General features: G+C 64.5%; 44 protein-coding genes and 1 pseudogene (1 of these 45 running past the window's edge). 25 read left to right on the top strand and 20 right to left on the bottom strand.

Going from position 1 to position 57671, the window contains the following annotated elements:
* Both C5L14_RS30475 and C5L14_RS25695 read right to left on the bottom strand, forming a co-directional pair.
* Window positions 1-10350 carry the 5' portion of a beta strand repeat-containing protein gene (locus tag C5L14_RS30475; RefSeq protein WP_181161331.1) on the bottom strand. The gene continues 1212 nt to the left of window position 1, outside the view, so 10350 of the gene's 11562 nt are visible here — the first part of the coding sequence; it begins with the start codon at window positions 10348-10350; its stop codon lies beyond the left edge, outside the window.
* 1077 nt (window positions 10351-11427) lie between these two features.
* A complete protein-coding gene (locus C5L14_RS25695; protein WP_181161330.1) occupies window positions 11428-12108 on the bottom strand; it encodes a hypothetical protein in 681 nt (226 codons plus the stop codon).
* A 233-nt stretch (window positions 12109-12341) separates the two neighbouring features.
* Between C5L14_RS25695 and C5L14_RS25690 the strand changes: the two genes are divergently transcribed.
* The 4 genes from C5L14_RS25690 (at window position 12342) to C5L14_RS25675 (ending at window position 16414) form a co-directional block, all read left to right on the top strand.
* Window positions 12342-13121, top strand: coding sequence for a hypothetical protein (locus tag C5L14_RS25690; RefSeq protein WP_105864926.1), 780 nt, complete (start codon window positions 12342-12344; stop codon window positions 13119-13121).
* Window positions 13122-13269: 148 nt separating this feature from the next.
* A complete protein-coding gene (locus C5L14_RS25685; protein ID WP_105864925.1) occupies window positions 13270-14049 on the top strand; it encodes a hypothetical protein in 780 nt (259 codons plus the stop codon).
* A gap of 57 nt (window positions 14050-14106) precedes the next feature.
* Entirely contained in the window at window positions 14107-14994 is an 888-nt protein-coding gene (locus C5L14_RS25680) for an FkbM family methyltransferase (protein WP_105864924.1), read from the top strand.
* A gap of 49 nt (window positions 14995-15043) precedes the next feature.
* On the top strand, window positions 15044-16414 hold the full coding sequence (locus C5L14_RS25675; protein WP_181161329.1) for a glutamine synthetase family protein: 1371 nt from the start codon (window positions 15044-15046) through the stop codon (window positions 16412-16414).
* A gap of 159 nt (window positions 16415-16573) precedes the next feature.
* Here the strand turns inward: C5L14_RS25675 and C5L14_RS25670 are convergent, their stop codons facing one another.
* Complete coding sequence (locus tag C5L14_RS25670; protein ID WP_105865044.1) at window positions 16574-18409, bottom strand: chloride channel protein; 1836 nt, start codon at window positions 18407-18409, stop codon at window positions 16574-16576.
* 120 nt (window positions 18410-18529) lie between these two features.
* Between C5L14_RS25670 and C5L14_RS25665 the strand changes: the two genes are divergently transcribed.
* Window positions 18530-18943, top strand: a complete 414-nt coding sequence (locus C5L14_RS25665; RefSeq protein WP_105864922.1) for a MarR family winged helix-turn-helix transcriptional regulator — start codon at window positions 18530-18532, stop codon at window positions 18941-18943.
* Between the two features lie 110 nt (window positions 18944-19053).
* Window positions 19054-19752, top strand: coding sequence for a peptide-methionine (S)-S-oxide reductase MsrA (msrA, locus tag C5L14_RS25660; RefSeq protein WP_105864921.1), 699 nt, complete (start codon window positions 19054-19056; stop codon window positions 19750-19752).
* A gap of 165 nt (window positions 19753-19917) precedes the next feature.
* On the opposite strand, the gene C5L14_RS25655 is transcribed toward msrA, so the two are convergent.
* Both C5L14_RS25655 and C5L14_RS25650 read right to left on the bottom strand, forming a co-directional pair.
* Window positions 19918-20376, bottom strand: a complete 459-nt coding sequence (locus tag C5L14_RS25655) for a GNAT family N-acetyltransferase (protein WP_105864920.1) — start codon at window positions 20374-20376, stop codon at window positions 19918-19920.
* A gap of 93 nt (window positions 20377-20469) precedes the next feature.
* On the bottom strand, window positions 20470-21108 hold the full coding sequence (locus C5L14_RS25650) for a TetR family transcriptional regulator (RefSeq protein ID WP_105864919.1): 639 nt from the start codon (window positions 21106-21108) through the stop codon (window positions 20470-20472).
* Between the two features lie 91 nt (window positions 21109-21199).
* Between C5L14_RS25650 and C5L14_RS25645 the strand changes: the two genes are divergently transcribed.
* The 3 genes from C5L14_RS25645 to C5L14_RS25635 all read left to right on the top strand — a co-directional run bounded on the left by C5L14_RS25645 (window position 21200) and on the right by C5L14_RS25635 (window position 23948).
* Window positions 21200-21865, top strand: a complete 666-nt coding sequence (locus C5L14_RS25645; RefSeq protein WP_105864918.1) for an O-methyltransferase — start codon at window positions 21200-21202, stop codon at window positions 21863-21865.
* 152 nt (window positions 21866-22017) lie between these two features.
* Window positions 22018-23439, top strand: a complete 1422-nt coding sequence (locus tag C5L14_RS25640; protein WP_105864917.1) for an APC family permease — start codon at window positions 22018-22020, stop codon at window positions 23437-23439.
* Window positions 23440-23525: 86 nt separating this feature from the next.
* The gene (locus C5L14_RS25635; protein ID WP_105864916.1) at window positions 23526-23948 is read left to right on the top strand and encodes a group II truncated hemoglobin; all 423 of its coding nucleotides are present in this window, start codon (window positions 23526-23528) and stop codon (window positions 23946-23948) included.
* A gap of 42 nt (window positions 23949-23990) precedes the next feature.
* Here the strand turns inward: C5L14_RS25635 and C5L14_RS30120 are convergent, their stop codons facing one another.
* From C5L14_RS30120 to C5L14_RS25615, 5 genes are all read right to left on the bottom strand, one after another.
* Window positions 23991-24536, bottom strand: coding sequence for a hypothetical protein (locus C5L14_RS30120; protein ID WP_146127023.1), 546 nt, complete (start codon window positions 24534-24536; stop codon window positions 23991-23993).
* Between the two features lie 297 nt (window positions 24537-24833).
* Entirely contained in the window at window positions 24834-25496 is a 663-nt protein-coding gene (locus C5L14_RS25630) for a GNAT family N-acetyltransferase (RefSeq protein ID WP_105864915.1), read from the bottom strand.
* Between the two features lie 37 nt (window positions 25497-25533).
* Entirely contained in the window at window positions 25534-26229 is a 696-nt protein-coding gene (locus tag C5L14_RS25625; RefSeq protein WP_181161328.1) for a DUF2865 domain-containing protein, read from the bottom strand.
* 222 nt (window positions 26230-26451) lie between these two features.
* The gene (locus C5L14_RS25620) at window positions 26452-28254 is read right to left on the bottom strand and encodes an IlvD/Edd family dehydratase (RefSeq protein ID WP_105864913.1); all 1803 of its coding nucleotides are present in this window, start codon (window positions 28252-28254) and stop codon (window positions 26452-26454) included.
* Between the two features lie 248 nt (window positions 28255-28502).
* Window positions 28503-29603 (bottom strand): acyltransferase family protein, encoded by a 1101-nt coding sequence (locus C5L14_RS25615; RefSeq protein WP_105864912.1) that lies wholly within the window; start codon window positions 29601-29603, stop codon window positions 28503-28505.
* A gap of 384 nt (window positions 29604-29987) precedes the next feature.
* Between C5L14_RS25615 and C5L14_RS25610 the strand changes: the two genes are divergently transcribed.
* The 9 genes from C5L14_RS25610 (at window position 29988) to C5L14_RS25570 (ending at window position 41644) form a co-directional block, all read left to right on the top strand.
* On the top strand, window positions 29988-31190 hold the full coding sequence (locus C5L14_RS25610; protein ID WP_105864911.1) for a pyridoxal phosphate-dependent aminotransferase: 1203 nt from the start codon (window positions 29988-29990) through the stop codon (window positions 31188-31190).
* 271 nt (window positions 31191-31461) lie between these two features.
* Window positions 31462-32373 (top strand): sugar kinase, encoded by a 912-nt coding sequence (locus tag C5L14_RS25605; RefSeq protein WP_105864910.1) that lies wholly within the window; start codon window positions 31462-31464, stop codon window positions 32371-32373.
* Between the two features lie 199 nt (window positions 32374-32572).
* On the top strand, window positions 32573-35242 hold the full coding sequence (gene mprF, locus C5L14_RS25600; protein ID WP_105864909.1) for a bifunctional lysylphosphatidylglycerol flippase/synthetase MprF: 2670 nt from the start codon (window positions 32573-32575) through the stop codon (window positions 35240-35242).
* Window positions 35242-36591, top strand: a complete 1350-nt coding sequence (locus C5L14_RS25595; protein WP_105864908.1) for a virulence factor family protein — start codon at window positions 35242-35244, stop codon at window positions 36589-36591. The genes mprF and C5L14_RS25595 overlap by 1 nt, the downstream gene beginning before the upstream one ends.
* Window positions 36592-36744: 153 nt before the next feature.
* A complete protein-coding gene (locus tag C5L14_RS25590) occupies window positions 36745-37881 on the top strand; it encodes a DUF262 domain-containing protein (protein ID WP_245443591.1) in 1137 nt (378 codons plus the stop codon).
* The gene (locus tag C5L14_RS25585; RefSeq protein ID WP_105864906.1) at window positions 37878-38525 is read left to right on the top strand and encodes an MAE_28990/MAE_18760 family HEPN-like nuclease; all 648 of its coding nucleotides are present in this window, start codon (window positions 37878-37880) and stop codon (window positions 38523-38525) included. Before C5L14_RS25590 ends, C5L14_RS25585 begins: the two co-directional genes overlap by 4 nt.
* A gap of 214 nt (window positions 38526-38739) precedes the next feature.
* Complete coding sequence (locus tag C5L14_RS25580) at window positions 38740-39024, top strand: hypothetical protein (RefSeq protein ID WP_105864905.1); 285 nt, start codon at window positions 38740-38742, stop codon at window positions 39022-39024.
* Window positions 39021-39929, top strand: a complete 909-nt coding sequence (locus tag C5L14_RS25575) for a TIR domain-containing protein (protein WP_105864904.1) — start codon at window positions 39021-39023, stop codon at window positions 39927-39929. Before C5L14_RS25580 ends, C5L14_RS25575 begins: the two co-directional genes overlap by 4 nt.
* A 179-nt stretch (window positions 39930-40108) precedes the next feature.
* Window positions 40109-41644: a bifunctional metallophosphatase/5'-nucleotidase gene (locus C5L14_RS25570; RefSeq protein WP_105865043.1), complete on the top strand. Its 1536-nt coding sequence runs from the start codon at window positions 40109-40111 to the stop codon at window positions 41642-41644.
* Between the two features lie 225 nt (window positions 41645-41869).
* Here C5L14_RS25570 and C5L14_RS25565 read toward each other — a convergent pair whose 3' ends face one another.
* The 3 genes from C5L14_RS25565 to C5L14_RS25555 all read right to left on the bottom strand — a co-directional run bounded on the left by C5L14_RS25565 (window position 41870) and on the right by C5L14_RS25555 (window position 45336).
* Window positions 41870-42832, bottom strand: a complete 963-nt coding sequence (locus C5L14_RS25565; RefSeq protein WP_105864903.1) for a DMP19 family protein — start codon at window positions 42830-42832, stop codon at window positions 41870-41872.
* A gap of 62 nt (window positions 42833-42894) precedes the next feature.
* Window positions 42895-44262, bottom strand: coding sequence for an AcvB/VirJ family lysyl-phosphatidylglycerol hydrolase (locus C5L14_RS25560; protein WP_105864902.1), 1368 nt, complete (start codon window positions 44260-44262; stop codon window positions 42895-42897).
* A 156-nt stretch (window positions 44263-44418) separates the two neighbouring features.
* Window positions 44419-45336 carry a DMT family transporter gene (locus tag C5L14_RS25555; protein ID WP_105864901.1) on the bottom strand — a complete coding sequence of 306 codons (918 nt, stop codon included), beginning with the start codon at window positions 45334-45336 and terminating at the stop codon, window positions 44419-44421.
* Between the two features lie 391 nt (window positions 45337-45727).
* Here C5L14_RS25555 and C5L14_RS25550 point away from each other — a divergent pair, with 391 nt between their 5' ends.
* Window positions 45728-46594, top strand: coding sequence for a LysR substrate-binding domain-containing protein (locus tag C5L14_RS25550; protein ID WP_105864900.1), 867 nt, complete (start codon window positions 45728-45730; stop codon window positions 46592-46594).
* 86 nt (window positions 46595-46680) lie between these two features.
* Here the strand turns inward: C5L14_RS25550 and C5L14_RS25545 are convergent, their stop codons facing one another.
* Both C5L14_RS25545 and C5L14_RS25540 read right to left on the bottom strand, forming a co-directional pair.
* Complete coding sequence (locus C5L14_RS25545; RefSeq protein WP_105864899.1) at window positions 46681-47283, bottom strand: SDR family NAD(P)-dependent oxidoreductase; 603 nt, start codon at window positions 47281-47283, stop codon at window positions 46681-46683.
* Between the two features lie 163 nt (window positions 47284-47446).
* Window positions 47447-48661, bottom strand: a complete 1215-nt coding sequence (locus tag C5L14_RS25540) for a ubiquinone biosynthesis hydroxylase (protein ID WP_105864898.1) — start codon at window positions 48659-48661, stop codon at window positions 47447-47449.
* 67 nt (window positions 48662-48728) lie between these two features.
* On the opposite strand from C5L14_RS25540, the gene tesB reads away from it, so the two are divergent.
* A complete protein-coding gene (gene tesB, locus C5L14_RS25535; protein ID WP_105864897.1) occupies window positions 48729-49601 on the top strand; it encodes an acyl-CoA thioesterase II in 873 nt (290 codons plus the stop codon).
* A 34-nt stretch (window positions 49602-49635) separates the two neighbouring features.
* On the opposite strand, the gene C5L14_RS25530 is transcribed toward tesB, so the two are convergent.
* The 3 genes from C5L14_RS25530 to C5L14_RS25520 form a co-directional block, all read right to left on the bottom strand.
* Window positions 49636-49968: a hypothetical protein gene (locus tag C5L14_RS25530; protein ID WP_348536080.1), complete on the bottom strand. Its 333-nt coding sequence runs from the start codon at window positions 49966-49968 to the stop codon at window positions 49636-49638.
* A gap of 71 nt (window positions 49969-50039) precedes the next feature.
* Window positions 50040-50309: a DUF167 family protein gene (locus C5L14_RS25525; RefSeq protein WP_105864896.1), complete on the bottom strand. Its 270-nt coding sequence runs from the start codon at window positions 50307-50309 to the stop codon at window positions 50040-50042.
* 56 nt (window positions 50310-50365) lie between these two features.
* Window positions 50366-50656, bottom strand: a complete 291-nt coding sequence (locus C5L14_RS25520) for a YggT family protein (protein ID WP_068293246.1) — start codon at window positions 50654-50656, stop codon at window positions 50366-50368.
* A 137-nt stretch (window positions 50657-50793) separates the two neighbouring features.
* Here C5L14_RS25520 and nthA point away from each other — a divergent pair, with 137 nt between their 5' ends.
* On the top strand, window positions 50794-51432 hold the full coding sequence (nthA, locus tag C5L14_RS25515) for a nitrile hydratase subunit alpha (RefSeq protein ID WP_105864895.1): 639 nt from the start codon (window positions 50794-50796) through the stop codon (window positions 51430-51432).
* A gap of 148 nt (window positions 51433-51580) precedes the next feature.
* Window positions 51581-52396 carry a phosphate/phosphite/phosphonate ABC transporter substrate-binding protein gene (locus C5L14_RS25510; RefSeq protein WP_105864894.1) on the top strand — a complete coding sequence of 272 codons (816 nt, stop codon included), beginning with the start codon at window positions 51581-51583 and terminating at the stop codon, window positions 52394-52396.
* A 110-nt stretch (window positions 52397-52506) separates the two neighbouring features.
* Here the strand turns inward: C5L14_RS25510 and C5L14_RS25505 are convergent, their stop codons facing one another.
* Together C5L14_RS25505 and C5L14_RS25500 are read right to left on the bottom strand one after the other, a co-directional pair.
* A complete protein-coding gene (locus C5L14_RS25505) occupies window positions 52507-53598 on the bottom strand; it encodes a cell wall hydrolase (RefSeq protein ID WP_105864893.1) in 1092 nt (363 codons plus the stop codon).
* 179 nt (window positions 53599-53777) lie between these two features.
* Entirely contained in the window at window positions 53778-54761 is a 984-nt protein-coding gene (locus C5L14_RS25500; protein ID WP_181161327.1) for a LysR substrate-binding domain-containing protein, read from the bottom strand.
* 353 nt (window positions 54762-55114) lie between these two features.
* Here C5L14_RS25500 and gabT point away from each other — a divergent pair, with 353 nt between their 5' ends.
* The 3 genes and pseudogenes from gabT to C5L14_RS25485 form a co-directional block, all read left to right on the top strand.
* Complete coding sequence (gene gabT, locus C5L14_RS25495; RefSeq protein ID WP_105864891.1) at window positions 55115-56434, top strand: 4-aminobutyrate--2-oxoglutarate transaminase; 1320 nt, start codon at window positions 55115-55117, stop codon at window positions 56432-56434.
* Between the two features lie 5 nt (window positions 56435-56439).
* A complete protein-coding gene (locus C5L14_RS25490) occupies window positions 56440-56727 on the top strand; it encodes a hypothetical protein (RefSeq protein WP_105865041.1) in 288 nt (95 codons plus the stop codon).
* Between the two features lie 312 nt (window positions 56728-57039).
* A pseudogene (locus C5L14_RS25485) lies at window positions 57040-57671 on the top strand (IS630 family transposase); the annotation flags it as partial.

Raw genomic sequence — 57671 nt, 5'->3', positions numbered from 1 at the left:
GCCGGTGGCAATCGATGCCTCGCCGCTAGCCTTGGCCTGCGTTCCCGTTGCAATCGAGTCGTTGCCACCCGCGTCGGCACCATTGCCAGTTGCGACGGAGGAAGTTCCGGTCGCCTGGGCATCGTTGCCCGCGGCAAGAGATTTGGCACCGCTCGCTACGGAACTGGGGCCGATAGCCACGGCGCCATCACCGCTGGCGACTGAATCGGGATCGGTCGAATTGGCGTGGAAATATTTGATGCCGCCGCCATTGATCGAGCCGCCGATCTTATCGAGCACGCTCTGCACGGAAGTGAAGGTGCTGCCGCCATAGTTCAGGCTGGTGATTACCATGCCGCTGCTGGGATCGAAGCTCGAGCCGCCCCCGAGGCCGCTCGCCACCGAATTGCCCAGGCTGAACAGCTGCGAGCCGGTGACGGTGTCTGTCGAGGTCGACGACACGTCGCCATTGGCGACATTGGTGATCTTCTTGCCGCCGGCGTCGATGCCATTGGTCGTCACGCTCGGCCCGCCGGTGATGGCGAGGCCGGTGGTGTCGATCTTGGCGGCCCCGATCGTCAGGCTGCTGACGATGGTGACATCATTGGCAAGGTTGAAGGTGACGGCGTTGCCCGATTTGGCGATGGCGATATTGCCGTCGGTGTTGTTGAGGTCAACCGTATCGCCCGGGGCCACGTTGGACGAATTGGCGCCATTGGCGCTGAGGTTCCAGCCCTTGTTCGCCGTTTGCTGCACGTCATAGAGCTGCTGGCCCGTGATCGCATCGGTCGAGGTGGCCGACACGTCGCCATTGGCGACGTTGGTGATCTTCTGCGGCGAACCGCTGCCATGGCTGGCGTCATAAGCGCCGAGCGTCGAATTCCATTGCAGCGCGTCTGTCTGCAGCGCCGTCACCGAGGTATTCACCGCGTTGAAGGCATTGCCGACATCGTTGTAGGCGGTGCCGCCGATCAGGTAGCTCGGCGCGCTCACCGTGCCGGTGGTCGGATCATAGCTCGAACCGCCACCGAGACTGCTGGCAACCGAGTTGCCGAGATTGTTGGCGGAGTTGCCGACAGCCTGCAGCTGGCCGACATTCACCGCATCGGTGGCATTGGTGCCGGCCGCGACATTGGTGATCGCCTTGCCGCCGGCATCGATGCCAGCCGTGGTCACGCTCGGCCCGCCCGCGATGACGAGGCCATTCGTCGTCACCGTGGTGCCGCCCACCGTCAGGCCGGTGGCATCGAGTGTATTCCCGCCTGCCGTGACGCTGTCCAGCGTGATGCTCTTGGCGAGGTCGAAGGTGGCGTTCGTACCGTTATGGGCGATGACGATATTGCCGTCGGTGTTGCTCAGATCCACCGTGCCGCCGGGACCGACATTGCTCTTGTTCGCCGTATCGCCGCCGGTCGAGAGGTTCCAGCCGGCATTGGCATTGGCCCCCACTGCCTGCAGCTGGCTGACATTGACCGCATCGGTGGCGGCGACGCCGTTCGCGACATTGCCGATGGTCACCGGCGTCCCGGCATTGCCGAGGGTGATCCTGTCCTTCACCGCCGGGTCGTCATACTTCACAGTGGCATTGGCGAGGTTGGTGGTGTTGGTGTCGAGCTGCGTCAACGCCCCAGCTACGGTGGTGTAGCCCGTGGTCGTTCCGACATTGCCCTTTGTATCGATCGCCGTGACGTTCTGGCTGAAGCCCGAGAGCGTACCGGCATTGGGGTCATAGGTCGCGCCGCCGCCAAGAGTGGAGGCCGTGGTGTTACCCAAATTGTTGACGTTGTTGCCGAGCGCTGTCACCGACGTCGACACGGTGTTGAGCTGACTGAGATTGACCGCATCGGTGGCGTTGGTGCCGGCCGCGACATTGGTGATCGCCTTGCCGCCGGCATCGATGCCGGCCGTGGTCACGCTCGGCCCGCCCGTGATGGTCAAACCGGTGGCGTCGAGCTTGGAGGCGCCCACCACCACGCTGGAAGTATCGATCGTCACGGTGCCGACGGACAGGCTGTTGGCGATCTTCACGTTCGAGGCGAGGTCGAAGGTGGCGTTCGTACCGTTATGGGCGATGACGATATTGCCGTCGGTGTTGCTCAGATCCACCGTGCCGCCGGGACCGACATTGCTCTTGTTCGCCGTATCGCCGCCGGTCGAGAGGTTCCAGCCGGCATTGGCATTGGCGCCGACCGCCTGCAGCTGGCTGACATTGACCGCGTCGGTGGCCGCCACGCCGTTCGCGACATTGCCGATGGTGACAGGCGTGCCGGCATTGCCGAGCGTGATCCTATCCTTCACCGCCGGGTCGTCATATTTCACCGCGGCATTGGCGAGGTTGGTGGTGTTGGTGTCGAGCTGCGTCAGCGCCCCGGCCACAGTGGTGAAATTGGTGGCGGAAGCAGCCGCGTTGCCCTTGCCGTCGATCGCCGTGACGTTCTGGCTGAAGCCCGAGAGCGTACCGGTCGCCGGGTCATAGCTTGTACCACCCCCTAACGTCGAGGCGGTCGAGTTGCCGAGATTGTTGGCGGAGTTGCCGACAGCCTGCAGCTGGCCGACATTCACCGCATCGGTGGCATTGGTGCCGGCGGCGACATTGGTGATCGCCTTGCCGCCGGCATCGATACCCGCCGTCGTCACGCTCGGCCCGCCCGCGATGACGAGGCCATTCGTCGTCACCGTGGTGCCGCCCACCGTCAGGCCGGTGGCGTCGAGCGTATTCCCGCTTGCCGTCACGCTGTCCAGCGTAATGCTCTTGGCGAGGTCGAAGGTGGCGTTCGCACCGTTATGGGCGATGACGATATTGCCGTCGGTGTTGCTCAGATCCACCGTGCCGCCGGGGCCGACATTGCTCTTGTTCGCCGTGTCGCCGCCGGTCGAGAGATTCCAGCCGGCATTGGCATTGTTGCCGACCGCCTGCAGCTGGCTGACATTGACCGCGTCATTGGCGGCAACGCCGTTGGCGACATTCGAGATCTTCTGCGGCGAGCCGCTGCCATGGCTGGCATCATAGGCGCCCAGCGTGCTGTTCCACTGCAGGGCGTCTGTCTGCAACGCCGTCACGCTGGTATCCACGGCACCGAGCGCATTGCCGACATTGTTGTAGGTGTTGCCGCCAATCACATAGCTGGGGGCGCTCACCGTGCCATCCGGATTGACGGTCGAGCCACCGCCGAGATTGTCGGCGACCGAATTCGACACCGCGTAGAGCTGCGAGCCATTGACCGCATCGGTCGACGCCGCGGCGATATTGCCCTTGGCGAGGTTGGTGATCAGGGTGAGGTCGCTCGCCCCGATGCCGCCCAGCGTGATCTTGTCCTTCACCGCCGGGTCGTCATATTTCACCGCGGCATTGGCAAGGTTGGTGGTGTTGGTGTCGAGCTGCGTCAGCGCACCGCCAACGGTGGTGTAGGTGGTCGGCGCGCCGGCGGCATTGCCCTTGGCGTCGATCGCCGTGACAGCCTGGTTGAAGCCGGACAGCGTGCCGGTATTCGGATCGTAGGTCGAGCCGCCGCCGATCGTCGACGCCGTCGAATTGCCGAGATTGTTGACGTTATTGCCGATCGTCGTGACCGAGGTCGAGACGGTGTTCAACTGGCTCAGATTGACCGCATCGGTTGCCTTGGTGCCGGTGGCGACATTGGTGATCGCCTTGCCGCCGGCATCGATACCGGCTGTCGTTACGCTCGGCCCGCCCGCGATGGTGAGGCCGGTGGTGTCGAGCGTGGAATTGCCGGTCGTGACGCTGTCTACGGCGATGTCCTTGGACAGGTTGAAGGTGACGGCGTTGCCGGTCTTGGTGATGGCGAGGTTTCCGTCGGTATTGTTGAGGTCAACCGTGTCGCCCGGCGCGACATTGGAAGAATCGGCGCCGTTGGCGGTCAGGTTCCAGCCCTTATTGGCCGTCTGCTGCACGTCATAGAGCTGCGAGCCGTTCACCGCGTCGGTCGAACCGGCCGCTACCGCGCCATTGGCGAGATTGGTGATCTGGGTCGGTTGCGTCGCACCGGCGCCGCCGAGGGTGATCTTGGTCCTGGTGGCGTCGTCATACTGCACCGCATTGGCCGTGGCATTGCCGACCACGGCGAAGAGCTGCGAGCCATTGATCGCATCGGTCGAGGTCGCCGTGACGTCTCCATTGGCGACGTTGGTGATCTTCTTGCCACCGCCATCGACCCCGGCCGTGGTAACGCTCGGGCCGCCATTGATGACGAGACCCGTGGCGTCGAGCTTGGAAGCGCCCACCACCACGCTGGTTGTGTCGATCGTTACCGCGCCGACGGACAGGCTGTTGGCGATCTTCACATTGGAGGCGAGATCGAAGGTCGCGTTCGTACCGGATTGGCCGATCACGACATTGCCGTCGGTGTTGCTGAGATCGACCGTATCGCCCGGCGCCACCTTGCTGGTGGTCGCACCCTTGTTGGTGGAAAGGGTCCAGCCCTTGCTCGCGGTCTGGCTGACCGCATCGAGCTGGCTGACATTGACCGCGTCATTGGCCGCCACGCCATTGGCGACATTGCCGATGGTGACAGGCGTCCCGGCATTGCCGAGGGTGATCCTGTCCTTCACCGCCGGATCGTCATACTTCACCGCGACATTGGCGAGGTTGGTGGTGTTGGTGTCGAGCTGCGTCAACGCACCCGCCACCGTGGTGAAGTTCGTGGCGGAAGCCGCCGCATTGCCCTTGGTATCGATCGCCGTGACGTTCTGGCTGAAGCCCGACAGCGTACCCGTTCCGGTATCGAACGTCGTGCCGCCGCCGATGGTGGAGGCGGTCGAATTGCCGAGATTGTTGACGTTGTTGCCGATCGTCGTGACCGACGTCGAGACGGTGTTCAACTGGCTCAGATTGACCGCATCGGTGGCATTGGTGCCGGCGGCGACATTGGTGATCGCCTTGCCGCCGGCATCGATGCCCGCCGTGGTCACGCTCGGCCCGCCCGTGATGGTCAGGCCATTCGTCGTCACCGTGGTGCCGCCCACCGTCAGGCCGGTGGCGTCGAGCGTGTTGCCGCCTGCCGTGACGCTGTCCAGCGTGATGCTCTTGGCGAGGTCGAAGGTGGCGTTCGTACCGTTATGGGCGATGACGATATTGCCATCGGTGTTGCTCAGATCCACCGTGCCGCCGGGGCCGACATTGCTCTTGTTCGCCGTATCGCCGCCGGTCGAGAGGTTCCAGCCGGCATTGGCATTGTTGCCGACCGCCTGCAGCTGGCTGACATTGACCGCATCGGTGGCGGCGACGCCGTTCGCGACATTGCCGATGGTCACCGGCGTCCCGGCATTGCCGAGGGTGATCCTGTCCTTCACCGCCGGGTCGTCATACTTCACCGTGGCATTGGCGAGGTTGGTGGTGTTGGTGTCGAGCTGCGTCAGCGCACCCGCCACAGTGGTGAAATTGGTGGCCGACGCCGCCGCGTTGCCCTTGCCGTCGATCGCCGTGACGTTCTGGCTGAAGCCCGACAGCGTACCCGTTCCGGTGTTGAACGTCGTGCCACCGCCGATGGTGGAAGCGGTCGAATTACCCAAATTGTTGACGTTGTTGCCGAGCGCCGTCACCGAGGTGGAGACGGTGTTGAGCTGGCTCAGATTCACCGCATCGGTGGCGGCGACACCATTGGCCACATTGGTGATCGACTTGCCGGCCGCGTTGATGCCGGCCGTCGTCACGCTCGGGCCGCCCGTGATGGTCAGGCCCGTGGTGTCGAGCTTGGAATTGCCGGCCGTGACGCTGGTGAAGGTCGGCGTCATCGACGTGGCGATGGCGATGGTGTTGCCGGTCTGCGTGATCGCGATGTTGTTGCCGGCCTGGTAGGTCACGGTGCCGCCGGGCGCGATATTGGTCAGCGCGCTGCCCGATGCCGTGCCCGTGCTGCCGGCAACCGTGCCCGTATTGGCGTTCCAGCCCTTGCTGGCGGTCTGCTGCACGTCGTAGAGCTGCTGGCCGTTGACGGCATCGGTGGAGGTCGAAGTCACCGCGCCATTGGCGACGTTGGTGATCTTCTGCGGCGAACCGCTGCCATGGCTGGCATCGTAGGCGCCGAGCGTCTTGTTCCACTGCAGCGCATCGGTCTGCAGCGCCGTCACGCTGGTGTTCACCGCGTTGAAGGCGTTGCCGACATTGTTGTAGGTGGCGCCGCCGATCGTGTAGCTCGGCGCACTCACCGTGCCCGTCGCGGGATTGTAGGTCGAGCCGCCGCCGAGATTGCTGGCGGTCGAATTGCCGAGATTGTTGACGTTGTTGCCGATCGTGGTCACCGACGTTGAGACGGTGTTCAACTGGCTCAGATTGACCGCATCGGTGGCGTCGGTGCCGGCCGCGACATTGGTGATCGACTTGGTCGCGGCGTTGATGCCCGCCGTCGTCACGCTCGGCCCGCCCGTGATGGTGAGCCCGGTGGTGTCGAGCTTGGAATTGCCGACCGTGATGCTGTTGGCAATATTGAGATTGCTCGCAAGGTTGAAGGTGGCATTCGGACCGGTATGAGCGATGACGATATTGCCGTCGGTGTTGCTCAGATCCACCGTGCCGCCGGGGCCGATATTGCTCTTGCCTGCCGTGTTCCCGCCGGTCGAGAGGTTCCAGCCGGCATTGGCATTGGCGCCCACCGCCTGCAGCTGGCTGACATTGACCGCGTCGTTGGCGGCCACGCCATTGGCGACATTGCCGATGGTCACCGGCGTCCCGGCATTGCCGAGGGTGATCCTGTCCTTCACCGCCGGGTCGTCATACTTCACCGCGGCATTGGCGAGGTTGGTGGTGTTGGTGTCGAGCTGCGTCAGCGCACCCGCCACTGTGGTGAAGGTGCTGGAGGTGCCAGCCACATTGCCCTTGGTATCGACTGCCTTGACGCCTTGGCTGAAGCCCGACAGCGTACCGGTCGTGGTGTTGAAGGTCGTTCCGCCGCCAAGAGTGGAGGCCGTGGTGTTGCCCAGATTGTTGAGGTTGTTCCCAACCGTCGTCACCGACGTCGAGACAGTGTTGAGCTGACTGAGATTGACGGCGTCGGTGGCGGCGACACCATTGGCCACATTGGTGATCGACTTGCTCGCCGCATTGATGCCGGCCGTCGTCACGCTTGGCCCGCCCGTGATGGTCAGGCCCGTGGTGTCGAGCTTGGAATTGCCGACCGTGATGCTGCTGGCAATGGCGAGATTGCTCGCCAGGTTGAAGGTGGCGTTCGGACCGGCCTGCGTGATCACCACATTGCCGTCGGAATTGTTGAGATCCACCGTGCCGCCCGGCGCGATATTGCTCGTCGTCGCGCCCTTGTTGGTGGAGAGATTCCAGCCCTTGTTGGCTGTCTGCTGTACGGCGAGGAGCTGCGAGCCATTGACGGCATCGGTCGAAGACGCCGTCACCGCGCCATTGGCCAGGTTGGTGATCGTCACGCCACCGGCCGGCGCTCCCGCACCGCCCGTGGCGCCCAGCGTGATCTTGTTGCCGCCGGGAGCATCGTATTTGACCGCGATGTTGGCCAGATTGGAGGTATTGGTGTTCAACTGGGTCAGCGCACCGGCGATGGTCGTCTGCGTGGCAGCCGCGCCGACCGCACCGGTGTTGCTGATCGGATTGATGTTCTGGCTGAAGCCCGAGAGTGTACCCGTTCCGGTGTTGAACGTCGTGCCGCCGCCGATGGTGGAAGCGGTCGAATTACCCAAATTGTTGACGTTGTTGCCGAGCGCCGTCACCGAGGTGGAGACAGTGTTGAGCTGGCTCAGATTGACAGCGTCGGTGGCGGCGACACCATTGGCCACATTGGTGATCGACTTGCCGGCCGCGTTGATGCCGGCCGTCGTCACGCTCGGCCCGCCCGTGATCGTGAGCCCGGTGGTGTCGAGCTTGGAATTGCCGGCCGTGACGCTGGTGAAGGTCGGCGTCATCGACGTGGCGATGGCGATGGTGTTGCCGGTCTGCGTGATCGCGATGTTGTTGCCGGCCTGGTAGGTCACGGTGCCGCCAGGCGCGATATTGGTCAGCGCGCTGCCCGACGCGGTGCCCGTGCTGCCGGCGACCGTGCCCGTATTGGCGTTCCAGCCCTTGCTCGCGGTCTGCTGCACGTCGTAGAGCTGCTGGCCGTTGACGGCATCGGTGGAGGTCGAAGTCACCGCGCCATTGGCGACGTTGGTGATCTTCTGCGGCGAACCGCTGCCATGGCTGGCATCGTAGGCGCCGAGCGTCTTGTTCCACTGCAGCGCATCGGTCTGCAGCGCCGTCACGCTGGTGTTCACCGCGTTGAAGGCGTTGCCGACATTGTTGTAGGTGGTGCCGCCGATCGTGTAGCTCGGCGCGCTCACCGTGCCCGTCGCGGGATTGTAGGTCGAGCCGCCGCCGAGATTGCTCGCGGTCGAATTGCCGAGATTGTTGACGTTGTTGCCGAGCGCCGTCACCGACGTGCCGATCGCGTTCACCGCCTGGTTCGTGGCGAAGAGCTGCGAGCCGTTCACCGCATCGGTGGAGGTGGCGCTGATACGGCCGGCCGCGAGATTGGTGAGGGTCCTCTCCTTGCCGGACGAGCCGATGCTGACCGTCGAGTTGGCGGCATTGCCGGCATAAGCATAGCTCGTGCCGTTGATCGTGCCGCTCGGCGTGTTGACCACGGCGGCCGTGGTCGAACCGGCGCCGAGCGCGACGTCATTGGCATTGCCCGCATTCGAACCCGAGCCGAGAGCGACCGCATTGGCGGCGGCGCCCGTGGCCTTGTCACCGAAAGCGAGGGCACCGGCCGCGGCGGCATTGGACTGATTGCCCAGGGAAACCGAGCCCTGGCCGACGGCGAAATTGGCATTGCCGATGGCAACGGCGCCCGCCGCGGCGGTGGTACCGGCAGCATTGCCGGCGGCTGTGTTGTTCGCACCGACCGCGACGGCACCGGTGCCGTTCGAGACATTCGGATCGCCGATCGCCACTGCGCCATCGCCGGTTGCCTTCTGGCCGCCGCCAATCGCGACGGCCGTTCCCGTAGCCGTGGTGGAATTGGCGATCGTCCCGCCAGAGCCGATGGCGACGTTTTGGCCGGTCGAGCCACTGATGGTGCCATCGCCCATGGCAATGCCGTTGGCACCATTCACCGCGGCGCCGCGGCCGATGGCGATGCCGGAACTCGCCGCGGCGGCGACCAGCGATTGAGCGCCGATAGCGATCGAATTGGCGGCAGCCGCATTGGCGCCGCCGCCGACATTGCCGCCGAAAGCCAGCGAATTCAGGCCGCCGGCCTGCGTGCCGGCACCGATGGCAACCGAATAGTCACCGGTCGCTGCCGTGCCGGTGGAAAAGGCATTGCCGCCGATGCCGACCGCGTTCTTGCCGGTGGCCTTGGCCTGATCGCCGATCGCCACCTGCGAGCCGGTACCCGAGGCATTGGCGCTCGGGCCGATGGCGACGGGCGAGGACCCGTTGGTCGCGGTGGAGGTTGCATTGGCGAAACCACCGATAGCAACACCGGCGGTAATGCCGCCGGCCGTGTTCTTGGCGACGGCGCTGGCGCCGAGCGCCACCGTGCCGAAGCCGGTGCCGGTGGCGTTGGCACCATTGGCATAGGCACCCTGGCCTATCGCCACGTCTCCATCGGACATGGCCTGCGAGCCGCGCGCAATGGCGACCGCGTTGAGGCCATTGGCGAGGGATCCCACCCCCACGGCAATGGCATTGGCGCCGATAGCCTGCGTATTGGTTCCAACCGCAATGGCATTGGAGCCGCTGGCATTGGCGTTGTATCCCATGGCTTCGGCCGTCGCGCCCGAAGCATTGGAGTTCACGCCAATGGCAAACGTATTCTGAATGGCGACGGCGCCCATGCCGATCGCCATCTGGTTGGCATAGACATTGAACCGAGAGCCCTGGCGGCTCGGGTCTCCGATCTGGACAAAGACATTGTTGCTGTTATCGATGCCGCCGCGGAAGAACTGGGAGATTCCGGAGGTACCGTTGTTGCCGCCGCCGCCCAGGACCAGATCCTCGGGCGTCGCTCCCTGAGCACCATCCTGGTTTGCGATGATCTGGAGAGCCTGACCGGTGCTCGGGGAACACCGCATGGTGTTTTGTGCCGGAATCGAGCCTATGGCGGTATTGACCGTGCTGCAGCTCAACTGTGCCCAGGCCTTGTCCGGGCTCAGGCCGACCACCCCGAGCAATGCCAATGCGGTTGAGGCGAGGAGGACCTTGTAGTGGCCGTTCACCAGGCCGCCGGAGGCCTGCACTGCGGCGGATATCCGGCACGACACGCCTCCACCAGCCGTCAACGAACCGACGCCGAGCCGCTTGTCCTTCATACCCATCACACGATGGGCCATGCGCAGGAGAGCATGGATACGCCGGCGCAGGCTGCGATGGGCGCGCTTGGCGAGATCGATAGTGTCTTGGTTCGGCATGGGACCCCGGCTCGTCATAAACGTCGCGTCTTGCAGGCAAAGCCGCCCCTCACCGAAGAAGGCTTTGATAGCAGTTGACCTAGGGATTCCCGGTTTCCGGGCGGCGATTCTTGTTTCGAATACTTGATCCCCCGACCCGGCGTACCTCTTTGGGTGCGCCAGCAGCCGTAGCGTCAGGATGGCATAATCCAACGCATTCGTGGTTAATACCCACGATTCTTCCGATGTGTAAATATACTTAGAAATCGAAGTGTTAGTATATTTCTACCTCTTTTTGGAAAATTCGGAGAATGCTAGGCAAACAAAATCTGCATTGTCTTAATTTCTTCTAATCCTAAAGTGTTACAAACTAGAATATCCGCCTCAATATTTCTTCAAAATATCTCAAACTTGAACAAAATTTGCGAAGTATATTTACCAGAACCTGATATAAATATATCCATAAATCGATTTACAAATCCGAGAGAGACAATGCTATTGTTTGACAACAAAAACCAACAAAGATAAGTTTTCTGCAGAACCATCAAAGATCAATGGCTGAATTTATATTTTACAACCATGATGCCGTTAGATCACCATAGTGGCCGGGAATGCTCAGCGAAATAGGCGAGAAAAGGCGGCTACAACCTGGAGGGCGCCCTTAATCCAAAGGGGTTACGCCGCACACTTTCATACCCTCGTCGAAGGCGCTGTTGCGCGCGCGCAACAAGCAAAAAAAATCTGGTGACCCGCCCTGCCCCGGGTCGCTCCTGCGGCTTTTCCGGTTGCCACGCGAAACGTCCGGCCCCCGGCAACCGTGGTGCCAGATCCCGCGCACTGAGCCGCTGACGGGGATGCTGCGGAGGCCCTCTCAGCACCAGCCCCGTCGCCAGGCACGATAGCGTTTTGCGATTTGACGGAGTCCCCGGGAGCCGCAAAGACGCGTCGAAACAAGGCGCTGGAGCAAAGCGCGTTCGGTCATGATCGCGTTTTGCTCAAGAACAGGCATGGCGGCGAGATTTCGCCCGGCACGGGCTTGCCGTCAAAAGAAAGGGGCGGCCCCGAAGGCTGCCCCGGCAAGGTGAATGCCGCCGAAAACTATTGGGCCGGAGCAGGCTCGGGCTTCGGTTCGGGTTTCGGCTTGGGCTTGGGTTTCGGCTTGGCTCCGGGGGCTGCCGCCGGCGCAGGCGCGGCGGGCGCTTCGGCTGCCGGTGCCGCCGGCACTGGGATCTGCGTGGCATTCGACCCGCCAGCGCCCGGTGTCGAACCAGCCTGCGCGATGTTGACGCTGATCCCGTCGACGAGCAAGCGCCGATCGGCGCCCTGGAAGAGCAGTTCGAAGGTCAGCTTGGTGTCGCCCTTCACCGGAAAGTAGCCGGCAAGATGGAGCAGCCCGCTCTTCTCCACCTGAGGGGAGAGCGTGATCGTGGGCTCGAGCACCAGGGCCGCAGCAAGATCGAGCCCCGCCTTGCGCTGACCGGCAAAGATCTCGGCCAATTTGGCATCGCTGTTCTCGCGCTGGAAGCCAGCCGAACCGAGATCGCGCAGCACCGAATAATTGCCGGTCTTGTTGGCCTGGTCGAGCGCGATCAGGGTGGAGCGCACCAGCATCAACACCGTTTTGGAATCGAGGTTCATCGGCTGAGGGCCGGCGGGCGCGGCATTTGCGGGAGCCGGCGGGCCCGGAGCGGGCGCAGGCTGCTGCTGGGCCGTGGCCGGCAGAACAAGACCGCTCGCAAGCACGAGGGCAAGCACGCTGCCTCGGCTCATTGTAGGCATGAGGTGCCTCCGCCGGGCCGGTTTGCTCTGCGATGGAGGAAGTATCATAGGGATCCAGGCCTCGTTGAAAATGGCATGATGCCAAGGTGTCACAGATTTCCCCGGCCCTGTCACCTCGCAAGTTTCAATCTATCCACGCCTGCGCAGACCCGATACATGTGGCAGCGTCAGATGATCGAATACCATAGCACCACCGCGGTGTTGCTCGGCTCAAAAACGTTACGGAAGAAACAATGCGCGCTCGCGTCGGTTACCTTCTCCTCGCCCTGGCCGCAGGCGGCTTCGGAACGATTGCGCCGACGCCGGTGCTGGCGCAGGACCAGCCGACGCCCAATGCCGCCGGCAAGGGCAAGCCGGCAGGAAAGAAACCGGCCAAGCCGGCATCCGGCAAGCCAGCACAGGCCAAGCCGCCCGTCGCCTCTTCTGCCCCCGTCGTGCTGCCGGAGCCGCCTCTGCCCACCCAGCAGGCCCGTAAGCTGGAGCTCGCGCGGCAATGTACCGACCTGGTCGATCAGATGTCGCGCGGTGCCCTCAACAGCAAATACGACGTGCAGTCGGGCTGGAACCGTCAGGATCCCAAGCAGCATGTGTTCCAGAGCGTTGCTGTCATCGACCGGCCGGAAGTGACGCCGGCTAACGGCCTGGCCGCCATCATCGCCACGCCGACGCCGTCGGGCAGCTGCGACGGGGTGACGGTGCAGGTCTTTCCGCTCGCCAGCGACTGCGCCACGGCGCAGAACTACATGCGCTCGACCGGCGCCAGCCCGATCCCGATCCTCAACACCCAGATCATGATCGACCGCAACGGCAAGCGCATCTTCCTGCTGCCGGGCGTGAACAAGACCTGCATCGCCGTCTCCGTCGATTCCAGCTTCGGTCCCCTGCCGGTCGCCCAAACGCCGCCGTCACCGGCACCCGGGCCGATTCCGGTGCCCGGCACCATCGTGCCGCATGCCACGCCGGCCACGCCGCCAAGCTCGGAGATCCTGCCGACGGCCCCGGCTCCGAAATGAGCCGGGGAGCACCGGCAGGCGTCCCGCAGACCGGCTGTGCATGACGGAAGGGAATGGCTTGATTCGCATTTGCAACCTGCTCTAATCGCCGGACGCGCCGCTCTCCTCGCTTTCCGGCGCCTGTCAGGCCTCAATAGAAAAGCAGGTCATGCTCGATATCTCAGCCCTCCAGTCGATGAAGGTGTTGTTCGCAACGCCCTGCTACATCTCCGCCGTCAGCATGAATTATGTGGTCAGCATGTACAGCCTGGCCTGCGATGCGTCGCAGCTCGGCCTCAAGACCGTGCTGCACATGCATTCGGAGAGCCTGATCACGCGCGGGCGCAACATGGTCGTGCTGAAATTCATGCAGGACGAATCCTTTACGCATCTGTTCTGGATCGACTCCGACATTTCCTTCACCACCCAGCAGGTGATCCGCCTGCTGCTGGCCGACAGGGATGTGGCGGGCGGTGTCTATCCGATCAAGGCGCTGACCTGGCCTGAGACCCTACCGGGCGGCCTCAGCAAGGAGGAGATGGAAATCCGCTATGCCCGTTATGCCTTCAATCCGGTCGATCACGGCAAGACGCCGATCAGCCGGCATGTCGATGATGAAGGTTTCATCGAGGTCTCGGAAGCGCCCACCGGCTTCATGGTGATCAAGCGCCATGTCTTCCCCAAGCTGATGCAGGCCTATCCCCATCTCAACTACACGCCGGACGGCCCGCCGAACAATCCGCTCAAGCCGCTGCACTGGCTGTTCTTCGACTGCATGGTCGATCCCGACTCCGGGCGCTATCTGTCGGAGGACTATGCGTTCTGCCGGCGCTGGCGCGACATCGGCGGCAAGGTCTGGGTCGATTCCCAGTCCAAGCTGCAGCATCTGGGCCAGTATAATTATGTCGGCGATGTCGAGACCAGCCTGAAACAGCAGGGGCATTGGTAGGGCCGGGCCGACACTGCAGATACGGACATTTTGCAGAAACTCTGCCGAGGAGCGTGAATGTCGGACCAAGCCATGACGGCGCCCCTGGCCGAGCTGCTGCGCCCGGCACGCCGCACCCATATCGTCGACATCGGCGCCAATCCCATCGATGGCGAACCTCCCTACAAATCCATGCTGGCGGCAGGCCTCGCCCGGCTCACCGGCTTCGAGCCGCAGGCCGAGGCATTGGCCAGGCTGGAAGCCGCCAAGGGGCCGCACGAGACCTATCTGCCCCATGCCATCGGCGACGGCGGCGAGGTCTATCTCAATCTCTGTGCCTATTCGGGCTGGAGCAGCCTGCTCACCCCGCGCCAGGCCGCACTGGAGGTGTTTTCCTATTTCAAGCCCAATGCCGAGGTGATCGGCCGCATTCCCGTGCGCACGACCCGCCTCGACGATCTCTCGGTCCTGCCGGAGATCGACATGCTCAAGATCGACGTGCAGGGCGCCGAGCTCGCCGTATTCCGCCACGGCCGCGAAAAACTGCGCCCAGCCGTGGCCATCCAGACCGAAATCTCCTTCGTCGCGCTCTATGAGAACCAGCCGGCCTTCGGGGAGATCGACATGGAGCTGCGCTCGCAGGGGTTCGTGCCGCATTGCTTCAAGGCGGTGAAGTTCAGCCCGATGGCGCCCTATGCCAGGCCCGAGAGCTGGACGCCGGCCACCAACCAGCTCCTGGAGGCCGATGTCGTCTATGTCCGGGATTTCGTCGATCCCGATGCCATGACCGACGAGCAGCTCAAGCATCTGTGCCTCCTGGCCCAATATCTGTATGGCAGCATCGAATTGTGCGGGCGCTGCATCGACCTGCTCAGCCGGCGCGGCGCCCTGCCGCAGGATGCGCTGGCCCGTTACACCGCCCTGCTGGAAACGGCCCGGCCTTCGACCGAAGCTGAGGGGGCTTGACGGCGCAGCGGCGGGCGCGTTCTGTGAAGCACCAGCGAGACCCCTCCCCATGCCTGCCGATACCAGCGCTTCCCGTCACCCCGAAGTCGCCGCCTTTCTTGCCGCCCACCCCGATACCCGCTTCATCGAAGCCTTCACGCCCGACCTGACCGGCTATGGCTTCGGCAAACGCCTGCCGATCGAAGAGATCGACAGCCTCTATCGCTCCGGCATGGGCTTTTCCGCTGCCCCTTATGTGCTCGATGCCCGGCATGACGGCTATGGCTCCGGCGGCATCGGCTGGGACGACGGCGATCCCGATGCCAAGGGCGTACCGATCCCGGGCACGCTGAAGCCGATGCCCTGGGCGGCCGTGCCGACGGCGCAGGTCATGCTGGACATCGCCTACGCCGTCTCGGGCGAGCCGCTCTGGACGGATCCCCGCCATTTGCTCAAGACCATCCTCGCACGGCTCGCCGCCGACGGGCTCCATCCCACCGTCGCCTGCGAATACGAGTTCTTCCTCACCGACGGCACGCGGGAGGCCGACGGCCGCATCCGCCCGCCGATCCTCAAGCGCACCGGCCGCCCGCTCGGCCCGCCCACCAATCTCTCCGTGCTGACGCTGGAGGAAGTGGCGCTGTGGTCGGCTAGGGCGGACGACGCGGCACGGGCGCAGAATGTACCGATGGGCAGTATCATCGCCGAGATGGGCGTCGCCCAGTTCGAGACCAACCTGCACCACACCGATGATGCCGTGCTGGCCGGCGATCATGCCATTCTGCTCAAGCGCCTGATCCGCGGCACCGCGCGTGCCGAGGGCTGGGACGCCACTTTCATGGCCAAGCCCTATGAGGACGAAGCCGGGTCGGGCCTGCATGTGCATGTCAGCCTGTGCGACGCCGACGGCCGCAATCTCTTCGCCGATCCGGCGACCGGCGAGCAGCTGATCCGCCACGCCATCGCCGGCATGCAGCGGCTGATGCCCGAGTCGCTCGCCTTCTTCGCACCCAACCACAATTCCTTCCGCCGCTTCGGCGGGCTGTTCGCTCCGGTCAACCGCAAATGGGGCGAGGACAATCGCACCGTCGCCCTGCGCATCCCCACCGACAAGGGAGCGGGGCGGCGGATCGAGCACCGCGTCGCCGGCGCCGACGCCAACCCCTACCTGGTGCTGGCGGCCATCCTCGCCGCCGCCCATTACGGCATCGTCCGGAAGCTCGAACCGGATGCGCCGGTGGTCGGCAAGCATGCCGGCTTCACGCGCGACCCCGGACTGCCGGGCGATGTCTTCGAGGCGGCCCGCCGGCTGGCACGGGCAAGCATGCTGAAGGAGTATTTCTCCAAGCGCTATCTGGAGACCTACGCCCATCTGGTCCATGGCCAGCACGAGGATTTCCTCTCGGTGCTGAGCCCGCGGGAGTACGACCTGTTCTTCTGACGATCCTTCCCGGGAACGGTCATACTGGGGATAGGGCTGACTCGTCGTTGCGAGCGAAGCGAAGCAATCCAGCGGGCCTGGAGGCATAGAGTTTACGGCCCCTGGATTGCTTCGCTTCGCTCGCAATGACGTCAAGCGGGTCGAACCTTGCAGCCGAGCTCAGATCCCGCGCGCGCCGCGGGCGCGCAGCCGGATCATCACGCCGCGGTCGTGTTCCTCGGCGCGCCTGTGGGCCCTGACCTGCAGCAGGTCCTTGCGGGCGATCAGGCCGACCAGGCTGCCGCTCTGACGATCGAGCACCGGCACCCGGCCGATATCGGCGATGGCCATGCGATCGGCGAGCGCGCCGGCCAGTTCGTCGGCATAGCCGATCTCGAGTTCCTGCCCCTCGAGGATCTCTTCCAGTGACAGAGACTGGATGTCGTCATCCTCCGAGGCATGCACCGACCAGTCGAGGATATTGGCGCGCGAGACCATGCCGACCACCCGCCGCTCGGCATCGACGACCGGATAGCTCTTGTGACAGGGCTCCCCGCTGGTGAAGAAGGCGATGGCCCGCGCCACCGTCATCGTTGCGGGCAGCGTGTCGACCTCGCGCACCATCAGATCGGCCACGCGGGCAAGATCGAACGGATCGGTATGGTATTCGCCCGAGATGTGATGGCCGCGGCGGGCGATCTTCTCGGTGAGGATGGAACGCTTCATGGTCAGCACGGTGGTGGCATAGGCCATGCCGCAGGCGGTGAGCAGGGGCAGGAGCACGCCAAGATTGCCGGTGAGTTCCACCGCGAACAAAGTCGCCGTCAGCGGCGCGCGCATGGTGCCGCCCATCATCGCCGCCATGCCGAGCAGAGCCCAGAAGCCGGGATCGGCCTGCGGCAGGACAAGGCCAGCCAGGGTGCCGAGGGCGCCGCCCAGCATCATCAGCGGCGCCAGGACGCCGCCGGAGGTACCCGAGCCGAGCGAGATGGACCAGATCAGCGCCTTGACGACCAGGAGCAGCAGCACCGCCTTGACGGCCATCTCGCCCGAGAGGAGATGGCGGATGTTATCGTAGCCCACCCCGAGCGCGCTCGGGTCGAACAGGCCTCCGATACCGATGGCGAGGCCCCCGAACAGGGGCCACCACATCCAATGCAGCGGCAGGCGGTGGAAGAAATCCTCGCTGGCATAGACCATGGCGGTGAGGATCCCGGAGCCCAGCCCGGCGACGATACCCATCACCACCCAACCAAGGAAACCGGGCAAGGTCAGTGCCATATGGCCGGTGAAGCCGAACAGGGGGGTGGGATCGAGCAGCAGGCCGCGCTCGGCCGCCGCCACCGACGCGGCGACCACCACCGGCAGGAAGCTGCGCGGCTTCCATTCGAACAGCAGGAGCTCGATCGCCAGCAGCACGGCGGCGATCGGCGTGCCGAACACCGCCGTCATGCCGGCTGCGGCACCGGCGACCAGCAAGGCTTTGCGCTCATTGGCGCTGAGACGGATCATCTGCGCGACGAGCGAGCCGATGGCACCGCCGGTCATGATGATCGGACCCTCGGCCCCGAAGGGACCGCCGGAGCCGATCGAGATCGCCGAGGAGAGCGGCTTCAGCACCGCGACCTTGGGATTGATCCGGCTCTTGCCGATCAGGATCGCCTCCATCGCCTCGGGAATGCCGTGGCCGCGGATCTTCTCCGAGCCGTAGCGCGCCATCAGGCCGATGATCAGGCAGCCGACCACCGGCACGAACACGGCGCTCCAGCCCAGCGGCGTAGCGGAGATCGGCAGGTTCTCCAGGGAAAATCGGCCGTAATAGGCGATGTTGGTGCACAGGGTGATCAGGCGCAGCAGCACGAAGGCCGCGCCGACGCCGGCCGTGCCGACGAAGACGGCGATCGCCATCAGCAGGATCACCCGCCGATCCGTGGTGAAGTCGCCCAGGCGCGCCGGCAATTCGCGGATCCCCGCCTCGGCGTCCTGCCCGGGCGTGCCCAGAGTCGAAGTCGTCATGTCGTCGATATCCATCTGTCGGGCAGCGACCTGCCTGATTTTTATATCGCAATACGATATATTTTGCGCAAGTCAACGGATTTTCGTAGAGAGTGCAGCAGACAGGAGAATCGCGGAACCATGGACCCCGAGCGGCAGCAAGACCCTGACTACGCCGCCCTGGCGCGGTTCCGGCACGCCTTGCGCAAATTCCTGGTCTTCAGCGAAGCGGCGGCCGGTGCCGCCGGACTGACTGCTCAGCAGCACCAGGCGCTGCTCGCCATCGCCGGCCTGTCGCAGGATGGCGCGCTTTCCATCGGCGAGTTGGCGGAGATCCTGATCCTGCGTCACCATAGCGTGGTCGAACTGGTCGACCGTCTCGCCAAGCTCGGCCTGGTCGAGCGCATGGCCGATCCGGCGGACGGACGTCGCGTCCTGGTGCGCCTCACAGCGGCTGGCAGGCAGAGGCTTCAGGCCCTGTCGGAAACCCACATGAAGGAATTGGCGGCCATCGGCCCGGCGCTTTCGGCCTTGCTGGCCGCTTTCCGCGGCTGATCACACTGCCGGCATCGGCGCTGACGCCCCCCTCAAATCGGTGTGAAGCGTAACGAAGCTGCCCTCCCCGCCCGTATAATCATCGACAATCCGACGGATGGAGGACGATGATGAACCGGCGCGGCATTCTGATCATGGCGGCAGCCCTCACGGCGAGCCTGGGCACAGGCCTGTGGTTTTCGGCTTCGAATGCAGAAGAATCGCCACACAGGGTTGCCGCTCCCGGCTTCGACAGCCGATCGACGGCAGGCTCCGACACGGCCGTGCTGGCAGGCGGCTGCTTCTGGGGCGTGCAGGGTGTATTCCAGCACGTGAAAGGCGTCACCTCGGCGGTTTCGGGCTATGCCGGCGGCACGGCCGACACCGCCAGCTACGAAACCGTCTCGACCGGATCCACCGGCCATGCCGAGGCGGTGCGCATCCGCTTCGACCCTCGCCAGATCTCCTATGGCCAGATCCTGCAGATCTATTTCTCGGTGGCGCATGATCCCACCCAGCTCAACCGGCAGGGTCCCGACAGCGGCACGCAATATCGCTCGCAGATCTTCACCACCAGCGCGGAACAGGCCCGCATCGCCGCCGCCTATGTCAGCCAGCTCAACGGCGCACATTCCTTCGCCCGCCCGATCGTGACGCGCATCGCGCCGCTGCAGGGCTTCTTTCCGGCGGAAGCCTACCATCAGGATTACCTGACCCGCCATCCGACCCAGCCCTATATCGTCATCAACGACCTGCCCAAGGTCACCGCGCTGCGGCAGCTCTTCCCGGCTGCCTATCGCAGCGACCCGGTCTTGGTGGCCGGCCGGTGAGGCTTATCTAACATGACAGTCGTAATGGCGTTGTTCGGCCGTCATTGCGAGCGAAGCGAAGCAATCCAGAAGCCATGAATGCACTGTTTCTCGGCCCTCGCCCTCTCTCGCTTCGATCACGAGAAGCTCGGCCGGAATGACAGCGCGCTTGTTCTTGAACGGTCCCTAAGCCGTGGCACCTGCCACCTCGCGGCTGAAATGCACGATACGGCGGTCAGGACGCTCTTCGATCCGCTCGATGGCGTAGCCGCGCCGCCGATACCAGGCGACATTCTCGGTGAAACGCTCATTGGTGTAGAGCCGCACAAGCCCATGGCCCTCCCGCCGGGCCCGGTCCTCGGCAAAATCGAGCAGGCTCGAACCCAAACGGAGACCCTTGAACGCGGGCGCCACGGCGAGGCTCCAGATCAGCAGGTGATCGGGTTTCGGCTCGATGATGAGGGCCGCCTCCGGCGCCTCGGACGGGCCGGACACCCAGATCTCCATCGTCTCGAACAGGGCGGCGAAATCGGCGTCATGCGGCGGCAGGGCCATGCCGATGCGCTGTTTCAAGGGGGCATAGGCAGCCTGTTGCAGGGCGGTGATTGCAGGAATTTCGGTTCTGGTGGCGCGGCGGAGATTCATGAGGAAATTCGCAAGGGGCGGTCGCACAAGCAATCGCTCAATCGGTACCGGACGACAAGGACTTCTTCCTGGGGCGCGGCCCCCATTCAGCCGTCAGTCTTTCCTCGCATCAAGGCGTTCGAGATAGGCGCACAGCATATCGGCCATCGCATCTGAATAGGCCTCGATCTCGGCCGGCGTCCGAGGGCTTTCCGAAAACTGCTTGCCCACCGCACGCAGGGTCGCGCTGATCAAATCGCCGGCCAAGGTTCGGCTCGTTTCCGAGGCCTTCGGCAGGGCTTCCCGCATGAAGGCCTCAATGATGCCCTCTCCCGCTGCCTTGGCCGCCTCGGCCTCGGGAGCATCGCGGTAGAGCGGCGCGGCATCGTCCAGCGCCACGCGCACCGCCGCCTCGTCGCATTCCGAGCGGATGAAGGCATGGACGAGAATGCGCAGCCTTTCGAGCGGCGGCTTGCCGCCATCCTGCAGGATGTCGCGCAGCAACGCGCTGGTCTGCCGCCATTCGTCGCTCTGCAGCCGAAACAGGATCGAGGCCTTGTTGGGGAAATACTGATAGAGCGAGCCGACGCTGACGCCGGCCTTTTCAGCCACCCGCGCGGTGGTGAAGCGCTGGGCGCCTTCCTTGCGCAAAACCTGAATGGCAGCCTCCAGGATCGCGGCGACCAGCTCGGTGGAGCGGGCCTGCCGGGGCTGTTTTCGCGAGGAAACAGAAGAGCTTCGACGGTCTGTCATCGGCGTGCACGGCAATGCGAATAGTGAATACGACGAATTATTCGTATTTCTAGTCCGGCGCAAGAATGCGTTTTCCCAACCGGAGTCTGCCATGACCACCCTGACCACCGCCCCGTTTGCGCTCCTGCTGGATCGCCTGTTCGAAGAAGCCGATGCCACCTCGCCGGCGCGGATCCCCGCCGTGGCCGAGCTCTCCGGCCCGGAACGCGAGCGCCTGATGCGCAGCAAGACCGAATATCGCGACCTTTATGGCCGGCTGAAGGACCTGCCGCTGGCCGTCTCGCGCGAAACCGGCCTGCTGCTCTACATGCTGGCACGCAGTTGCCGGGCCCGCACGATCATCGAATTCGGAACCTCGTTCGGCATCTCGACCCTGCATCTGGCCGCGGCCCTGCGGGACAATGGCGGCGGGCGCCTGATCACCAGCGAGTTCGAGCCCTCCAAGCTGGAACGGGCCCGGCAGAACCTCGCCGCCGGCGGCGTTCTCGATCTGGTCGAGATCCGGGAGGGAGATGCGCTGCGCACGCTGGCTACCGACCTGCCCGAGTCGATCGATCTCGTCCTGCTCGACGGCGCCAAGGCCCTCTATCCCGATATCCTCGATCTGGTGGAGAGCCGGCTCAGGCCTGGCGCCCTCATCGTCGCCGACAATGCCGACTACAGCCCCGATTACCTCGCCCGTGTGCGCTCGCCGGCCCGGGGCTATCTGTCGACGCCTTTCGGCGAGGAGGTCGAGCTCTCGATGCGGATCGGCTGAACCCATTCCCATGGCTGCCAGGCGGGGATGGAAAATCTCCTCGCCGGATCGAGAGCGAGAGGGGCAGGTTCGGTGTGAAGGAACGTTTCGTGCCCTCCGGCGGTTGATTGGTTTTTTGTGGGCAATCCCCCTGCAGCTGGAGGTATCGACAGATGTCCGACGTTACCGCGAATGCCGGTCCGGCACCTGCACATCCCGTGGAACCAAGCCTGCACAGGGTGATGGGCCCCTGGCTCCTCCTGCTCTTCATCGTCGGCGACATTCTCGGTACCGGCATCTATGCCCTGACGGGTCAGGTTGCCAAGCAGGTCGGCGGCGTGGTCTGGCTGCCCTTCGTGGTGGCCTTCGCGGTCGCGGTGGTCACCGCCTTCAGCTATCTCGAGCTGGTGACCAAATATCCCAAGGCCGCCGGGGCCGCGCTCTACACCCACAAGGCCTTCGGCATCCATTTCATCACCTTCATCGTCGCCTTCGCGGTCATGTGCTCGGGCATCACCTCCGCCTCCACCGCCTCGCGCGCCTTTGCCGCCAACCTGTCGGGCGCCTTCGGGCTCAACCTCGGCGGTGTCGGCATCACCGCCGTCGGCCTGCTGTTCATGGCCGTCTGCGCCGCCGTCAATTTCCGCGGCGTCGGCGAGAGTGTGAAGGCGAATGTCATACTCACCTGCGTGGAACTCACCGGCCTGCTGATCATCATCGTGATCGGGCTGTGGGCGATCGGCGCCGGGCAGGGCGACGTCTCCAGGGCCTTCGAATTCAAGACGGCGGCGGAGGGCAGCGTGGTCTGGCCCATCATCGCGGCCACCACGCTCGCCTTCTTCGCCATGGTCGGCTTCGAGGACTCGGTCAACATGGCCGAGGAATGCAAGAATCCCACCCGCCATTTCCCCATCGTCCTGCTCGCGGGGCTGCTCATCACCGGCGTCATCTATGTGCTGGTGTCGATCTCGGCCATCACCCTGGTACCGCCCGAGCAACTTGGCGAGGGCGAGACGCCCCTCCTCAAGGTGGTGCAAGCCGGCGCGCCCAATTTCCCCCTGGGGATCTTCGGCTTCATCACCATGTTCGCGGTCGCCAATAGCGCGCTGATCAACATGCTGATGGCAAGCCGCCTCGTCTATGGCATGAGCCGAGAGCATGTGCTGCCGCCGATGCTCGGCAAGGTTCATGCCAGCCGGCGCACCCCCTATGTCGCGATCGCCTTCACCACCCTGCTCGCCTTCGCACTCATCACCTTCGTCGGCGAAGTGCCGGCGCTGGGCGGCACCACGGCACTGCTGTTGCTGGCGGTGTTCACCATCGTCAATGTCGCAGTTCTCGTGCTGCGCCGCGACCAGGTGCAGCATAGCCATTTCCGAACGCCTACGTTCCTGCCGGTGGTCGGCGCCTTGTGCTGCGCCTTCCTGACGGGACCCTGGACCGGCCGCGACCCCGTACAATACCAGATCGCGGGCATCCTGATCGGCGTCGGCATCATGCTCTGGCTTGTCACGATCTTCGTCAACCGCGCCACCGGTACACAGCGAGCCGAACCGGACATGGGCAATATCGGCGGCGACGGGCCGGTCAACTGAACCCGCCGCGACGCGATGGCAGATTGCCGAGCCGGCACATTGCCATCACCATGCGACAACCATGCAGCGCTCGACGGGCCGAAACGATGCAACAGCAGCTTCCCTCCGTCTATCAACAATTGGGCGGTGAAGACGGCATCTCCCGGCTTGTCGATTTGTTTTACGACATCGTCGAGCAGGATCCTGCGGCAGCCGCACTCCACGTGCTGCATCTCGACGGCCATGGCGTCGCCCATTCGCGGGTCGAGCAGACCCGCTTCCTGATGGGTTTCTTCGGGGGCCCGCGGCTTTATGTCGAGTTTCACGGGCATTCGGACGTCCGCGCCGTCCACGCCCACGTGCCTGTTACCGCCGAGACCCGCGACATCTGGATTCGCTCGATGGACAAGGCGTTCGACCAGGCCGGCTTGCCGCCGGAGGTCAAGAAGAGGGCGATGAAGGCGCTGACCACGGCGGCCCACCTGGTGCACGACGTCAATCCGCTAGGGATCGCGCATGAACGGCCATGACACAGCAATCTGAGAAATCGCCGGCCAGATAAGCTATTACCGTCAAAACTTCTGTAGCTGCCCTGCCAAGACCGCTTTTTTCTCATCATAGTCCTGGATACCGCAAAGACCAACACGCGCTACCGAATTCTCAAGAATGCTTCGCGCGCCTTTCGAGATATTCTTTTCGGCAATGAGGCTTCCTTCTACATAATGCGCCCCGATGAGCAGCACACCTCGAGGATTATCTTTAAAAGAAAATAACGGCGTCACAGCTATTTTGATACGATTTGGAGGATCACCTCCTCTCCACCTATAATACTCAATCACATCTACAGAATATTGATAGATTTCAGGCCCTTCAAAATCTTCGTACTTAGCAATAAAATTCCAATTTCGTTTGTAAACTATAGGTTTATGAATTTTTTCCCTCGAAATAATTCTCACCGCAGCGACTAAATCATATTTTTTCGCATACTCCTTCAATGTATCTTTTTCGAGTTGCAAACAAGGCACTGGAGAAGTGGCAAGCGACACACTCGAACACATAGCCGCGCCGACGATGCCAAGTATCACGCCTTTGCCTAAGTGGCTTGAAAAGCTCTTCATCGGAAGCCTGCTGAATTCTGACGCCGCAAACATGGTATCAGGTTGGTACAAAAATCAAATGAGCATGCTTCCCTGCATCCAAACCAGGCAGAAGCGACGCCCGTTCCCGAACGAGGCCTCATGCCCCCCACCCGCATCTGCTGCGCCACATGGCCCAGCGCCGCGCCAGCATTGATGAATTCGGCGAGCCGGGCGAGTCCCTTCCCCCCTCTCCGCCAACTCGGTCAAGGGTAGCGATACCCCGTCCACTTCAGAACCCGAAAAATCGCAACCCCTTCAGCAAGGTCGCAGAGCCCCTCACCTAAAATGCAGCTTGCGCTTCTGCTGGCCGTCCGCTTCGAAATTGGCGGGGTCGAGCCAGGCCTCGTAGCCCGCCTTGAGGCGAGGCCATTCGCCGTCGATGATCGAGAACCAGGCCGTGTCGCGGTTCTGGCCCTTGGCCACCATGTGCTGGCGAAAGACACCCTCGAAGGTGAAGCCGAACCGGGTCGCAGCCCGCTTGGACGGCTCGTTGAGATTGTGGCACTTCCATTCGAAACGCCGGTAGCCGAGGGTCTCGAAGGCGTAGCGGGCGAAAAGATAGAGGGCCTCCGTCGCCACCCTGGTGCGGGCGATCGCCGGGCCCCACAGAATGCTGCCGATCTCGATGACGCCATGCACGGGGTCGATCCGCATCAGCGCCTGACGGCCCTCGGCCTTGCCGGTCGCCTTGTCGATCACCGCGAAGAACATCGGATCCGCCGTGGAGGAAGCCTTGTCGAGCCAGGCCGAGAAGTCGTCGGCACTTCCCGGCACGCCCTCGAACAGATAGCGAAAGCGCCCGTCGGCTCCCGGCTCCTGGGCGGAATGCAGGAGATCGGCGCCATGGCGCGCCGGATCGAGCGGCTCCAGGCGGGCATAGCGTCCATCGAGCACGACGCGCTCCGGGCGCGGCACGCCCTTCCAGGTCGTCAGGTCCATCGCAAGTCCTTCGCGCAGATGCGATCAGTCGATCGTATTATTGCGGGGTCGCGATGCGTTGTTCAAGCGAAAGCACCTGCTGGCGCACAACGCCGGACAGGGCCTTGGAGGAGGCGACCGAGGTGAAGTCCGTATCGGGGTGGGGCACATTGCCGGCGCCGCGGAACACCTTCAGGCCATCTGGCATCACCACGATGTCGCCGTTGCGCAAAGTGGGATCGACCGAGATCGGGATCTGCGGCAGGCCCCGCGCATTGGACTGGCAGGTACAGGCCGGATTCTCGCTGTCGCGGAAGGCATAGGCGGTGGGCAGGGCGGTGTAGAGAGCGCCGGCCTTGTCGACGGCCGATTCGATCGCCGGCTTGGTGTTGCCGTTGCTGCCGTCATTGGAGCCACTGGCCTTGTAGAGCACCATCTGGCCGCCCGAGCAGGAGGCTTCGCACATCGAGGTCTGCATGTCCTCGTCGCGCTGGGAGCGGATGAATCCAGTGGCGAAATAATAACCGTCGCAGGTGCGCACACAGTAGCCGCGGGCCTTGGGCGTGCTTACCACCGGCGCTGGCGCCGGGCGCGAGCGCTGCTGCGGCTGCTGCTGTTGCGGCACTGGTGCGGGCGCCGGCCGCGATTCCTGGCGAGGCCGGAACAGGAAGTCGAAGAGGCCTGCCTGAGCACTGCCGCCCACGGCGACCGTCAGGAGCAATCCAGCGGCAAAGGGCGCAGCGAGCCGGGTCATCCCTGATCGGGCTCGAAGACCGATCAGGGATGACCCGGCAGATTTCAGGAATTTGCAGAATTTCCGTACCTGGCCCGTCTCCGAGTCAGGCACGGAAATTCTGCGTGGGCGTCTCAAGGTCATGGCACGGGTCCTGGCAGAGCGTGAAGGGCCGGCTACAGCCGGCCCCGCTTTCTATGCAAGCATCCCGTCAAAATCATGTCGGTGACAGTTTGTCGCCGATTAGTGATTGTCGCGGGGCACCCCATAGGTCTGGGCGACCTTCTGATACTTGACCGCGGGCTTGAGCACCATACCGTCGCCGAGCTGATCCACCATGGCGCGCTGGATTTCCTGCCAGGGAGTCTGGCTCGGCGCATATTGGAAGCCGCCCGCCGCGGCGAGATCGGCCCGGCGCTTCGCCAGTTCCTCGTCGGAGATCAGAATGTTGGCCTCGCCCTTGTTGAGGTCGATGCGCACCCGATCACCCGTCTGCAGGATGGCGAGCCCCCCGCCCGCCGCCGCTTCCGGCGAGGCGTTGAGGATGGAAGGCGAGCCCGAGGTGCCCGACTGGCGCCCGTCGCCGATGCAGGGCAGCGAGGTGATGCCGCGCTTGATCAGGGCCGCCGGGGGCTGCATGTTCACCACTTCCGCCGCGCCGGGATAGCCGATCGGCCCCGTGCCGCGGATGAACAGCATGCAGTGCTCGTCGATGCCGAGCGAGGGGTCCTCGATGCGGTGGTGGTAGTCTTCCGGGCCCTCGAACACGATGGCCCGGCCCTCGAAGGCACCCGGGGCCTTGGGATCCGAAAGATAGCGGTCGCGAAACTCCTTGGAGATCACGCTGGTCTTCATGATCGCCGAGTCGAACAAATTGCCCGACAGCACGATGAAGCCGGCATCCTGGACGAGCGCGGTGTCGAAGGTGCGGATCACGTCGGGCAGCTCGATCTTGGCATCCTTGCAGTTCTCGCCGATCGACTTGCCGTTCACGGTGAGCGCATTCTCGTGGATGAGCTTGTGCTTCATCAACTCGTTGACCACCGCCGGCACGCCGCCGGCATGCTGGTAGTCTTCGCCGAGATACTGGCCGGCCGGCTGCAGGTTGACCAGCAGCGGCACCTTGTGGCCGATGGTCTGCCAGTCGCGGATATCGAGTTCGACACCGATATGGCGGGCGATGGCGTTGATGTGGATCGGGGCGTTGGTGGAGCCGCCGATGGCCGAATTGACCACGATGACGTTTTCGAAGGCCTCGCGCGTCATGATGTCGGAGGGCTTGAGATCCTCACGCACCATGTCGACGATGCGTTTGCCGGTCTCGTAGGCCATCTGCTGGCGCTCGCGATAGGGCGCGGGAATGGCGGCCGAGCCGGGAAGCTGCATGCCGAGGGCCTCGGCCAGCGAGTTCATGGTGGTGGCGGTGCCCATGGTGTTGCAATAGCCCGTCGACGGCGCCGACGAGGCCACCATGTCCATGAAGCCCTCATAGTCGATCTCGCCGGTGGCGAGCATTTCGCGGGCCTTCCAGACGATGGTGCCGGAACCGGTGCGCTCGCCATGCCACCAGCCATTGAGCATCGGGCCGACCGACAGGGCAATGGCCGGGATGTTCACGGTGGCGGCCGCCATCAGGCAGGCCGGAGTGGTCTTGTCGCAGCCGATGGTCAAAACCACGCCGTCGATCGGATAGCCATAAAGCAGTTCGACCAGGCCGAGATAGGCAAGGTTGCGGTCGAGCGCGGCGCCCGGACGCTTGCCGGTTTCCTGGATCGGGTGCACCGGAAATTCGAAGGCGATGCCGCCGGCCTCGCGGATGCCCTCGCGCACGCGCTCGGCAAGCACGAGATGGTGACGGTTGCAGGGGGAGAGGTCCGAACCGGTCTGGGCAATGCCGATGATCGGCTTGCCCGACTGCAATTCCTTGCGGGTCAGGCCGAAATTGAGCTGACGCTCGATATAGAGTGCGGTCATGCCCGGATTGTCCGGATTGTCGTACCAGGCCTGTGACCGCAGTCTTCTCGTCTTGTTCTTGGTGTCAGCCATGGCAAGCCTCCCTGTCTTCGTGCCCCGCCTGCATCCTCGGCAGGCAGCAGTCTTCCTGCAACGAGACGACTTAACACTTTTGTCAGACTATTCGCAACGCCTAAGCGACGAATAGCAGGACAACGTCCCAGGCAGCGTTTTGGGGCGCGATCGGAAGCTCAAACATTTTGTGATTTTCGGCGAGACGGACGGCGGGCGGGTCTTTGGGACCCGCCCATCAAAATGCCCCTTGCGATAATCGGCCCGGCTCACGCGCCGGCGGATGGCGCTGCCCGGTAAGTCCAGCGGCGCACGCCCTCCGCCAGGACGCGGCGGAGCGGTTCGTCATAGAGCTTGAGCAGGACGAAACTCGCCACGCAGACGATGACGATCACGACAGGTCCTTCGATGCCGGCGTTCTGATCGCCGAAACGCAGGCGATAGAGGCCATTGATCCAGCAGAACAGCGGATAATGCAGGCAATAGATCGGATAGGACAGATCACCGCCGATGGAGGACCAGGCCGCGAGCCGCCCCTGCAGGGCCGTGCGCGCACCGGCCAGGATCAGCAGGGGTGCCAGCACCGCGATCCAGACGAGCTGCGTCCAGAGCGGCAGCTCGAAAGGCAGGTAGAACAGCGCCGCCATGCCGGCCGCCAGCGTCCAGAACAGGCGCGCCCCCCCCAGCCAGGCCGGCAGGCGGTCGAGCAGATGGAAGATGGCGACGCCGGCGAAGAAGGATGCGCCCACACGCGGAAATCCGCGCCAGAACGTGTCGGTGGTGTCCCCGCCCAGGCCGGTAAATGGCAGGATGGCGAGGCAGCCGAGGAAGAGCGCGATCGCGAGCGGGAGCTGGCTCACCCGCCGGGTGGCCCACCAGAACGCATTGACGGCCAGTTCCAGGAACAGCGAATATTGCGGGCCGTTCAACGGGAACACCTGCGGCCCGCCGATGGCGCCTGGCGCGCCGAGATAAGGCAGGTTGACCAGGCCGAGCAGCAGGGCCAGCGTCAGCGCGGCAAACGGCACCTCGCCCTCGAGGTGCCCGGAGCGCAGCCCGACATAGAGGGCGCTGACCACCAGCCCCAATAGGATCAGCGGCATCAGCCGGATCAGCCTGGCGCGCATGAAGCCGGAAAACGACAGGGACTGCCGGCGCTTGCCATAGGCCAGGCTCAGCACGAAACCGCTCAGGCAGAAGAACAGGTCCACCGCGAGGCCGGCATTGACGGCCAGACCGGGCACGCCCAGCCAGCGGCCGAGATGGAAGACCAGCACGGACAGCGCGGCAAAGCCACGCAAACCATCCAATGACGCCAGGTGCTGCGGCGAGCGCCCGGCCTCCTGCTCTCCGGAACCAAGCGCGGTCATGGCTGGACGCTCGCTTGCTCTGGTTCCTTGTTCCGAGGCGTCTTTGCGATGCTTGGCGACGCCGTCAAACCGCAGAACGCTTTAGGCTCCGTCACGGCCATCGCCAGCAACCTTCAGTCGTCGATCTTGTTCACCATCCACGGAGCCAGATCGTCCCCGTTCCGTCAATTCAGCCACTTGGAGCGTCCCCCTACGTCGAATAGACCTCGGGAGGAGGAAATCGTGCTTAGGCCGTGCTTCTCTCCGGCTTTCGGATGAAGCCGAAATCCTCCTTGACACGCGCCTTGCCGCGATTTGCAAAGACAGGAGAATGCGCCCGCATTAAATCTTGCCTTGCTCGCGATTCCCGCCGCCACTCTTGCACCGCCAGGACACGCCATCACGATGACTTCCACCAGCGCGCCTCGTCTCGTTCCGGCCTTCTCCCGCATCGGCGAGGAGAATGCCTTCGCCGTACTCGCAAGGGCAACGGATCTTGCGCGCGAGGGGCGCGACATCATCAATCTCGGCATCGGCCAGCCCGATTTTCCCACGCCCGACCATATTGTCGAGGCCGCCATCAAGGCGCTGCGCGACGGGCATCACGGCTATACGCCGGCCACCGGCATCCTGCCCCTGCGCGAGGCTGTGGCCGCTGACGTCGAGCGCCGCACCGGCGTTGCCGTCTCGCCGGACGAGGTGATCGTGGTGCCGGGCGGCAAGGTCACCATGTTCATGGCCATCCTGATGTTCGGCGAGCCCGGCGCGGAAATCCTCTATCCCGATCCCGGCTTTCCGATCTACCGCTCGATGATCGAATTCACCGGCGCCACGCCGGTGCCGGTGCCGATCCGCGAGGAGAACGGCTTCGCCTTCTCGGCGGCCGAGACGCTGGCGCTGATCACGCCGAAGACCCGCCTCCTCATCCTCAACTCGCCGGCCAACCCCACCGGCGGCGTCACGCCCAAGGCCGAGATCGACGCGCTGGTGAAGGGGCTGGAAGCCCACCCGCATGTCGCCATCCTCTCCGACGAGATCTACAGCCAGATGAGCTATGACGGGCTCCAGCACGTCTCGCTCCTGACCTATCCCTCCATCCGCGACCGCCTCATCCTGCTCGACGGCTGGTCCAAGACCTATGCGATGACGGGCTGGCGCATGGGCTTCTCGCTCTGGCCGAAGCCTTGGGGGGATGCCGCCCGCAAGCTCGCCGTCAATTCCTATTCCTGCGTCAATGCCAGCGCGCAATGGGCCGGGCTTGCCGCCCTCACCGGCCCGCAGGATGCGGTGCATGCCATGGTCGCCGAGTTCGACAGGCGCCGGAAGATCGTGGTCGACGGCCTCAACCAATTGCCCGGCGTCAGCTCCGTCGTGCCGAAGGGCGCCTTCTACGCCTTTCCCAACATCCGGGCGACCGGCTGGAAGGCCAAGCCCCTCGCATCCGCCCTCCTCGAAAAGGCCGGCGTCGCCACCATCGGCGGCCCCGATTTCGGCGTCTATGGCGAAGGCTATATCCGGCTCTCCTACGCCAATTCTGCCGAGAACATCAGGCGGGCCCTGGCGCGGATGGGCGAGTTCCTCGGCGCCAATCCGGGAACGGGTGCCTAGAAGATGGACGTTGCGATCCGCGTTGGACAAGGCAGGGCGAAGCAAGTCAAGACGCAACGCCAATGTCCCCCTCGCCCCGCGAGCGGGGAGAGGGTAAGGGTGAGGGGCAGCTCAATACTCGCCCAACCCCTTGCGCCGCCCCTCATCCTCACCTTCTCCCCGTAAGAACGGGGCGAAGGGGTGGCCAGCGTCGCGCCATCAACATGCAGACGTAGTGCCCAAAACACGCCCCACGCCCCTACTTCGACCTGAATTCGCGAGGAACAACGACATGACCGATCTCGTCTCCATCGGCGAATGCATGGTGGAATTGTCGCACCGCGGAGACGGCATGTCGCTGGGCTATGGCGGCGACACCTTCAACACCGCTGTCTACGCCGCCCGCCTCGGGCTTGACGTCGCCTATGCCACGGCATTGGGGGACGACCCCTATTCCCAGGCGATCGCCGACCTTGCCGCCGGCGAGAAGGTCGACATGGCTGGCGTGCCGCGCCTGGCCGGCCGAGTGCCCGGCCTCTATGTCATCGAGACCGATGCCAAGGGCGAGCGGCGCTTCTATTATTGGCGCGACAGCGCGCCGGCCCGCAGCCTGTTCGAGCTTCCCGAGGCCGAAGCGCTGATCGCCCGCATCGAGAGCGCGGGAATCGTCTATTTCTCGGGCATCACGCTGTCGCTCTATGCGCCGGCGGGCCTGGAGCGCTTCGCTGAGGTGCTGGGCCGGGCCAAGGCCGCCGGCGCCGCGATCGCCTTCGACGGCAATTACCGCCCGCGCGGCTGGGGCGGCGATCCCGCCCGCGCCCGCCAGGTCTTCGGCCGCTTCCTGCCGCTGGTCGACATCGTCATGCCGACCTTCGACGACGAGCAGGCCCTGTGGGGCGATGCCACGCCGCAGGACACCATCGCCCGCCTCGCCGGCCACGGCATCGGCGAGATCGCGGTGAAGGACGGCACCAACGGAGCCTTCCTGCGCCACGGCGGCATCGATGGGCATGTGCCGGTTCCCGAGCCCGTCTCGCCCGTCGACACCACCGCCGCCGGGGACAGCTTCAACGCCGGCTATCTTGCCGCCCGCCGGCGCGATCGCACCAATGCGGAAGCCGCCCTGCAGGGCCACCGCCTCGCCGCGCGGGTCATCACCCATCGCGGCGCCATCATTCCGTCCGAGGCGATGGCCGGATTGTGACTCACAATTCACGCGGCTGCCGTTGGAATGCCATGTTCTGTCAGCATGAACGGCCCGTCTCCTGATCCTGGACTGAACAATTCAGGAGTGGATACCGGGCACGGTGGCCACTTCGAACCCGTTCTACTGCTGACAGGAGGCTCTGATCGTATAAAACGATTCAGCTTCTGGGATATTCGCATTGAAACGGGATCAAGGCATGGCTGAAGTGGTGGGCTCGCTCGACCGCGCGGTGGCGCGCGACGACGTCCCCAATGCCCCCGCGGCCCCGATCCCGGCGGCCGAGCGCCCGAAGAGCGGGCTGCTCCAGCGCATCGACTGGAGCAAGGCCGGCCTGCTGGTCGGGCTCGCCATCTTCACCATCGCCGCCGCCGCGCTCTACCAGATCTTTTCCGGCATCACCTGGTCGGAGGTGAACAATGCGGTCTCGCGCATCGCCTGGGGCCAGGTGGCTCTCGCCTTCCTCGCCACCGCCCTCTCCTATGGCGCCCTGATCGGCTACGACCTGCTGGCCCTGCGCCATGTCGGGGCGCGGCAGGTGCCGCTGCCGGTCATCGCCTTCACCTCCTTCATCAGCCACGCCTTCACCTACACGCTCGGCTTCGGCGTGCTCACCGGCGGCGCCGTGCGCTGGCGCATCTACCAGGCCCATGGCCTGAAGCCGGCCCTGATCCTGGCCGTGGGCGCCCTCACCACCCTGACCTTCTGGCTCGGCATCGCCACGGTCGCCGCGATCTGCCTGCTGTTCCAGCCCTCCGTGCTGGCCCCGCTGGACGGGCTCGCCCCCGGCCTCAACCTCGCCATCGGCCTCGCCGTGCTCGGCGGGGTCGCGCTCTGGGTGATCGTCTCGGCCGTTCGCCCGCGCACCATCAGCGTCGGCGAGCACGCCATGCCCCTGCCCGGCCCCGGGGCGACGCTCGGGGCCATCCTGGTCGGCCTGCTCGACACCGTGGCCGCCGCCGGGGCGCTCTGGCTGATCATGCCGGCCGGCCCGGATGCCGGCTTCATGAGCTTCCTGGCGGTGTTCGCCGTCGCCACGGTGCTCGGCGTCATCAGCCATGTGCCGGGCGGCGTCGGCGTGTTCGAGACCACCCTGATCCTGGCCCAGCCGCAGATCCCGGCGGCGGACATGCTGGTCTCGCTGATCCTGTTCCGCCTGGTCTACTACGTCGTTCCCTTCGCCATCGCCTGCCTGATGTTCGGCGGCTACGAGATCCGCCAGCGCCAGCATTCGGTGGGCCGGATCGCCCGGACCGTGCAGGCGATCGCCCGGCCGATCATCCCGCGCGCCGCCAGTATCGCGGTGTTCATCGGCGGCGTCATCCTCTTGTTCTCCAGCGCCACGCCGGAGGAACATTACCGCATCGCCATCCTGCGCGGCGTGATTCCCCTGCCCTTCGTGGAGGTCTCGCAGCTGGCCGGCAGCATTTCGGGCCTGGTCCTGCTGGTGATTTCCTACGGCCTGGTCCGGCGCATGGCCAATGCCCAGCGCATCGCCGTGCTGCTGCTGGTCGCCGGCGCCGTCTTCGCGCTGTTCAAGGGCCTCGACATCGAAGAGGCCATCATCTGCTCGATCGTCGCCGGCCTGCTCGTCCTCTACAAGGACGAGTTCTACCGCCAGGCGGACCTGTTCTCCGTCAGGCCCTCCTTCGAGTGGATCCTGGCCTGCATCGTCGCCATCGGCGCCACCGTCTGGCTCGGCTTCTTCGCCTATTCCAATGTCGACTACCAGCACAAACTGTGGTGGGATTTCGCCTATAATGCCGATGCCCCGCGCTTCCTGCGGGCGACACTGGCCATGGCCGTGGTCGCCATCGGCATCGCCGCCTATATCCTGATGCATCCCAGCCGCGCCGCCTTCGATCCGGCGACGCCGGAGGAACTGGAAACGCTGGTGCCGCTGATCGAGGCTTCCACCCGCTCGGACGCGCATCTGGCCCTGCTCGGCGACAAGCGCTTCCTGCTCTCGGCCAGCGGCAAGGGCTTCACCATGTATGGCGTGCAGGGGCGCAGCTGGATCGCCATGGGCGACCCCGTCGCGCCCGAGGACGAGGTCGACGCCATGGTCTGGCGCTTCAAGGAGCTGGTGGACCGCAATGGCGGCACGCCGGTGTTCTACCAGGTCACCACCGGCCACCTGCCCGCCTATCTCGACGCCGGCTTCTCGCTCGCCAAGCTCGGCGAGGAGGCCTGGGTCGACCTCAACAAGTTCACGCTGGAAGGCAGCGAAGGCCGGCGCCTGCGCCAGGCCCGCTCCAAGGCCGAGCGCTCCGGCGCCTCCTTCGAGATCGTGCCCGCGGCCGGGGTCGACGCCATCCTCGACGAACTCCAGGCGGTCTCGGACGCCTGGCTCGACCAGAAGGGCAACAAGGAAAAGGGCTTTTCGCTCGGCTTCTGGTCGCGCGACTATATCAGGCGCTATGACCAGGCCGTGATCCGCCAGGACGGCCGCATCGTCGCCTTCGCCAATATCTGGCGGGGCGCCGACAAACAGGAATACACGGTCGACCTGATGCGCTACCTGCCCGAGGGACCGGCCGGCATGATGGACCTGCTCTTCATCGGCCTGCTCGCCCAGGCCAAGAGCGAGGGCTTCGCCTGGTTCAATCTCGGCATGGCGCCGCTCTCCGGCCTGCCGCGCCACCACTTGGCCTCGCTGTGGAGCCGCGTCGGCTCCTTCGTCTACAAGCGCGGCGACCGCTTCTACAATTTCGAGGGCCTCAGGGCCTACAAGGACAAGTTCAAGCCGGATTGGCGGCCGAAATATCTTGCCTTCCCGGGTGGCCTGGCCCTACCGCAGATTCTCATGGATGTTACCGGCTTGATCGCTTCGAGCCCGAGACGCGCTTTGCCCGAGGAGGCCAGTTGATGCGCCGCATCGCCCTGTTCTGTTTCGCCCTGCTGGCCTCGACGGCATCGGCCCTGGCGGCCCCGCGCGAGATCAAGGTGCAGGAGGAGATCCTCGGCACCGTCACCGTGCTCGCCCCCGAGGAGGAGCCCACCAAATTCGTCGCTTTGCTCTCCGACAAGGACGGGCTGACGCCGGCCTACCGGGTCGTGGCCGACAGACTGGTGGACCAGGGCGCCGCCGTGATGCTGATCGACAGCCAGGCCTTCATCGACGGCCTCGCCAAGGGCGACGAGGAGGATTGCCACTACGCCTTCGGCGACATCGAGGATTCGGCCCGCGAGGCGCAGCGCCAACTGGGCATGCAGACCTGGCGCTGGCCGGTGGTGATGGGGCTGGGCACGCTGGGCGGCACCTTCGCCTATATCAATCTCGCCCAGGCGCCCGAGAACACCGCCGCCGGCGCCGTCTCCACCGGCTTTTCCGACGAGATGGCCTCCAAGCTCCGCATGTGCGAGGGCGCGCCCGTCTCCAAGGCCGCCGACGGCAAATGGCAGTACAAGCCGCTCGCCAAGGTGCCCGGGCGCTGGACCTTTGTCGGCGCCGCCGCCCCCGACGCCACCACCCAGGCCTTCGTCGCCGGCACCAAGGATGCCCAGTCCGTCGTCGCCGACGGCGGGCCGGATGCCCTCATCGATGCCGCGGTGAAGGCCGCGGTCGAGATGGGCGCGCCGCCCAACCAGGAACTCGGCGACCTGCCCCTGGTGGAACTGCCGACCTCGGGCCCGCCCACCGGCCTCGCCATCTTCATCTCCGGCGACGGCGGCTGGCGCGACATCGACAAGACCATCGGCGAGATCCTGCAGAAGGAAGGCGTCGCCGTGGTGGGCGTCGATTCGCTGCGCTATTTCTGGAGCACCAAGGAGCCTGACGTCATCGCCGGCGACCTCACCCGCATCATCGGCTACTACACCAAGCTGTGGGGCGCCAAGCGCGTCGCCGTGATCGGCTATTCCCTGGGCGCCGACGTGATCCCCTTCGTCTGGCAGAAGCTGCCGCCGCCCATGCAGAAGAAGATCAACCTCCTCGCCATGCTGGGCCTGGAGCCGACCGCCGATTTCGAGATCTCCGTCTCCGGCTGGCTCGGCGTCGCCTCCTCCTCGGACGTCGACCTCAAGCCCTATCTGCCCGGATTGCCCTTCGAGAAGACCATGTGCTTCTACGGCAAGGAGGAAGTGGTGGAGAACGGCACCGCCTGCGTCTTCCCCGAAATGAGCAAGGCCACGCTGGTGGAGAGGCCGGGCGGGCACCATTTCGATGGGAACTACGAGCCAGTGGCGCGGGCGATTTTGGAGAGGTTAAAGAAGTAGGGGTGAGCCCCCAAGACGGATCTATCGACAAGAGGCTAACGGCAGGACGCCGGTAGCCTCAGAACCATATTGTATGTTGGAGTGGGTCAACCGCGCCCTTGTCCGCTACCTAGTACTTGTTAGTGTGTGATCGGGCGCTGCCATATGAATTTCATGGCGCATTATCTTTGGGGCTATCCAATGCTTCTGAACGAAATAGAACAGGCGCAACGTCTCGTAAAGACAGACGCCTATCAAATGTCCATCGGCGAAATCGTCACAATGTACGAGGACAAAGAGTTAACGATAGACCCGGAGTTTCAGCGTCTTTTTCGATGGAAGATCGGACAGAAATCTAAGTTGATCGAGTCCTTATTGCTGGGCATTCCGATTCCTTCCATTTTTGTTTTCGAAAAAGATGATGGTACATGGGAGCTGATTGACGGCCTTCAGCGAATTTCTACTATTTTGGAATTTATGGGGCGTTTGCGGGAGGGGGACGGCCTGCGGGTCCCTTCTGTCCTTGAAGCCACTAAATATCTGCCTTCACTTCACAACGGTGTCTGGGAGGCGTCAGACCGAATCAACGATGTGCCGAAGGCTGAGCAGTCTGCCATCGACAGAAGTCTGCAACTTGCAATTCGTCGTAGTAGGATTGCCGTAGAAATATTGAAGCGCCCCAGCGATGATCAAACAAAATATGACCTATTCCAGCGCTTGAACGCAGGTGGAAGCCAAGCAAATGCGCAAGAACTGCGCAACTGCATCGTGTTGATGATCAATGGTGTCTATTTCCGCGAAGTTAAGGCTGCCGCTGAACAGGGAATATTTCAGACCATTATATCCGTCGGTGAAGACCAGCAGGAAAAGCAGCGACACATGGAACTTGCCATGCGCTTCCTTGCCCATGCGTTAATACCCTATGATGGCCGCTTGGATGTCGAAGAATACATTGACGAAAGTTCCGTTTCGCTCGCCCGAGCGGGAGACGCGGAGGGCGCCGTAAATCTTATCAATCAGACCTTCAGCCTGCTACATAGGGCAGCAGGTGATGACGCATTGAAACGCTTCGAAAATGGCCATCATGTGGGCAGAGTCGGTCTAGTCGGCCTCGAAGGGATTGCAGTCGGAGTAGCGAAAAACCTTCCCGCAATACTTGCACTTGGAGAAGGAGCCGGAGTTTTCGTCAAAGGCAAGATCGAGACCTTTTGGCTGCAACCAGCTGTGGCCACGTTCACGTCACCGGGTTTGCGGGGCACGGTTCGCATCCAGCGGACCGTGCCGTTTGGGGAAGCGTGGTTCAAACCGTGAGCAAGCCTTATTCGGAGGACGATTTCTCAGCCCAGATTACCGAAGATCGCAATTGGCGTATGAAGGAAATTTCAGACCTCAAGTCAGCTATACGTCAGGGGGATGGGAGAGCCAAACGTGTGCTGCTTAGAGCGCTTGTCACAATCTGCTATGCTCATTGGGAAGGATATGTTCGGTTCGCAGCAAAAAAATACCTTGAACACATTGCACTGCGGAAGTTTCAATATAGCCAACTAGGTCCGCAATTTTTCAAAAATTTTTTCCTTCCCCGGCTTGCACTTGCCACCACTTCAAAATTGAGCATAACAGAACGATGCTCATTAGTCGAAGAGATACTGAACTCGTCAGATCGCCGATTTAGTCGAGTAAACGACGATCTAATCAACACCAAATCAAATCTTAATTTTGATGTTTTTTCAGATATTTGTATTGTTTGCAGTGTACCGATCGAGCCATTTTTGGATTGGAAAACCTTCATCGACGTGGTGCTGCTAAAACGTCGCAACGCAATAGCGCATGGGGAAGAGACGCTCATTGCTGTCGATGATCTCGATGAAGTAGCGAACGAGACGATATCTCTGATACGGACCTTTGGCGATGCGCTGGAAAACCACGTTGTTTTGCAAACATACAAGGCTAGATAATGCCGCGCAAAATTACGATAAATGGAGATTAACTGAGATTCGCAGGCAAACTAGGCTGATGAGCCAGGAGCCGTCGTGTCGCAGGAGGATCGCAACAGGGCCCGCCGGCCTCAAGATGTGCAGAAGGATCGCTTTCGTTTACGCCCCCCTCGAAAAGACCGCCGAACGCATCTAGGCTCATCGTCTGGGGGACCACACATTCGAGGGGGAACGCATGATCAAGGTATCGGGTCTCGACAAGCTCACACAGCAGATGAATGAACTCGCCAAATTCAGCGAAGAGGTGGACGGCGAGCTAGCGACCGTATCCTTCGACCCCACCGACCCAGCCAGTATCGAGGCGGCGGTCAGCGAGATAGAAGCCGCGATTGAGCAGAAAGCCATCCCCTACGAGGGCAACGATATGGTATTCGCGCTGCTGGAGCAAATGAAGGAGAATTTGCGCGACCAGATCTTGGAGAAGGCAGCAGCCGCCCGATTGGAAGGCGACGGAGAATGACGTTGAAGTCCGCTTTCGCTGACCTAAACAATGCCATCCTCGACCTGCAGCAGGCCGACTATAATACCTATGAAAGACCCCTGAGGAAGCTAGCCAGCGCTCTGAAGACGGAAGAGTTCCGCCCGACTAGCGACGCGTTGAGTGCAAAAGTCGACTTCGATCGGTTCCTTGCCGACAGCGATCAGGGCGGTAGCATGATGGGCAGTGCGAGCCTCAAATGGCCGGACGACAAGGAGCAGGAGCTCGGTCTCACCATTGCCCTCATCGAGCGCGGAGCCGCTGACCCCGACTGGTTCATGAACTTCAGCCACCATTGGTTCTACAATGGTAATAAACTCATCTCTGGCATCCAGAAGATGACGAAGTCGGTCATCGTTCCATTCGGTCGCGACTTCAAAGCGTTCGTGGAGCGGTCGGCGCCTGCCATGACCGATGTCCCATCCACCTCCGTCGACCTGAGCAAGGTTTTTGTGGTTCATGGTCGCGACAACGGTACCAAGGAGACCGTGGCGCGCTTTCTTGAGCAGCAAGGGCTAGTGCCGGTTATCCTGCACGAGCAGCCCAGCCGAGGGATGACTATTCCCGAAAAACTAATCGCCAACAGCAATGTCGGCTTCGCCGTGGTCCTCCTGACGCCGGACGATCTCGGCAGAGCCAGGACCGACGCCGAAGAGAAGCCTCGCGCGAGGCAGAACGTGATGCTCGAATTGGGCTACTTCGTCGGGCGCCTGGGCCGGGACAAGGTCTGCGCGCTACTCAAGGATTCGATCGAGCTACCATCGGACTACGTTGGCGTCGTCTACGTCCCTTGGGACGATGCAGGCGCCTGGAAGATGGAGCTAGCCAAGGAAATGCATGCCGCCGGCTACGACGTCAACTTCAACAAGGTCATCAAGGGCCGCTGACCAGCGAATGAGCCCTAGATGAGGGCCGTCGCGCGCTGCCGATCGCAGTCAAAGTTCAGCTTGCTATGACCCGTATCCCCAATCATCTTCCAGCGCGAGGACTTTTCCACTCCCCGACTTGCCCCGGTCACATCCCTGTGGAACCCTCCCCCCTTCCACCGCCTTTCGGGATGCCCGCCATGCCTCGCCTCAATCGCCGCCAGACGCTGGGCCTCGGCCTGGCCGCCGGCTTTTCCGTCACCATGCTGTCGGGCGCGGCCGAGACCGCCGAGGCAGCGCCTGCCGGCACCACCTTCTCGCTGCTGCTCGTCAACGACATCTACAAGGCCGGCGACACCAAGGGCCGCGGAGGCTTTGCCAAGCTCGCGGCCGTGGTGAAGGCCGAGCGCGCCCGCGGCGTGCCCATGCTGTTCTGCCATGCGGGGGATTGCTTCTCGCCCTCGCTGATGTCGGGCTTCGACCAGGGCGAGCACATCGTCGCCCTTACCAACATGATCCGGCCCGACATCTTCGTGCCCGGCAATCACGAGTTCGACTTCGGCACCGAGGTCTATTTCAAGCGCATGGGGGAAGCGAACTTTCCCTTCTACGCCGCCAATATGCGCCGGGCCGATGGCAGCCCTATCCCCGGCATGAAGGACAATTCGATCCACGAGCTCGGCGGCATCAAGGTCGGCGTCACCAGCCTGGCCCTGGCGGCGACGCCCCAGATGTCGCAGAGCGGCGACCTCACCTTCGCGCCCGAGCTGGAGACGCTGAAGCGCGAGGTGGAGATCCTGCGCAGAGAGGGCGCCGAATTCATCGTCTGCGTCGCCCATACCGATCGCGACATGGACAATGAGATCGTGCGCTCCCGGCTGGTCGACGTGCTGCTGACGGGCCACGACCATGATCTCGCCATCAGCTATGACGGCCGCACGGTGATGGTTGAGTCCAACGAGGAGGGCAATTTCGTCACCGCCATCGATTTCGTGGTGACGGCGAGCGGCGAAAGCAAAAGCCGCAAGATCGCCTGGCTGCCGAGCTTTCGCATGCATGACAGCCTCTCGGTCGAGGCGGACCCCGAGGTGCAGGCCGCGGTCGACAGGCTGGAGGCCGAGCTCTCGCGCGAGCTCGACGTCGAGATCGCCACCACCGCCGTCGAGCTCGACAGCCGCACCGCCAACGTGCGCTCGCAGGAGACCGCCATGGGCGATCTCATCGCCGATGCCATCCGCGCCCGCACCGGCGCCGATTGCGCCATCATCAATGGCGGCGGCATCCGCGCCAACAAGGTCTATCCGGCCGGCGCCAAGCTGACCCGCCGCGACATCCTTTCCGAACTCCCCTTCGGCAACACCACCGTGCTGGTCGAGCTCAAGGGCGCCGACATCAAGGCCGCGCTCGAAAACGGTGTCTCGCAGCTGCAGAACTATGCCGGGCGCTTCCCGCAGGTCTCGGGCCTCGCCATCACGGTGGATGCCAGGGCGCCGGTGGGCGCGCGCGTCACCTCCGTCAGCGTCAATGGCGAGCCGCTCGATCCGGTCAGGCGCTACAAGCTCGCCTCCAACAACTTCATGCTGGCCGGCGGCGACGGCTATGACGCCATCGGCCGCGGCCGCGTGCTGATCGGGGCGACCGACGGCAAGCTGCTCGCCAATGAGGTGATGGTCTATCTGCGCGAGAAGGGCACGGTGACCACCGGCGTCGGCGGGCGGATCAGGGTGGAGGGCTGAGGTGAACGGTTCTTTACCCTCCCCTGGAGGGGGAGGGTCGACGCGTAGCGTCGGGGTGGGGTGCCTTCCTTGCAAGAAGATATCGTCTCATCCTCAAAGCCGGCGCTTCTTCACCCCACCCCGGCCTTGCAGGCCGACCCTCCCCCTCCAGGGGAGGGTAAAGAACCCGCACTCCGGCCGGCAGCCAAACGGGGGCGCGGCCGGCATCCGATGGTATTGAGAGCCTCACAGCTCGTCGGGGGCTTCGATCTCCGCAATCTTGCTCTTGGTTTCATTGTCGAACATGGCAGCCTTCCCATTGGCCTCGGCCATGAGATGCACGCCCTTGTTCGTGATGAAGAACCAGACGATCCGTGAGGGGCCGGCCTGCTTGCCCTCGAGCTCCTCGGAACCGAGACGCCGCAGGCTCGTGCCGTCATAGGACAAGGTGGGATCCCCGGCCGTGATGCGTTCGAGCGTCTGTCCGCTCGCCTTGCACAGGGCCCGGATCAGCTTCGTGTAGCGCGGCTCGGCCGCCATGGCCGCCTGGAGACGCTCGGCCCGATCGGGGATGGCGGCTGCGCGGCGGTCGACTTCGGCGCGCAAATCCTCGAGGGGGAGCACGCGCAGGTTCGGCTGACGCCGCAGCCAGGCGGCGTTGAGCTTGATCAGGTCTTCGGAGTCCTTCAGCGCAAAGAAGCGATCGTTGATGGCATTCAGGCGGTCCCTCGCGGCGTTGTCGCCGAAATACTCCCGACGCAGATACGCACTCAGCCCGGCCTCGCCGAGCGCCTTCACGCCGGCACTGCCCTCGTCGAACAGAGCGAGATGGCGCCGCGCGCCCATCCCCTCCAGGCCCTGCCTGACGATGGCGACGATGTATTCGTTCCAGCCCGAATTGAAGACGAACTGCGCGAATCCGCCATTATTGACCTGCGCGAGGTAATAATCGACATAGTAGCTGGTCAGGGCCGAGCGGCTTATCTCGTTCGCCTTCAGGTGCTGCCGGAACAACTCGTTGACCACGGAAATGTTCGACAGGATGATGTCGTAGGTCTCGCTACTCTCGAAATTTTCCTTGGAAACCATGATGACATCGCTGGATGCCAGGATTCGGCTTTCCGGGTTTGCAGCCCCCTGATTGCCTGCCACCGACATCAGGCCCAAGGCCAGGGCCACGCGACGAAACAGCGATACCAAGCTTGCCATTATCCCCCTACCCGCTCGATGTCAGTCCCCACCCCGCCATCAATCGAAAATGCCGCGGGCCGTCAATGGCCGGCAAGGCCCGCATGCGAACCAATGCCGGAATCCGCCCTCGGCATTTGGCCTTTGCCCGATCCCGCCTGGGTTCGGCCCGGCACCGGATCGGTGGAGAGCAGCGGCGCGACGATGATGTCGGCCAGCCTGTCGGCATCGCCGCTGAAGCCGTGGCCGCCGGCCTCGCGCAGGATGGCGAAATCCGGGCGCGCCTTGGCCAGGGCCGGGCAGGCCAAGGCGGCCATGCGGTCCTCCTGGCCGTAGATGCACTGCACATTGGGCGCGTCGATGCGCGCCGCCTCGGGCAGGAGCGCGATCTCGTTGGGATAGTCGTCGTCGCTGAGTTCCACCCGCATGTCTGTCGCCGGCGTGATCGACAGCAGGGAGACCACCGCGACGATGCGCTTGATGCGCAGCGGCAGGCGGTTATAGACCAGCGGCAGCGCGTCGCCGCCGAAGGAATAGCCGACCAGCGCCACCCGATCGACCGGCCAGGCGGCGCGGTAATGCTTGATGATGCGCTTGAGATCGGTGGCGACCTCGCCCGGATCGCGCTTGGCCCAGAAATAGCGCCGGGAATCGATGGTGACCACGCCGACCCCGCGCCGGGTCAGGGCCGTGGCGAGGTCGACATTGAGCTGGCCCATGCCGCCATCGCCCGTCAGCACCACGGCGAGCCGATGGGCGGGCTCGCTGGGTTCGGAGACATAGAGCGGCAGGTCGGAGAGCTCGTCCGGGCCATGCGGGCCGGCATCCTTGCCCAGGGCCTGCGCGGCCTCCTCGGCGGCGCCCTCGTCGCCATCCTCGATCTCCCGCAGCGCGTCGAGGCTGGCGGTGGTCGCGGCCGAGACGTCGGCGCTGGCGAGGGCCGCCTTGTCGACGAGGCAGGCCGAGACCGTATCGGGCTTCATCGTGGTGGTATGGACGGCGATCACGCCGGCGATGCGATGGCTGTCGGCCTGCAAGGCGAGGGACCGCGCGGCATCGCGGCCGAGGCCGGCGCCGGCCAGCACGGGCGTGACATAGGGCGCGATCGCCTGCTCGCGCTCGATGCGCAGCGTGGTGTCCTCGATATGGCCGGCGAGTTCGGGGCAGGTCATGCGGTGGCGGCCGCCGGCGGTGCGCCGTGCCGTCGGCCAGTCCAGGCCGATCACCAGGTCGCCGCGCTGGCGGAATTCGCTGGCGAGGGTTTCCTCGTCACGGCCGAAGCCGTCCGCGTCGGACAGCAGCACGATGACATTGGCCGGCTTGTCGGCGGGCTTGTAGAGTTTGACATCGTCGAAGATCGCGTCCGGCACCTCCTGCGAGGGCGCGGCCTGCGCCGCCGCCGGCAGTTGCGAGAGGATCATCAGGGCGGACAAAGCAAGGAACAAACGCATGGATCACCCAACGGCATGCGACGGCCCACCGCTTCGCATGCCCAAGGACATGGCCTCGGTTCCGGATCGGACAGCACTCCAGAACCGACGAGATGTCCTGAGGTAAGCTATGCCCCACCCGTCCTGCTGTCGAGTCCGCGATGGGGCATCGGCCCATCACTTCATGTTGATGCGCGTCATCATCACGGCGGCCAGGATCAGAATGCCGCCGACGAGCTGGTCGAGGCTCAGGGCCTCGCCGAAGACGAAATAGGCGATGACGGCCGACAGCACCGGATGCGAGAGCAGGATGATCGCCACCACGCCGGCGGGCAGCCGGCCGATGCCGACCGCGCTCAGCCCCTGGCCGAGCACCTGGCAGATCAGCCCGAGGCCGATCACCACCGCCCAGCCCTGCGGCGACTGCGGCAGGAAGGTGCCGCCCTCGACCAGCACGATGGCGATGAGCCCGAAGGCGGCGACCACGGTGGAAACCAGCGAGGCGTCGGCGGCAAGGCGCGTATTGCGCGCCACCCTGAGCGCCACGAGGTAGAAGGCGTAGGCCAGCGCCGCGCCGAGGGCCAGGAGATCGCCCTTGCCCATGGTGAGGCCGGTGCGGTGGGCGCCGCTGGTGATGGCGACGCCGACCAGGGCGATGGCGAGAGCCGCCAGCACCGCCGGGCGGATGCGGTCGCGCAGCAGCACGAAGCCGGCGACCACCGAGGCCACGGGCGCCAGATTGGAAATGAAGCTGGCATTGGCCACCGAGGTCAGCGGCAGGGCGGCATGGTAGAAGGCGAGATCCCCGGCAAAGGCGACGCCGGCGAGGCTGGCCGCCAGCAGGCCCGGCCGGGTCAGCAGCGACGCCATGCTGTGACGCCCGGCCCGCCGCCTCTCGGCCTCGGCCCAGACGAACAGCACCGGCAGCGAGAACACCAGCCGCCAGAAGGCGGCGGCGGCCGGGGCGACATCGGCGAAGCGGATCAGGATGGGCGACCAGGCGATCGCCAGCACGGAGGCGATCATGGCGCCCAGGCCGACGGAATCGAGCGCGGGCAGGCTGGCCGGGCGCGGGGCGGAAGCGATGTCGCTCATGGCAGGCTCTATAGCGTTTTGCGATTTGACGGAGTCACCCAGAATCGCAAAGACGCGTTAAAACAAAGAGTTAGAGCAAATAAGCGTTCAGTCATGAACGCGCTTTGCTCTAGGGCTGGTACTCGTACTTGGACTCGTACTTGGCCTCGTCGACGGACAAACGGATCGAACTGGCTCGACCTTTGTCATTGCCGGGCTTGACCCTGCAATCCACGCCCCTTTCAGGCCGGGAAGACGGAGCCGCTGGATGCCCGGGTCAGGCCCGGGCATGACAAAGGTGGTGCTTCAATTGTCTCCGGATCGTGACTTGCGGGCAGAATACGCCGCGCTTCACATAAGCCAAAACGAATGTATCTTATGGCAGGATTTCATTTTCTTATGGATCGCTCCGATGCGCCATTTCGATACCGACAGCCTGGAAACGCTGGTCACCATCGTCGATCGCGGCGGCTTCACCGCCGCCGGCGAGGCGCTCGGCAAGACGCAGGCGGCCGTCAGCGTCATCGTCTCGCGCATGGAGGCACGCATCGGCAAGCGCCTGCTGGAACGCTCGCGCAAGGGCGTCACCCCCACCTTCGCCGGTGAGATCCTGATCGGCTATGCCCGCCGCATCCTCAGCCTGGAGGACGAGGCGCTCGCCGCCATCGGCGGGGACGAGGCGGCCGGGCGGGTGCGCCTCGCGGTACCCGACGACTTCGTCGACATGATGGTGTCGCCGCTGATCGGCGCCTTCTCCCGGCGATTTCCGCGCGTGCAGTTGGAAATGCGCTGCGACCTCTCCTTCCGCCTCGAGCCCATGCTGGAACGCGGCGAGGTCGATCTTGCCATCATCACGCAGGATCCGGCCCGGCCGCTCGGCGAGGTGCTGCGCCGCGAGCCGAGGGCCTGGTGCGCGGCGCGCGACCACCGGCCGGAACTGATCGACCCGCTGCCGCTCGCCATGTTCCCGGAGGGCTGCCGCTGCCGGCCGGACGCGCTCGCCGCCCTCGACGCCATGGGCCGGCCCTGGCGCATCGCCTACACCTCCAGCCACATGCCCGGCATCCATTCGGCCGTGAATGCCGGCATGGCGATCACCATTCTCGGCATTTCCTCCATTCCCAAGGAATGGCGCCGTCTGGGCGAGGAGGAGGGCTTTCCGGAGCTGCCGCTTCTCGACATCGCCCTGGTCGTGCCCGCCAATGCCAGCGTCGCCACCAAGCGCTTCGCCACCTTCCTGCGCGAGACCGTGCTGCAGCAGGAGGCCCTGGCGGCCTGAGGAGCGTCAGAACAAAGAGGCTTGTTTGATCGGGCCGCGTTACCGTCCGGACAGAATGTCCGGCCTCCGGCGTTTTCTTGGAACCGTCAGCCGCCCAGCAGCGCTCCCTTGATCCCCTCCGCCCGCGCCGAGAGCAGGAAGGCGGCGCTGTCGGCCAGCGCCTCGCTTGCGCGGCCGAGCAGGTTGATGCGCACGCCATGGTCGGCGGCACTGCGCGCGGCCGCGGCCGCCAGCCCGGCCCGGCAGGCCGCCTGCGGCCAGGCGTCATCGCCGCCACCGACGACGAACAGCACGCTGCCCCCCGGCGCCAGCACCGGCAGCGCCGCCTGGAGGGCCTCGATACCATGGCCGAGATTGAGCGCCAGCTCCGCCTGCCTGGCTTCCCGTTCCTGCCCCTGCCCCGCCGCCATGGTGGCGTTGCAGACCAGGCCGTCGAGGCGCCCGAAGATCTCGATCACGGCGCCGACGAAGGCGGCCGCCTCGCCCGGTACGGCAAGGTCGCAGGCATAGGCCAGGCAGCGCCCGCCATGGCCTTCGATCACGGCATGGGCCTCGGCCAGCTCCTGCGCCGAGCGCGCCGCGATCGCCACCGCCGCGCCCTCCGCCGCCAGGCGCTCGGCAATCGCCCGCCCGACGCCCCGCGAAGCACCCGTCAGGGCGATGACCTTGCCGGCAAGTTCCAGATCCATGCGGCCCCCATTCAAATTCGAACCGCGACACTGTCAGATTGGTGAAAAGGGGGCAACTGAGAGGGCGCAGGCTTTTCGGGTTCACGGGCATCTCGCCCGTTCTTGTGCTCCGACAAACGCAACGTTTCCAAGAACGGGCGAGATGCCCGTGCACCCGAAGAAATCACCGCATCAGGCGCGGCACCGTGCCGGTCAGGCCGGTGGCCTCCCGGATGAACAGCCGCTTGGCGGCCGGAAAGCGCTCCACCAAGCCGAGGCCGACATCGCGCACCAGGCGGATGGCATCGTGGTCGTTGGAGAAGAGGCGGTTCAAGCCGTCGGTGGCGATGCCCATCGAGACGGTGTCGAAACGCCGCCAGCGCTGGTAGCGTTCCAGCACGTCCGGGCTGCCGATATCCAGCCCGAGGGCCGCCGCATCCACCACGCATTCGGCCAGTGCCGCCGCGTCGCGGATGCCCATATTGAGGCCCTGGCCGGCGATGGGATGGATGATATGGGCGGCGTCGCCCACCAGAGCCAGCCGGTCGGCGATGAAATTGCGGGCGATGCGCATCGACAGCGGGAAAGCCGCGCGTGGCCCGATCACCTTGAGCTCGCCGAGCTTGAGACCGAAGCGGCGCTCCAGTTCGGCGTGGAAGCCGGCATCGTCGAGGCTGAGGATGCGGTTCGCCTCCCCGGTTCTCTCCGTCCAGACCAGGGAGGAGCGCCGGCCGGTCAGCGGCAGGATGGCGAAGGGGCCGGCGGGCAGGAAATGTTCCTCCGCCCGCCCTTCATGGTCGAGTTCGTGTTCGACGGTGGTGACGATGCCGGACTGGCCATAGTCCCAGCCATGCATGGCGATGCCGGCCTGCTCGCGCAGCCGCGAGCGCCCGCCATCGGCCGCCGCCAGCAATTGCGTGGCGATGTCGTCGCCCGACGGCAGTTCGGCGGTGATGCCGTCCTCGGTCAGCTTGTAGCGGCTGACGGAAGCCCCCTGCCCGCGCAGCTCGACGCCGAGGGTCTCGGCCCGCGCCACCAGCGCATCGAGCAGCAGCCGGTTCTCCACCATATGGCCGAAAGGCTCGCCCGGCTCGACATCGCCGGCGAAGGACAGGAAGCTCGGCCGGATCGGATCGTCGAGCTTGGAATCGGTGATCACCATGTCCAGGATCGGCTGGGCCTGGTCGGCCACTGCCTGCCAGACGCCGAGCTTCTCCAGGAAACGCCGTGCGCCGGTGGCGATGGAGGACGAGCGCGGATCGCGCGAGGGGCCCTTGCCGAGCACGGGATCGACGATGACGACCGAAAAGCCCGCACCGAGCTCGGTCTTCAGAGCCAAAGCGAGACCAAGGCCGGCGAACCCGCCTCCGGCGATGACAAGATCGGCTTTGCCGGCCATTTCCGCACCTCGTGCTTGACTTTCGACGGCAGGATCGGCTGCTCTGCCTTCCATCAAGGAAAGCCTCATGTCCGATCCCTTTGCGAATCTGATCTCGATACTCGATCTCGAACAGCTCGAACACAATCTTTACCGCGGCACGAGCCCGCAGGGCGGCTGGCAGCGCGTTTTCGGCGGCCTGGTGATCAGCCAGGCCCTCGTGGCGGCAACCCGGACCGTCGAGCCCGACCGCCATGTGCATTCCTTGCACGGCTATTTCCTGCGCCCCGGCGATCCCAGCGTGCCGATCATCTACCAGGTCGACCGGCTGCGCGACGGCAAGAGCTTCACCACCCGCCGCGCCATCGCCATCCAGCATGGCCAACCGATCTTCTCGCTTTCCTGTTCCTACCATCGCCCGGAAGAAGGCTGGCACCATCAGGCGACCATGCCCGACGTGCCCACCCCCGATCAATTGCCGAGCATCGCCGAGCTCAAGGACCAGTTCCTCGGCCATCTGCCCAAGGTGGTCCGCGACTATTGGGAGCGCGAGCGGCCGATTGAGCTCAGGCCGGTCGACATGAAGCGCTACATCGCGCGCACGCCCCAGGAGCCGCGGCAATATATCTGGATCCGCGCCGCCCGTTCGCTGCCCGACGACCGCGCCCTGCACGAGGCGGTGCTGGCCTACACCACCGACATGACCCTGCTCGACACCACTCTCGTCGCCCATGGCAAGAGCGTATTCGATCCCGACGTGCAGCCGGCGTCGATCGACCACGCCATGTGGTTCCATGCCCCGTTCAAGATGGACGAATGGCTGCTCTACGCGCAGGAGAGCCCGTTCACCGGCGGGGCCCGCGGCTTTGCCCGCGGCGAGATCTGGCAGGAAGGCCGCCTGATCGCCTCGGTGGCCCAGGAAGGCCTGATCCGCAAGCGCTGGGACAAGCCGCCCGGCTGAGTCAGCTTGGCCCGGGGGGCTCGGACGGTCGGCGCTATTTCGCCGTGAAGAAGGTCAGGAGCACCTTCCCCTTCTCGCCGATCAGGCAGACGAAGCGGTCCGGCCGGCCCGCCTCCTTCCCTCTCTTGATATAGGCCTCGCCCAGGACGACGGCCTTGACCGGCACATCGCCGACCTTGGTATCCGCCGCCGAGACGGCGATGCTCTCCTGGTCGATGACGAGATCGGCGATATCGGGCGACTTCTGCTGAAGGGCAAGCAGGCCGCTTGCCTTGCAGGCCGTCACCTCCGGGGCCTCAGCCGCCTGGGCGTCGAGCGCCAGCAGCAGCCCGCCCGCGGCAAGAAGTGAGCGCAAAATCATCGCCATATGGTCAGTTCCCCACCTTGCTCCAGCAAAATTGCCCTGGTTAACGCAAGGTGAGGTCATTTGTTCCGCGGCTACCTGCCGATCGCGGCGAGAATGGATCTTTCCAGCACGGCGCCGTCGCCTTCCACCTGCACCATCTTGGTCCGGCTCGTCGCCCCTTGCGTGATCGACACGCGGCTGGCGGCCACGCCCAGCGCCTTGGCGACCAGCTTGACCAAGGCCTGGTTGGCCTCTCCGTCGGCAGGCACGGCACGCACCTTCACCGTCAGCACGGCCCGGCCGTCCGACAGGGTTTCCACGCTGCCGAGCACGTCCTTGCCGCCGCGCGGGGTCAGGCGCATGGCAACGAGCAGGCCGTCCGGCGTGACTCGCCAGGGGATGGCAGGGTCACGAGCGCTCAAGGCACGTAGGGATAGATGTAATAGGCGATGATCCGCTCGATGAAGATCGCGATCAGGATCGCCACGAAGGGCGAGAAATCGATGCTCCCGAAATCGGGCAGGCGCCGCCGGATCGGCGCGAACACCGGTTCGGTCAGGCGATAGAGGGCGTCGCCGATCGCCGCCACGGTCGGGTTGCGGCGGCTCACCACGTTGAACGCCACCAGGTATGAAAACACCACGGAAGCCAGCACGATATAGATATAGAGCTGCAGCAGGATGAGGATGATGTCGAGGATTGCGCGCATCGGGTCTCCAAGCCTTCCGGGCCATTCACACCTGTTCCTGATCTAGCGACCGGGAGGTTGCACCGCAAGTGCGGCGGATGAGAAGAGGCGGACGCCGCGCCATTGCCTCTCACCGCGATCTCTGCGACACATTTATCATGAGCACGCATGATCACGATCACGACCATGACGACGACCATCATCATGGCGCGCCGCCCTCCCCGATGGCCGAGCGGGTGAAGAAGCTCGAAACCCTCCTGGTCGAGAAGGGCTATGTCGACCCGGCAGCCCTCGACGTCTTCATCGATACCTATGAGAACAAGGTCGGCCCGCGCAACGGCGCCCATGTCGTCGCCCATGCCTGGCGGGACGAGGAATTCAAGGCCTGGCTGCTGGAAGACGCCACCGCGGCCATCGCCTCGCTCGGCTATTCGGGCCGCCAGGGCGAACATATGAAGGTGGTCGAGAACAAGCCGGGGCTCCATAATCTCATCGTTTGCACCCTGTGCTCCTGCTATCCCTGGTCGGTGCTCGGCCTGCCGCCGGTCTGGTACAAATCCGCCCCCTATCGCTCGCGCGCGGTGATCGATCCGCGCGGAGTGCTGGCCGAGTTCGGCCTCACCCTGCCCGATGACACCGAGATCCGGGTCTGGGACTCGACGGCGGAGTTGCGCTACCTCGTGCTGCCCCAGAGGCCCGACGGCACCAAGGGTTGGAGCGAAATGGCGCTGGCGCAGCTCGTCACCCGCGATTCCATGATCGGCACCGGCCTTGCCATCCAGCCGGGCGGGCTGTGACTAACGTCAACAAGCACCTTGTCATCCCCGGCCGAGCTACCCGCAAGCATAGCGAGAGAGAGCGAAGCCTGTGACGATACCCTCGGCCTGCGGCCTCGCCGGGGATGACAAGTTCCGTCTCATTTGCGTTCGAAAGATCTTAAAACCCATGACCCGCTTCATTGCCAATGCCCGCATGTATTCGGTCACGCCGGAGGTCGAGGAGCACTGGAAGGCCCTGCTCGGCCATGTCATGGCGAGCGCCAGCGTGGCCTTCGACTATGAGCCCTACCCTGCCCCGCAGCCCCTGGAAGTGCTGTGGGAGCGCGACGATCTCGGCTGCGTCTTCATGTGCGGCTATCCCATCGCCTTCCAGCTCTCGGAAGTGATCCCGATCGCCGCGCCCATCCCGGCCGCCGCATGGGCCGGCGGCAAGCCGCTCTATCGTTCCGACCTGATCGTGAAAGCGGACAGCCCCTTCCGGCGCCTCGAGGATACGTTCGGGCACCGCATCGGCTGGACCGTCGAGCACTCCCACTCCGGTTTCAATGCGCTGCGCCATCATTTGCTGCCCCATCGCTCACCCGACCGTCCGGCGCTCTACCGCGAGGTCGTCGGCAATCTCGTCACCGCACGGGGGATTCTCGACAAGGTGCTGGCCGGCGAGATCGATGTCGGGCCGCTCGACGGCTATTGGCACGAGCTCATCCGCGCCTATCGCCCGGACCTGACCGAGGGCATCCGCGTGATCGGCTCGACCGGCCTGGCGCCGATCCCCTCCTTCGTGGCGGCGCCCGGCCTGCCGGCGGAGACGATCGTGCGGCTCAAGGCCGCCTTTGCTGCCGCCCATCACCAATCCTGGTTCCCGCCTCTCGGGCAGGCCTTGCGGCTCACCGGCTTCGCATCGGTGGAGGAGGCCGATTTCGACAGGACGCTGGCCTGGGACCGCGAGGCGCGGGAACAGGGCTACGCCACCATCGCCTGATATCGGGACCCGCCTCCCTCATCCCAAAGAAAAAGGGCGGAGAGACCCCCTCATCCGCCCTTCGAGATCCCTCCCGGATCCGGAAGGGCGTTATCCTTGATGGGAGCCGCTCAGTACAGCGGTTCGGGCTCCAGGCTCGAACGCCGCTTGGCCTTGGGGGCGGGGGCCGGCTCGGGCATGCCGCCCATATCCGCCTGCACGGCTTCGGGCTGGATACGGACCGTGGGAACGGTGCGCGACTGGGCCACCATGGGCCGCCGCGGCTTGGCCGCAGGCGCCGATGCCTCGACACCGGACGGTCCCTGCTGGAAGTTGAACTGCGGCTGGCCATTGCCACGGGCCGGCGGCAGGGCAATGTGGGCTTCATCCGTCTGGGCCGAGCCGACATGCGCCTTGCCGACGGAGCCGCGCGGGCGGATCGGAGGCAGCGCCTCCGGCGTCATGCCCGCATCCACATCATTCTGGGCGACCTGCACGTCGGGCACGGCATGGCGCTTGGCCGGGCCGAGGCGAGGACGGGCCGGCGGCAGGATGTCGATGACGGGATCGGCCTGCGGTCCGGCGGCATCCTGGTAAGCAACGGCAGTCGGCAGGGATTTGGCCGTGGGACGCGAATATTTACGCGGCTGCGGCGCGGGCATCGGTTCGGCAGCGGCCACCGTCGTCGGCAGCGGAGGCATCTCGGCCTGGGCCACCATCACCGGCGGAGCGTAAGGCGCATCGCCACCGCGCCGGCGCTTCTCGTAGAAAGCGTTGCCGCCGGCAACGGCCACGTAATGCATGTTGTTGTAGGGATAGGTGTAGCCGGCCGTGTGGAAGAAATGCACATTCTTCGACATGCCGGGATAGCGCTTGCCGCTGAGCACCAGATCGGCGATGCGGAAGGCACGTTCGCGGCCGGAATCGTTCATCTTCTTCGTCAGCACGCCCGGAGCGAACTGCACGCGCTGGCCAACCGTGCCGCAGATCGAGCGCGGATATTTGCCGGACTCGACGCGGTTCATCACCACCGTGCCGACGGCGAGCATGCCGTCATCGCTGGACCGGTTGGATTCGAAATACATGGCACGCGCCAGACACTCACGCTCATTCGTGGTGCTGGCCACACGCGAGGACGAAAAGAGGGCGCAGCCGCCAAGAGCCGAGGTTGCCGCCGCAATCGCGAGGAAACGCAGGGCAGATGTGAGGGTTCGTGTCTTCATGCGCTCGTTGTGTCGTGAGAAAGTTAACGACCGGTAATCATTTTTGTGGCGGAATTGCAACGAGCCTGCAAAACTTCTCCATATGAAGGGCTTTTTAACGGGATGGTTACCCGAATCTTGCCAGCCGTGCCCGATTTGCAACACTTTGCGGCGTCGGAAGTGCCCTTTGGTTAACGAACTCAAGCACTGGATGGCCGCTCGCCGATCTCCTGGCGCAGCCATTTGAGCAGGGTCGATATCGTGCGATGGCGCCAGCGCGCCTCCGGGGCGATCAACCAGTAACTGCCCAGCGAGACATCGGTGTCGAGCAGCTCGACCAGCCGCCCCGCCGCAATGTCCGCGTCGGCCTGCAGGCTGGTCGAGAGCGCTACGCCCTGGCCCGCCAGGGCCGCATCATGGGTGGACGAGGCCGACCACAGCCACGGTCCCTTCAGCGTCGCGGCCCGATAGCCGGCGAGGCGGAAGAAGCGATGCCATTGGCTGGCATTGTCTTCGTGGACGAGTTTCTGGCCGGCGAGATCGGCAAGGCTGGCAATCGGCGCCTGTGTCGCCAGCCAGGCCGGGCTGGCGACGGGAAAGATGCGCACGCGCTGGAGCAGGGCCGCCATCACGGGCGACGTCGGCGCTTTCTCGGCGAAGATGATGGCGGCGTCCGCGTCATGCCGCGCGAAATCGGGCTGGTCGGACGTCGCCCGCACCACGATGATCGTGTCCCGCAGAGCCGCCTGCAAGGCATCGAGCCGCGGCGTGAGCCAGCGGGCCGCCAGGCCCGGCGCGCACCATAGCCGCAACTGGCCGCGCAGGTGCTGGGCCGGCCGCAGTTCCATGGTGATTTCGGCAATCTGCCCGAAAGCCGCAGTCGTCACTTCGAAGAGGCGGGCGCCGGCCTTGGTCAGCCTGACGCCGCGCGCTCCGGAGGTGACGAGATGGAGGTCGAACCAGGCTTCCAGGTGGCGCACATGCCGGGACACCACGGTGTGGCTGACGCCGAGCGCCTCGCCGGCCTTGCGCATGGAAGAAAAACGTCCGACCGCCTCGAAGGCCCGGAGCATGGACAAGGGCGGCAGTCGGCCGCCCAAGGCCGGTTCGGCGCCATCGGCGGCGTCCATGTCCTCGCTGCCGGATGCACCATCGTCCGAAGGACTGTTGCCTGGACCCGCCACCGCCATGTCCTTCCCATGCCCAAATTCCCAGGCCCGCATTCTCAGGCGCAGGCCCGACACGATGTCGGGGCCCTGCCCGCCGCAATCCGTCGGCGGACTGGTGCCTCAAGGCTTCAGTGGTTACAAATCCGCACCACCGCGGCAGACATAAAACACCTGCCGCCTGCCGGCAAGACGTGGCAGGATTCTCCCCAAGCGCCTGATCAGCCGCAATCCAAGAGTGTCGTCACGAATGGCTCCGAACCGATCGGAAAACAGCCCGTCGATGGTCCCGCACCGAGATTGACGAGGCTGTCGTACAGCGCCATAGCATGCGCCCACAGCGCATTGATCAAGCAATCGGAGTTCGATCCATGAATGCACCGGCCACCAAGGCGCATGGCGCCAACCGCACCCAGACGGAGGACCTTCTGGAAAGGCGCGCCAGCGTCTTCACGCGCGGCATGAGCGCAGGCCAGCCGGTCTTCGCCGCCAAGGCCAAGAACTCCGAGATCTGGGACGTGGAAGGCCGTCGCTTCATCGATTTCGGCGGCGGCATCGCCGTGCTCAACACCGGCCACCGCCATCCCACCGTGATGAAGCGGGTGCAGGAGCAGCTCGATCGCTATACCCATACCTGCCTGATGGTCACGCCCTATGAGCCGGCCGTGCAGGTGGCCGAGAAGCTCATCGAGATCGCGCCGATCTCCGGCCCCAAGAAGGTGATGCTGGTCACCACCGGCGCCGAGGCCGTCGAGAACGCCATCAAGATCGCAAGAGCCCATACCGGCCGTTCCGACGTCGTGGTGTTCAACGGCGCCTTCCATGGCCGCACCCTCCTGGCCATGGCAATGACCGGCAAGGTCGTGCCCTACAAGACCAAGTTCGGCCCCTTCCCGGGCGGCGTCTGGCGCGTGCCCTATCCGATCGAGCACAAGGGCATTTCGGTCGACGACACCTTCGAATCGCTGAAGTGGCTGTTCAAGACGGATGTCGACCCCAAGAACGTCGCCGCCATCGTGATCGAGCCGGTGCAGGGTGAAGGCGGCTTCTACATCGCCTCGCCGGAATTCCTCAAGCGCCTGCGCGCGCTGTGCGACGAGCATGGCATCCTCCTGATCGCCGACGAGATCCAGACCGGCTTCGGCCGGACCGGCAAGTGGTTCGCCATGGAGCATTCCGGCGTCGAGCCCGATTTGATCACCACTGCCAAGAGCCTGGCCGGCGGCTTCCCGCTCGCCGGCATCGTCGGCAAGGCCGATATCATGGATGCACCGGAGCCCGGCGGCCTCGGCGGCACCTATGCCGGCAACCCCGTGGCCTGCGCCGCCGCGCTCGGCGTGTTCGAGGCCTTCGAGGCCGAGGACCTGCTGGACAAGTCGATGAAGCAGGGCGAAACCATCCTCAAGCGCCTCAAGGCCATCAAGCGCAAGAAGACGGGGCGCCCCATCGGCGATATCCGCGGCCTCGGCGGGATGACGGCTTTCGAGCTGGTCACCAGCCATGGCGGCAACGAGCCCGATCCGGCGGCGGCCAAGGCCCTGGCGGCCGAGTGCCTCGAGCGTGGCCTGATGATTCTCACCTGCGGCGTCTATGGCGAGACGGTGCGCCTGCTCGCTCCGCTCACCATCCAGCCCAAGGTGCTCAAGGAAGGCCTCGACATCCTCGAAGCCGCTCTGCTCGGCAGCAAGTGAGCCGCGTGACGGGCCTTTTCAGACCCGTCGCCCTCGCCATCCTGCTGGCGCTCCTCAGCGCCGGCGGGTCTACTCTTGCCGAGGTCCGCTTCGGCAAGAACGTTTATATCGGCGGCCATGATTTCTCCAACCGCCACTACGGATCCGTGCATATCGAGACGACGACACGGCGCCCGCCATGGTATGGCTGCCGCTGGTATCGGCCCGGCTCGCGCTATCAGGGCCGTGTGATCCGCACGCGCACGCAGATCTGCAATCTCAGGCAAATTCCGTATTCGCAGAGGCGGCGCTAACGTGGTGGGCCGGTCTTCAGACCGGCTCTTGCGAGAGGCCACGCCTGCTCAGCAGCTCTCGCGATAGATACCCTCCCTGCCATTTCTTGGCGGCGGCTCATCCATCAGAATATCCATGCACTCATCGGCTTCGCCAGCGGGTGAAAACTGCAACTTTCGCTGCAATCGCAGGAACGTCCCAAGATATTTCCAATCCTTCGAGGGCGTATCGTACTTCATCGCTAGAGCAGGGTGATTTTTGGTTGAATCGTTGGATTCCCAAATCGATTGAGAAGTGATTCAAGATAGCTGCGGCGGAGGAGGCCGCAGCGAATGGCAGTTCCTTATTCGATGGACCTTCGTGAGCGGGTTGTTCGAGCGGTCAAGGAAGAAGGGTTTTCGCGCAACCAGGCGGCGCTGCGTTTTGGCATAGCGGTTTCGACGGCGGTGCTTTGGCTGCAGCGGGACAAGGCAAACGGCAGTGTGGCGCCGGGGAAGATGGGGGGCCATAAGCCGCGCGCGATCAGCGGTGAGCATCATGACTGGCTGGTTGGGCGCTGCCGAGACGGAAGTGCCTTCACGATCGCCAAGTTGATCAAGGAATTGGCCGAGCGCGGGCTCAAGGTCGACCATCACAGTGTGTGGAATTTCCTGCACGAGCAGAAGCTGAGTTTTAAAAAAGGACGCTGGTCGCCAGCGAGCGCAGCCGGCCCGACGTCGCCCGGCGCCGGCAGCAATGGATCAAATACCGTCCCCTGATCACCCCCGAGCGGCTTGTGTTCATCGACGAAACTTGGACCAAGACCAACATGGCCCCGCTCCGCGGCTGGAGCAAATGCGGCGAGCGGCTCGAGGCCGTCGTTCCCCATGGCCATTGGAAGACCCAGACCTTCATTGCCGCTCTGCGCCATGATCGGGTGGAAGCACCCTGGGTCCTGGATGGCCCGACCAACGGCGAGAGTTTC

Origin of the sequence: Labrys okinawensis, from assembly GCF_002982075.1 — a bacterium.
In the GTDB taxonomy this organism is placed as follows: domain Bacteria; phylum Pseudomonadota; class Alphaproteobacteria; order Rhizobiales; family Labraceae; genus Labrys; species Labrys okinawensis_A.
The sequence above is the reverse complement of the archived record's forward strand: the minus strand, read 5'-3'. Positions and strand labels throughout refer to the sequence as shown.

Excerpts from the sequence above, each read along its gene's own strand:
- C5L14_RS25695 (WP_181161330.1), bottom strand. The coding sequence starts at position 12,108 with ATGCCTACAATGAGCCGAGGCAGCGTGCTTGCCCTCGTGCTTGCGAGC.
- C5L14_RS25690 (WP_105864926.1), top strand. The coding sequence starts at position 12,342 with ATGCGCGCTCGCGTCGGTTACCTTCTCCTCGCCCTGGCCGCAGGCGGC.
- C5L14_RS25685 (WP_105864925.1), top strand. The coding sequence starts at position 13,270 with ATGCTCGATATCTCAGCCCTCCAGTCGATGAAGGTGTTGTTCGCAACG.
- C5L14_RS25680 (WP_105864924.1), top strand. The coding sequence starts at position 14,107 with ATGTCGGACCAAGCCATGACGGCGCCCCTGGCCGAGCTGCTGCGCCCG.
- C5L14_RS25675 (WP_181161329.1), top strand. The coding sequence starts at position 15,044 with ATGCCTGCCGATACCAGCGCTTCCCGTCACCCCGAAGTCGCCGCCTTT.
- C5L14_RS25670 (WP_105865044.1), bottom strand. The coding sequence starts at position 18,409 with ATGACGACTTCGACTCTGGGCACGCCCGGGCAGGACGCCGAGGCGGGG.
- C5L14_RS25665 (WP_105864922.1), top strand. The coding sequence starts at position 18,530 with ATGGACCCCGAGCGGCAGCAAGACCCTGACTACGCCGCCCTGGCGCGG.
- msrA (WP_105864921.1), top strand. The coding sequence starts at position 19,054 with ATGAACCGGCGCGGCATTCTGATCATGGCGGCAGCCCTCACGGCGAGC.
- C5L14_RS25655 (WP_105864920.1), bottom strand. The coding sequence starts at position 20,376 with ATGAATCTCCGCCGCGCCACCAGAACCGAAATTCCTGCAATCACCGCC.
- C5L14_RS25650 (WP_105864919.1), bottom strand. The coding sequence starts at position 21,108 with ATGACAGACCGTCGAAGCTCTTCTGTTTCCTCGCGAAAACAGCCCCGG.
- C5L14_RS25645 (WP_105864918.1), top strand. The coding sequence starts at position 21,200 with ATGACCACCCTGACCACCGCCCCGTTTGCGCTCCTGCTGGATCGCCTG.
- C5L14_RS25640 (WP_105864917.1), top strand. The coding sequence starts at position 22,018 with ATGTCCGACGTTACCGCGAATGCCGGTCCGGCACCTGCACATCCCGTG.
- C5L14_RS25635 (WP_105864916.1), top strand. The coding sequence starts at position 23,526 with ATGCAACAGCAGCTTCCCTCCGTCTATCAACAATTGGGCGGTGAAGAC.
- C5L14_RS30120 (WP_146127023.1), bottom strand. The coding sequence starts at position 24,536 with ATGAAGAGCTTTTCAAGCCACTTAGGCAAAGGCGTGATACTTGGCATC.
- C5L14_RS25630 (WP_105864915.1), bottom strand. The coding sequence starts at position 25,496 with ATGGACCTGACGACCTGGAAGGGCGTGCCGCGCCCGGAGCGCGTCGTG.
- C5L14_RS25625 (WP_181161328.1), bottom strand. The coding sequence starts at position 26,229 with ATGACCCGGCTCGCTGCGCCCTTTGCCGCTGGATTGCTCCTGACGGTC.
- C5L14_RS25620 (WP_105864913.1), bottom strand. The coding sequence starts at position 28,254 with ATGGCTGACACCAAGAACAAGACGAGAAGACTGCGGTCACAGGCCTGG.
- C5L14_RS25615 (WP_105864912.1), bottom strand. The coding sequence starts at position 29,603 with ATGACCGCGCTTGGTTCCGGAGAGCAGGAGGCCGGGCGCTCGCCGCAG.
- C5L14_RS25610 (WP_105864911.1), top strand. The coding sequence starts at position 29,988 with ATGACTTCCACCAGCGCGCCTCGTCTCGTTCCGGCCTTCTCCCGCATC.
- C5L14_RS25605 (WP_105864910.1), top strand. The coding sequence starts at position 31,462 with ATGACCGATCTCGTCTCCATCGGCGAATGCATGGTGGAATTGTCGCAC.
- mprF (WP_105864909.1), top strand. The coding sequence starts at position 32,573 with ATGGCTGAAGTGGTGGGCTCGCTCGACCGCGCGGTGGCGCGCGACGAC.
- C5L14_RS25595 (WP_105864908.1), top strand. The coding sequence starts at position 35,242 with ATGCGCCGCATCGCCCTGTTCTGTTTCGCCCTGCTGGCCTCGACGGCA.
- C5L14_RS25590 (WP_245443591.1), top strand. The coding sequence starts at position 36,745 with ATGGCGCATTATCTTTGGGGCTATCCAATGCTTCTGAACGAAATAGAA.
- C5L14_RS25580 (WP_105864905.1), top strand. The coding sequence starts at position 38,740 with ATGATCAAGGTATCGGGTCTCGACAAGCTCACACAGCAGATGAATGAA.
- C5L14_RS25575 (WP_105864904.1), top strand. The coding sequence starts at position 39,021 with ATGACGTTGAAGTCCGCTTTCGCTGACCTAAACAATGCCATCCTCGAC.
- C5L14_RS25570 (WP_105865043.1), top strand. The coding sequence starts at position 40,109 with ATGCCTCGCCTCAATCGCCGCCAGACGCTGGGCCTCGGCCTGGCCGCC.
- C5L14_RS25565 (WP_105864903.1), bottom strand. The coding sequence starts at position 42,832 with ATGGCAAGCTTGGTATCGCTGTTTCGTCGCGTGGCCCTGGCCTTGGGC.
- C5L14_RS25560 (WP_105864902.1), bottom strand. The coding sequence starts at position 44,262 with ATGCGTTTGTTCCTTGCTTTGTCCGCCCTGATGATCCTCTCGCAACTG.
- C5L14_RS25555 (WP_105864901.1), bottom strand. The coding sequence starts at position 45,336 with ATGAGCGACATCGCTTCCGCCCCGCGCCCGGCCAGCCTGCCCGCGCTC.
- C5L14_RS25550 (WP_105864900.1), top strand. The coding sequence starts at position 45,728 with ATGCGCCATTTCGATACCGACAGCCTGGAAACGCTGGTCACCATCGTC.
- C5L14_RS25545 (WP_105864899.1), bottom strand. The coding sequence starts at position 47,283 with ATGGATCTGGAACTTGCCGGCAAGGTCATCGCCCTGACGGGTGCTTCG.
- C5L14_RS25540 (WP_105864898.1), bottom strand. The coding sequence starts at position 48,661 with ATGGCCGGCAAAGCCGATCTTGTCATCGCCGGAGGCGGGTTCGCCGGC.
- tesB (WP_105864897.1), top strand. The coding sequence starts at position 48,729 with ATGTCCGATCCCTTTGCGAATCTGATCTCGATACTCGATCTCGAACAG.
- C5L14_RS25530 (WP_348536080.1), bottom strand. The coding sequence starts at position 49,968 with ATGGCGATGATTTTGCGCTCACTTCTTGCCGCGGGCGGGCTGCTGCTG.
- C5L14_RS25525 (WP_105864896.1), bottom strand. The coding sequence starts at position 50,309 with ATGCGCCTGACCCCGCGCGGCGGCAAGGACGTGCTCGGCAGCGTGGAA.
- C5L14_RS25520 (WP_068293246.1), bottom strand. The coding sequence starts at position 50,656 with ATGCGCGCAATCCTCGACATCATCCTCATCCTGCTGCAGCTCTATATC.
- nthA (WP_105864895.1), top strand. The coding sequence starts at position 50,794 with ATGAGCACGCATGATCACGATCACGACCATGACGACGACCATCATCAT.
- C5L14_RS25510 (WP_105864894.1), top strand. The coding sequence starts at position 51,581 with ATGACCCGCTTCATTGCCAATGCCCGCATGTATTCGGTCACGCCGGAG.
- C5L14_RS25505 (WP_105864893.1), bottom strand. The coding sequence starts at position 53,598 with ATGAAGACACGAACCCTCACATCTGCCCTGCGTTTCCTCGCGATTGCG.
- gabT (WP_105864891.1), top strand. The coding sequence starts at position 55,115 with ATGAATGCACCGGCCACCAAGGCGCATGGCGCCAACCGCACCCAGACG.